This window comes from Sphingobium fontiphilum, from assembly GCF_014196635.1.
Lineage (GTDB): Bacteria > Pseudomonadota > Alphaproteobacteria > Sphingomonadales > Sphingomonadaceae > Sphingobium > Sphingobium fontiphilum.
Window position 1 is genome coordinate 1 of sequence record NZ_JACIEB010000009.1, and the last position, 57,309, is coordinate 57,309.

The following is a 57,309-nucleotide window of genomic DNA, read 5'->3' on the forward strand; positions in this document are numbered from 1 at the left end:
CGGAAATCTCTAGACCCGAGCGGTCCAAGGTTGGGTAGCAGTGCACAAACCGGCGGACTCTCGTTATAACCGCGGGACCAGCGGGGGGCAGGTCAGAGCCTGAACACGCCAGGCGGTTACGAACCGATACTCGACACCGATCCGCGCACGGGTGAAATCCTCTGGGAAATGTGGATCGACGGCTTTGCGGCGGCCATGAAGCTCGCACCGGCTGGCTGGAACCGCATTCGCGCCAGCGATGATGCAGGAGCAAAGGCCGCCCTTGCCGGGATTATCGAACTTGCGGCTGTGTCCGATGGTCCCATTCAGCCCGATGAGGACGAACAGAAGCACTGGGACCAACAGGCAACGGCCTTCATTCCCATTTGGGTGCAGATGCTTCACGAATGGCGGTTGGAGAATGACGCTAACAAGCCTTCCGCCGGTCATGCAAAAGTCGGCAGGAACGATCCCTGCCCTTGCGGATCAGGCAAGAAATACAAGAAGTGCTGCGGCCTGAACTGACCCACGCCCACCCCATTGGGACGCCCCGGTTCCCACACGAAAGCCCCATAAACAAGGCAATCCCCCGACCTCAAGCCGGAAGGCGCTTGTCCTTTGATTTCGGTGGGTTCCCTGCTGAAAGGGGTGGTGCCGCAGAAGGGACTCGAACCCCCGACCCCAACATTACGAAGGCGAGGGAGGGCTTGCCGGAAAGGCGAGCTTTCCTGCCGATTTCGGGGTCAAGACGGAGGGCAATTCCGGCTTTACCCACGCCAGACCCATTCGCGCGGACGGCCCGGTTTGGTCGGCTTCCTTTTTAAGGCACTTTGGTAGGAAGCAAACTGGGAATTTTACCCGCGCTATACCCGGATCGCCAGACAGGCTATAGAGGCTCCAGCCTCTGCGTTAGCGTCTTATACCAAAGGCAGAAACGACAGGCTCCGGCCGCATAGCGCCCAAGGCGCGGGCGGAAGCCAACACCCATTCGTTATCGGTCAAATCGCTTGGCAAAGCCAAGTCCGCGCGGGCATACTGCGCCGAGTGGTGTCGGCCCACATCATTGATCTCCGGTAGTCTTCGCAAAACCACCTGAATCAACGACTTGAGCTAGCGTCAAGCTAACCCACTGATACCACTCGACTTAGTTTCGTATCAAGGACTGATAAATAATCATTAAATAAAATGTCAATCAATACAAATTTTGTATAAAAAGGAATTATAAATTATGAAAATAATAAAAAATAATTCAAATAATAACCTAATGATTATTAAATTATTCTCTATATCATTAATTTCTATTAATTTCTCGTGCAAAGAGAAAATAACTATACATGAAAACAAAATATACTATTTTAACGACAAACAGATCAAAAAAATGATAGTTGGAAATGTTCTAAAAGACGATCAAAATAGCACCTATAATGAAGGAACATCTTTTTACGAAGGTGGCACGGTATACATTTTGAATCATTCGGGGCAAAATGTTTCCAAATATACAATAGACAACGGAAAATTATGCTTCAAAGATTTCGATGAGGTGTGTTCAAAATTTTACATACGTGATGGAAAAATCATCAGAGAGTATGTGGGTCCTAAGCTATTTTATTCTGTTGAAACAAATATCTCACCCATATCTGGAAGGGAACAATAAAGTGTCGATCCAAAGCGTCATAAACTCAATAAAATTTTGGAATGGAGATAATCCGCCATCAGGATGGATTATGAACAATGCAGTCAAAGGAAGCATATATCAATCAAGAGATAATAATTTTGAGCTATTGTTTATAAATTATATAACAAATCTTTACAATAGTTCCCCTACAATGAGGAATATTTTAGATTTAGTTTCAAATAATCCTATATATGTCGCAAAGCATCTCACAATTCCTGGCCAAGTTTGGCCAAGTCAAGTAGTTGATAATGTTGAGTACGCATCTTTTATTTCATTGAATTTTGATGCAATGGAAAATATTGGATGGTTCAATAAAAAGGGAATATGGGTCGAGTCTGAACCTCAACTAGTCATAGCCCATGAATTTTCTCACCGATACTGGCAGGAGTTGCAGTACGATAGTCCCCACGATCCATCGAGTTTAGCAGAAGATCAAAATGATCCAAATTTCGATAATGATGGAGACATGGTTAGATTTCAAAATCTAATTGCCGCTGAAATTGGAATTACAGAAAAAATTAGAGTATCTTATTATTCAGCTGGATTAATTGACAATTTTGATTTAGGTGAAAGTTATACTGACTATAAAGAAATTGATATTGTTAGAATATCTTCACCAGGAATAGCACTAGATACTTCAACAAGATCGGACAACTCCAGAGATCTTCTATTTGGATCTGAGGGGAATGACTCAATTTTAAGCGGAAGTGGCGATGATTTCATATATGCAGACAGTGGAGACGATGTTTTAGACGGCGGGTCTGGTAATGACCGCTTGTTTGGCGATCTTGGTGACGATGTTCTAATTGGCCGGTCTGGAAATGATCAAATGGCAGGTGGGGATGGCGATGATAATTTAGATGCTGGTTCTGGTGATGATTTATTAGTGGGAGGGATTGGTTCTGATTTACTATTTGGTGGGCCAGGTAATGATGAAATTTGGGGCGGGGAATTAGGGGAATATTCTTCATCAGGTTATGATATTGTTAGCTATTTTGACTCGGCGAAGAGAATAAAATTTGAATTTAGTTCTGATGTTAAAAAGGTCCATGATGGCAATGGGGGAATGGATTTATTATATTCGATAAATGAAATTATTGGGACACCATTTAGAGATTATTTTACAATAGTTGGACATATTCCGGAAGATATGGAATTTTTAACCCTAGACGCTAACGGTGGCCAAGGATCCAACCCAAGAGATAGTATAAATATTTTGCAATCTACCTCAGCAATGCATATATTCATAGATGAATATGGAAATGGATCTATACTTGATGCCCAGACATCCGGAGTGATCTTTTTAAAAAATTTTCATACTAGCGTTATCGGATCACAGCAGGCTGATACAATCTCAGATGAAGCTTCCGGTGAAAAGCACATCAGCGGCGGCGGCGGGAATGATATTGTAACCGCGACAGGTGGTGCCGCGTTTGTCGACGGCGGCGATGGCGACGACATGATCACCGGTGGATCGGGTAACGACGTTCTTGTCGGCGGCATGGGCAGCGACATCCTGAACGGCGGCGCAGGATCGGATCACCTCATCGGGTCGCCTAGCGAGAGTTTTTTTTATGATGAACTCAACGGCGGTGATGGGCATGATTATCTAGCGCACGGCCATTTCATGGAAGGCGGGGCGGGCAATGATATCATCGACGCGCGAGGAGTATATCAAGATCCCGCGCACAATTATGGAGCTATGATAAAATTCAGTGCCGGAGACGGTCACGATACCATCATAGATGATGGATCCCAAACCACTCCAGGAACCTACAATGGTGAAATTATTGATCCCGTCGATGGCGTGGGCAAAATTGATTTCGGTTCTCTCCTGACGTCTGATGTCAACTTTATATGGGATGCTAACTTTGTCCTTACTGGAAGCAGCGGTGGAACAAGCTATTACGACGCAGTAGGAAATTTGGCGGTAGTAATCTCCGCCACTGGGGATTCGATACTTTTCCAAAATGTCGCCGGGAACGTCATTTCGTATAATGGCGTGCCGACTTCCGGGCGCATTTTAGCTTTAGGCATCGGTCTTCCCAGCATGCAATTCGCTGACGGTAACCTCCGAAATATTGGCGATGGCATTCTCAATGTTCACCTTTCTTATGGAAGTACTGTAGCATACGAAACCGCTCCGAGTGACTGGATTGGCAGCACTCAATCTGGACCCATAGACGGCACAAGCGGAGATGACGACCTCGTCGGCGGCAACGGGGATGACGCGATTTCTTCAGGAGATGGGGATGATAGCGTAAGCCTCTCCGGCGGCAATGACAGCATTGACGGGGGAGATGGCGACGATACGGTGACGTTCTTCGGTTCTGTTGAGGGCATGGAACTGGCGCAGACGGGGACCGGAATTCGCCTGACTTCGGCGAGCGGCTTGGAAGGGTCGGCGACTGTCTCGAACGTCGAACATTTCTACTCGATCACGGACGACCGGACATGGACGCTTGCCCAATTGCTGGGAAGCATATCCACGACCGGCGACGATGTGATGATCGGCACCGAGGAAGATGACGTACTGAACGCTTTGGCGGGCAATGATTCGATCACGGCCTATGGCGGGAATGATACGTTGGACGGCGGTTCGGGCGTTGACACAATGATCGGTGGTTCTGGTGACGACACCTATTACGTCGACGATGCAGGTGACGTGGTCACCGAAGCAGTTGACGGCGGCACAGATATCGTCTTGACAGAACTAATCTCCTATACATTAGCGGCGAATGTAGAGAGCCTTTTCGGCACCGCCATCGGCTCGCAGACTCTCACCGGAAATAGCTTGAACAACATGCTAAGCGCATCGGGCAGCGCTGCGATGGCGGGCGGTGCCGGTGACGACACCTATTTTGTTGACGGCACCGGCGACACGGTGACGGAGAACAGCAACGAGGGTACCGATCTCGTTATAAGCTCCGTCAGCTTCACGCTGGGTGCGAACGTCGAGAACCTGACGCTTACCGGGACCGCCAACATCAACGGCACTGGCAACACGCTCTCGAATGTGATCACGGGCAACTCCGGGAACAATGTTCTGACCGGCGGTGTCGCAGCGGACACGGTCTATGGCGGCAACGGCAATGACACGTTGAATGGTGGCGCGAATGGCGACCAATTGTACGGCGGTGCCGGAAACGATATTTATTACCTCGATAACACAGCCGACCTTGTGTTTGAGGTGTCTGGAGAGGGCACGTCTGACCAGGTGCGAACGTCGATCAGTTTCGTGCTGGGCAGCACTCATATCGAAAAATTGTTGCTGCTCGGAACGGCGGCTATCAACGGCACCGGCAACTCTCTTTCGAATATTATCGAGGGGAATTCCGGCAATAACGTCATCGACGGCGTGCGAGGGAATGATACGCTCATCGGCAGCGGCGGCGCGGATACGTTCCGGTTTGCGAGCACGTTGGGATCGACCAACGTCGATACCATAACGGACTTCACACTGGGCCAGGATAGCATTCAACTGGATCAAAGCTATTTTACCCAGCTCGCCATCGGCGCTCTGGACGCAAGTGCTTTCCGGTCGAGCGGGATGGTCGATGCGGATGATCGGATCATTTACGACCCGACTTCGGGGGCGATCTATTATGACGCTGATGGATCGGGCGCTACCGCAGCCATCATGTTTGCGACCGTGACGGCCGGGCTGGCGCTGAGCGCGTCGGACTTCACAGTGATAGCGTGAAAAGCGTGGTGCCTAATCAGAACTTAGGTTGAGTTATCTCGGTAGGCTGATAAGCAAAATCCGATCGTAGCGATGTATTCATTCTGGATGGATCGCGAATTGCTTATCAGCCAACAGAAAAAATTAACATAAATCCCCCCCCGCCCACACACCAGCCGCAAAGGCCAGCGCATGGGCGGGGATCAGGTTGTCAGCGGAGGGCCGGGCTGCCCTTCATCTTCTTCGCCCCGGCCTCGACGGCGGCCAGCAGCGTGTCGTTGGCGAGGTGGCTGTAGCGCATCGTGCTCTTGTGGTCGGCGTGTCCCAGCACCTTGCCCACCGCGAACAGGTCGATGCCCGCGTTGATCATAAACGATGCAGCCGAATGGCGAAGATCATGTATCCGCAGATCCGGAAGCGCCGCCTCCTTCTGCGCCGTCTGCCATGCCCGCTTGATCGTCACGAACGGCTGCTTCGTCTCAGGGTTCGGCACCACATAGGGGCAGTCCTTGAACCGGGGCACCGCCTTGAGGATGGCGATGGCCGGTTGCGACAGGGGCACATGCCGGGCTTTCCCGGTCTTCGACGTGGGAATGAGCCAGGACCGCTTGTCCAGGTCGATATGCCGCCATTGCGCATGCAGCAGTTCCGACACCCGCGCCCCGGTGTAGAGCAGCAGCGGCACGATATGCTTCAACTGCGGATTGAGCGAGGCGTCACAGGCCGCGAGCAACCGTTTGGCTTCCGCCGCGCTGACATAGCGGTCGCGGGCGTTGTTGATGGGCTTGCGCGGAATGCCCTTGACCGGGTTGCGGGTTACGCCCGGCAGGTTCCAGCGCAGCGCCAGTTCGAACGACCGGTTGAGGGTGACCCGCACCTTCTCCACCGTCGCCGGGGCCAGCCCCTCCTCCGCCTTTTCCGCCAGCCACCTGGCGATGGCGGGCTGGGTGATCTCGTCCAGCCTCAGCTTGCCCCACCGAGGCTTGAGGTGAAGGCGCATGATCCGTTCCACATTGGCCGACGACCGCTGATAGCTGCGCGCATAGTCCAGATGCTGGTCGGCAAGGTCGGCGTAGCGGATCACCGCGCGCTTCTCCGCCTTCTTCGCGGCAGGGTCGCTCCCCAGCACCGCTTCCGATCGCAGCCGCAGGGCCTTCTTGCGGATCTGGTCGACGGGCGCGTCGCCATAGACCGCCAGCTTCATCTGCCTCTGTTTCCCATAGGCGTTCTGGAAACGCAGGATGAAGCTCTTGGAGCCCGAGGGATAGCATTCGAGCACAAAGCCTTTTATTTCGGTATCATAATAATCGGTGCGCTTCCTGCCCGGCTCGCAATAGGCAAGCTGGCAGAATTGCGCGGTGAGTTTCTCCACTGGCATGGATGCTCCTTTCAAGGGCGTGAGAAGTTGGGGCCGCCTCGCAGCGCGACGGGCCGGGCATGGGTCGGATATCGGAAGGGGCCGCGAGGGGCCGTCTGCGGCCACTGTGGGCAAAGTTTATGGGGTTCGGGGACGGACGCCGGACAGCGCGACCCAGCTTTCCGGGCGTTTCAGTTTTTCGCCGCCCCCCCCTCGCATCTACTGGGCCGGTGAGCGGCGAGAAACTGAGGCCGGGGCGAAAATCTGCCGCAGCCTGAAAAGCTGAGAACTGGATTTCTGCCCCGGCCAGCAGGGTGGTCAGATTGCGGGATCGGTGTTCAGCAACGTGTAGACCATCTTTCCACGATCCCGACGAACGAAGGTCCAGTGATGCTGACCGATGTCATCACCTGTATAGCGTTCGATGATCCGGGTTGCTTCCCGGCGGCTGGCCCCGCTTTGCTCCGCAACGGCGTTACGCAGGGCCATTTTGGTATTGATGCCCTGGGTGATGCAGCGGGTGACGGCGGCGACCAGTTCAGCGTCGGATCGTTTCGCTTCGGCCTGTTTGATACCATGGAGGTCCGCATCCTCTACCAGCCGCACCGACGCCAGCCGCTCGGCATAGGAAATGCGATCTTCCGCCGCATAGGCATAGGCGACCGACTGCACACCGCCGCCCCTGCCCTTCAACCGGGTGAACTCGACCAGCTTCTCGCCCGGATTGGCGGTTATCTGCAACTCGTCGATGATATAGCCCACATCGAAGTCATCGAGGATGTCGGTCGTGCCAGCGTGGACGGCCTTTCCATCATCCCCCTTGCGCTTGTTGGTATGGGCAAGGCCAAGGATCGTGCCTCCGGCTGACACGAACTGGCGACACACATTGGCGAAATCGCTGGAACTGCGTTTACTCATCAAGTCCGTGAATTTCTTCAATGTGTCGATCACGACCAGCGTCCCGCGCGCTGTGTCGTTGCCGACGGCCAGTTTGAGCAGTTCTTCCAGCTTTTCAGCTTTTAGCCCGCCCTGCCCCGGCACCAGCGTGTGAGCGCCCAGTTCGTCCAGCAGCCCGAGCTTGCCAGCGATCCCCGAACTGCTGTCGTCCGCGTTGATGTAATAAATATCGTCGGCAGCGATGCGTCCCAACTCCACCGCTTCCGACACCATGTTAAGGAAGAGCAGGGTCTTGCCGACATTGTGCTTGGCGTACCAGACGGTCGCTTCGCCGCGCTGGCAGACATCGCCCAGAAGCGGGCACGCCGCCTGCGCCAGCGCCTCGAACTTTGCCGCCTGCCCGATCAGGCTGTATTTCCTGAGCGGATTATCTTTGGTCTTTGCTGCCACGACGGGAGCGGCAACCACCGTCGTTTTACAGGGCCGGAAACGCTCGTGCGTCATCGCCTGCACATCCGCCCCGGCATCCCGAGCCATTGCGATCAACGTGGCGATCGTGATCGGCCTCGCGACATTGCCGGAGAAGGAGCGCCACTTGATCTCGATATCGGCGCGACCCTTGTAAGACCGACCCTTGCTGCTCCAGTCGTCGGCGAGGTCCAGTCCCTCAGGGCTTCCCGCCGTCTCGTGATAGATGGCCATCAGCACATTGAGCCAGTCCTGATATCCGCAATCGGGGTCGATGCTGTCGAGCAACGGACGGAGTGCGCCGATGTCCCGATCGCCGGACGGCCGTTCTTCCGGTTCCTCCGCACAGGGACGCGGAACCGGACGACCGTTGTGCAGGAACACCGCATCCACGAAATTCTGATCCACCTGCGCAAGCTGATCCCGGTGCCTGACGCTGAGAAGCTGGATCGACTTGTCCCGGCTGGGCGTCAGGACGACGGAATTGTTGTTGGCGCGAAGGTCGAGCCGGTCGGGGAATTCTGCGGTGTGGTGGGAATCGGCCTTGGCGAACGTGCCTTCGGCGAGCCGGAAATGATGGTGATGCCCTCGCCTTGTCCTGACGATCAGCGCCGGGGCGACACCGAACTTGCGTTCCAGATCCTGCAAGGCTTGATCGGCTTCCACCGTGTCGGCGTCCACGACGAACTGTGTCGCGTCGAGAACCGCACCCACCTCGTGGTCGGGATGCTGCTCCCAGTGCAGACGGATGGCGTCGGCGGAAAGATCATCGAGCCAGGGATGATAAGCCTTCGCCGGTCGCTTCTGACCGGGAACAAGGGGAATGACCCGGTAGCCGAAAGCGAACCACCAGAGCGCGCCTTCGAGGTTGGATTGGAAGAGAGGAAGCGGCGATGCGCCGGAAGCTGCGACGTCGGGCGAGCCCTTCGCTTCTGGGGGAAATATGTCGAGAATCGATATCCTGTTCATTTGGTCCTTTCGTATTGGGGGGGGATTAAGTGCGTCTTTTGCTCACACATGGACGCAGTACGTTCGGCGCAAAGCCTGAACGGCACACGGTTTATTGGTGTATCTGTTCCATTCACATCCGGGACCGCACGCCGGGTTCAAAGAGCGGGCCCCGGCATGGAGGGCGCTGCTCGATCAGAACACGAAATTTGCGGAGAGGAGGATGGTTGCCTCGGACGCAAGTGTGGCGTGTTCTCGTGAACAGCGCCCTCAATGCTCTTGCGGAGGACCATCCGGCTGCGGTCAGCTATAAGCTCTACCGGACGGCCTCCCTTTCGCCTTTTCGCGCCGATTCGTCAAGGCTCGATCGCAAGCAAGGTCGGGTCGATATCCTCGCTGTCCGGCACCAGTAGGATGAAAGCGAAGCCCGCCTTGCCGATGCAGGACAGCCATTCGAACCAGCCGTCATGGCGCGCGGCCCAATCCCAGAGCGGCTGGAAACAGGCATCACCGTAGAGCCAGCCGGACAAAGGAGGGGAGAACGCCGCCGCACGCAGGAAGTCGGCTTCGGTGTCGCCCGGTTCGCAAATGATGATGTGCGTCTGATGTTCGTAGCCGCAAGCGATGGCATCGACAACGCGATCGGACAGGAGTTCGTGCAGGACCGGCTCCATCGGCTGGGCGAGCACGGCCTGCATCGCGTCGAGATTGGGAAGTGAGAGCATGGTGGATTCCTTTCGGGCATAAAAAATGCGCCCTCGCCGGGACGCGTTGGGACTGCTGGGCTTTACTGTTCGAGAGGGCTGGCCATGGACCGGCGTCGGCCGCCCCTTGGAAGTCAGCCTTCGGCAAAGGCGTGGATGATGGCCAGGAGCGCTGGATCGATACCGTCGCGATCGGGCACGAACAATACGGCCCCTGCCCCATCGTCGCCGGTCACGAAGGCGATCTCGTACCAGCCATGGTCGCCGTTGCAGCTTTCCCAGTTGGGCGCGAAGCCGGGATCGGGGAAAGCGAGGCCATCGACAAGGTTGGTGCCGATAACGATGCCCCCCGCCCTTTCGATGGCTGGCAGCATGTCGCCGGGTTCCACGATGATGACCGGCCCCAGTTCGCCGACCGAGCAGCCAGCCTCTTCCAAACGCTCTTCGTAAAGGGCCAGCCGCTTTCGAAGCCAGGGGTTCAGGGTGAAAGCGATGGCGCGGGCCATGGCTTCGGGTGTTTCGATGATGGTCATGGAACGCACTCCAATAAAAAACCCCGGCGGGTGAGGCCGGGGCTGGATGAAAACAGGGCGGGGTTGAACGGTCAGATCGATTGATCGGGATCATTCGACCGACGCTTCTCCTTGCGCTTGAAATACAGGCTGAGGGCGACCAGCGCGGCCACCACGCCACTGGTGATCAGTGGTTGGGCCGCAAACCCTGCAAAGGTTGCGAGAATGGCGATCAGCCCGATCGTCTCCTTGGTCCTGAAGATCAGGCCTGCCACGAACAGCAGGATCAAGGCGAGCTTGAAGGCCATCGTCAGCACAACGACCGCAAGCAGGGCTGCGAAAAACTGCGCCATGGCGGCTATCGTGCTCGGCGGTCAGAACCGAAACGGTTGTCGCCTGACGTCCCTTCCAGCAGCATCATGACGAACACGAGGAAGGGACCGACATAGGGAATGAGATTGAGCGCAGCGAACCATCCCGATCTGTTCTGGTCATGGAACCGGCGCACCTGAACCGCCAGTTGCGGCACCACAAGGCCGACCAACGCCAGCACCAGCAGCGCAAGCATCATCGAGCCAAAGCCGGTGAGATCGACATATTCATCCTCGCCCGCTGCGGCCACGACCACGGCCGAACCGACGATTGCGCCCAGCGGCACGAGTTGAAACATCCAGAACTCTCTCCGGCTGGCCCGCCCCGTAAACTGGGCATAGCGCTTGAGCGGCAGCAGCATCCAGCCGACATGGTCATCGGCCGCAGGGTCGCCTTCCGACGCCTTCGCGGCCGCGCCACCGAACAGCAGGCGTTCCTTCGATCGTTCGAACTCGGCCTCGGAGATGACGCCGTCCTTCATCAACTGATTGAGCTTTTCAAGATTTTGCAGGGCCTCGGTATCGACCATGGGCTTGTCCTTTGTGGATGAGGGGATAAGCCGCGCCCGGACGGGAACGGCTGAACAGGCAGCTATGTCTGTCGATTGTTCACTGCTCGCCCCCTTGCGCCTGGAGAGCGACCTTCAGCTTCATGCCTTGCGTCGCCCTATGTACCTCTCGGAGCGACGGCCGAAGCCGGATGTTAGGAACCTGATCAGAGAGCAGGCGCATGCGCCTTTACCCTCGCGGGCTGGACATGCGCGCATGCCACCCGGCCCCAGAAAATGTGGCGACCGAGTTCTCTGAAAAGGGGTTCCTACGCCCCACCCTTCGGCTTTCACGAAGGGCAAAGCGGTTTTGGCGGGGTTGGAGCAGCTTCGCAATAGGCGTTTGAAGCGCACTGTTCATATAAGATGGCGGAATTTGCGCAGCCTATCGCCTTCCCATGGGACGAAGCCGTCGTTTGCGAACCGGGCCGGGAATGGCGGGTTCCCATCCAACACCCGCCATTCATAGAGTTCCGGCGATCATGGCACCAATGCGCGAGTCTGACCGGAAATCTTCAGGCGCCTACCTTCTGCTGGATGAGACTGCCCGCATTGATCGGTCCATCCAGTATCTCGCTCTTGCCGCCCCGCTCCAGCGACGTCGACAGCAACAGCTTGCACTGGGCACGGCTGGCGCCGAGATACGCCCGATTGACGTACCGCCGGCGCGCGCCCTGGCTCAGCATCTCGTCCCCGAGATCCGACTGATCTACATGCAGGAGATAAACCGTGTCGAACTGCAGACCTGCGACATACTCAGGCATGCTAAAGATGCAGCGGTTTCTCGCGTATTGAACGCCCTTAAGATCCTCACGCGTCGTGAGCGGCGTGTACATTCCATTGATGCGGGACGCCTTGAGATAAACCTCGAAGAGCTGATCGTTCAGGCACAGGACGGCGACGTCCCGACCACCGATACGGCGGGCATCCGCCGCTGCCTCCTTGAAGACAGCGTCTAGGAGTTCCAAGTCACGGTTGTAGACCTTGAGAATGGGGATCGGGCCAGGTGACTGCTGCGAGGATGCTATGTGGGTGTCGTACTCACCTTCGAGATCCATCGCAGGGAACGACGCGTCGAGATCTTGGAGCAGCTTAGTGATCTGCGGCGTGGAACGATAGTTCACGCTCAGGTCGATCTTGGTCGTCACACCCACGCCTGGATTCCGGAACCGCTCGACGCCACCACCGAGAGCGGCGTCGGACGTGCTCTGCTTAAGATCGAAAGCCATTAGAAGCGGCCACCTCCCCGAAGTGCCAGCCCGTGGTCGGAAGATCCCCTGCAGCGTCATCGCCTCGTTCCGACTAAAATAGTGGTATTCGTCGACAAAGATCACATCGAAGCCCAGCTTCTCTTTAAGTTGCTCCCACTCGTAGGTGGTGAGATAGCGCCCGAAATCCGCCGTCATCTGGTCCATACTCAACAGTCGCTCCCGTTTTAGAAGGGCGCGATAGGCATCGTGGACCTCCAATACTGCCTCACGCTGCGCCTTAGATGGCAGCGGCATCTGCCAGGATTCACGCGGACCGCTGAGATATCGATCGGCTTCTGCGGTGCCCTTGCGTATGTTCTCAGCATCAAGGGCGCCGGCAAACTCGTTCATCAGGTCGTCGACCACTGCCGAGCGCCGATCCATGGCAGAGAGCATCTCCAGAAAAGCGCGTTCCTCGCTTAGCACGTCGAGGACAATGCGGGGGTTTTCCAGTACGTGCTTCAGAGCGTCCTCGATCAGGATCTTCTGATATTCCCTGCCCTCCTGACCATCGAGGGAGAGAGGCCGCAAGCCTTTCTGTGCGTAGTTCAGGCGTGTCTCGGCGAGCTCGTAAAGCGTGCCGATCCAGATCTTTGCCTCGCCGTCGATGGTCTTGGACGTGCGCCATTTCTCGGAAGGATCGAGTGCGGAGAACATTCCCCGGATCACATCGTGCGCAAGTGCAGAGCTGTGGGTCAGGAAAGCGAACGTCTTTGTGTTGGATCCGGCGAGATCATCGAGCGCATCCTTGATGCACTTAACCGCCATAGCCTGGGTCTTGCCCGTGCCTGCTGCGCCTCGCAGCCGGACAGGCGCATCGTGAGACTTGTTGACGAACGACAATTGCTGCGGGTTGAGTTTGTGTTCAAGCCACTCCTCCAGCGTCGCCGCGCCCGATATCTGCCGACCAAGCGGCTCGCTAAGCAGTATACCGAAGGAGCCGACGCGAGGCTGCGTTGGCGTCTCGCAAAGAGCAGCAGCCTCGAGATGTCGGATCGCGCGGTCATAGAGCGCCATGTCGGGCGATATCTGTGACAGGTCTTTGGGTCCGTCCGTAACGCGGTACGCGAACACATCGCGCCCGCCGCCGGCGGCCTGCTCGAAGCAGACTCGGACCTTCGACTTCTTGCTGAACGGCTCACCATAAACGGAAAGCCGGGATCCGTCGTGGTACGGCTGCCACTGGACCGGAAGCGCGATGTTCCGGTCGAAATGCCTCAGGGCCACGCGCAGGATCCGCTCGAAACGTGCGTGCGGGAGGGCCGCCCCCTCGAAGATACCGTCGGCGCCGGTGTTGACCACGAGCATGCGATCGCTGACGTCGGCCTTCTCCGAAAGCAGATAGACCATGTTATCCATGACCACTCGGCGAAGGCCGACGGTGTTTTCCGGAAGCTCGAACTCCCCGAACCAGCTCGGCTCGATCATGGCGGTGTCGAGGATGGCAATGGCGCCCTCATCGATAACCAAGGCATCGTACGACATGACTTAGGCTCCAGTAAAAATACTCTCCGCGGCCAGTGCCGCCGCAGACCTACTCGCGTCTTCGAAATGAGTTGGTAAACCTATGCGCGAGAACAAAAACGCCAGCTTCTGTGTGACCGCGAACCGAATTCCGTCATTCAGCCGTCCTACCCGATGCAGCGCGGTGGGCCGGTCGTGGATGCGCGCGTCGACTTCGCTTGAGAATATTTCGTCAGCATCGACTGTCCGGATGAAACGGAGCAGAGCCACGTAGCCAACCCCACTCGCAGCAGGCAGATCCGGCAGTAAGAAGAAGTCGGGGAAGCCTCCGCCCCCGCCCAGCGCGGTGGCGATGTCCGACTGCTGTCGCTCCGGGTCATCGCCCAGAATTCCGCGAAGCGCCCTCCACTGCGACAGTTGATCGTCGTGAACATCGGCACCGATGGCGCATCGCAACGCGTTAAGGTTCTTGATCAGCTTGGCGTCGAGCGGCTTCCCGGTTCGGTTGACTGCTTTGGCGATAGCGTCGACTTGTCGTGTCGCAAGCCAGCTGAGCAGCTGCTCTTCCGTCAATGTAAAATCCAGGTCGGACCGTCGCATGACCGCACCCAACCCTTCGGCGGCGACCCTCACCTGCTTCTTCACATACCTCTGCAGCTGATCCGGAATCCATAATCGTTCGAGGTAGGCGCGGGATGTCACGACCTCGACATAGGTCAGCCGGTCCGAAGCCTTCCCTTGGACGATGTCGCAATCGGCAGTGATGATCAGCCCAAATGAGGGCTCGCCTCCCGCATCTGCCGGAAGACCGCGAAGAATGTCGCCCTGCGCATACGGCTTGGACTCGTCGACCGTCGACCAATAGTCGTTACCATCGGAACTCTCTGTCGAACCATCTACCATTTGCTAGCGGCCCCCATCTTCTCGCCAGTCATCGGTCTTTCACGGAACTACCCGCGTAATCACATTGTATTGATGTCGGGCCTGTTGCCAGCTATTTCTAGGATCGTCGATAAGATTTACGTGCCCCGGTTGGGAGCGCGCCCAGCCAATCAGGATCAGGCTTTGATGCCACCGTCGACTGTCAGGCCTTTGCCCGAGATCTGCCGGGCCGCCGGACTAGAGAGCAACGCACGGCGCGCGCAGCCATACCAGACGACCGCTTTCAGGATCTATTAGCTTTTGTCTGAACGGCTGAGTTTGGGGCACACTGCTGCCTGACCTACTCGCAGTAGTTGGACGGCAGGTCGTGGAGCAGGCGGACGTTCAAGCCATCGCTCCCAAATGGTGATATCTGGTCGGAACCAGACCAGCTTTTACGCCGATCACTTGCGGTGCAAAGAAGTTTGTCGCCCCACGCCCACCCCACAGGGCCGCGCGAGTTCCCACGCCAAAGCCCCATAAACAAGGCAATCTCCCGGCCATCAGCCGGAAGGCGCTTTCCCTTTGATTTCGGTGGGTTCCCTGCTGAAAGGGGTGGTGCCGCAGAAGGGACTCGAACCCCCGACCCCAACATTACGAATGTCGTGCTCTACCATCTGAGCTACTGCGGCAGCGGGCGGGCTGATAACAGCGGTTGCGGGGAAGAACAAGCGCGCATTGCGATGGCAGGCCCGATTCTGCTTGGGCGTCCCTGTCCAGGGCGTTTAGGAGATGTTTACCATCCCCATGCGAATGTTCGGCTGAATTATTGTCTTATGATCAGGGAATGGGCCGGATGGACACGTTGCGGGGGCATGATGTCGCCAACGACCAGGACGATTTCGATTATGCCGCCGATGCGGGCATAGAAACGCCCCTGGCGGTCGCGTCCGACGAACGTCGATTGCATGTGCGCGCCTATAATTACTGGGCGTCCCTGCTGGGCGAACGGTCGCTGCCTTCCATCGAGGATCTGAACCCCGACGAGCTGGAAGAGTTCGGCCCGCGCAGCGTTCTTCTCGACTTCAGCAGCGGCATCGACAATCCCGCCATTGTCTATCTGGGCACGGCGCTGCGCGAAGAGTGCGAGATCGACAGCAGCATCAGCCATATCAACGATGTACCCGCCCGTTCGCTGTTGTCGCGGCTGACCGACCATTATCTGCAGATCATCGCCAATGCCGCACCCGTGGGCTTCGAGGCGGAGTTCATCAACCAGCGCAACGCGGACATTCTCTATCGCGGCATATTGATGCCATTCTCTTCCGACGACGACACCATCGATTTCATCTATGGGGTCATCAACTGGAAGGAAGCGGTGACCGGCGATGCCGCCGACAATCTGGAACGCGAAGTGCAAGAGGCGTTGCGCACCGCGCCGCCGCGCCCGGTCAGCGCGCCGTTATGGGCCGATGGCCCCGCCGCTGATGCGGCGATGGGCCTGCCCCTGGAAGACGAAACGCTGGACCTGGCCGGCATGGAAGCGCCGGCCGAGGACGCCTCGCTGGCCGACTGGCTGGCCTTCGCCCGCGACAGCGCAGAAGAGGCGAGCCAGTCCGAATCGCGCAGCCATGGCGCGCTCTATCGCGCCATCGGCCTGGCCTATGACTTCGCGCTCGCCGCACAGGACGCGGCCGAAGATTATGCCGAAATGCTGAGCGACGCGGGGATAAAGGCGCAGGCGCGCAGCCCGATGACGGCCGTCATCAAGCTGGTGTTCGGCGCGACATATGACAAGACCCGGATCGCCGAATATGCAACGGTGCTCGACCATGGCTGGGCGGCGGGCATGGACCGCGGCGCCATGGCCGGCTATCTGGAAAATTACGCTGGCGGCATCAAGGCGCTGGTCCGCGACGAACGCGCCCTGCGCCGGGCCGAACGCCCGGTGAAGACAGACCGGCAGGACAAGGCCCGCGCCGCCCTCAAAACCGCGACAGCAATGGCGCCTGAGACGGTGACGACCGATGCGGACGGCCTGGCCGTGGTCATCGCCCGCCGCGAAGGGGACGGCACATTGTCGATCGTCGCCGCCCTGCCCGAAGGATCGGACCTCTGCCGCCGGGTGGTGCTCGCGACGCAAGGCTGACGATCGCAACACCCGCAGCATCCGCGCCCACAGCAGCGCCCGATGGCGGATTGGACCCCGCCCGTCGTTCTTCGGGACAGGGCCGCCGCCATGTTGCACCGCGTCATTTTATTTCATTAAAACGAAACTTTCTTACAGATAAATGGTTGAGCCCCGTCGCCGCCTGTCGCATAAAGGCGGCATTGCGCGGAGAATGAATTCGGGCGCGCCCTGCCCCTCCCACCACCATCGGGCTGCGCGGATCGATTGAGGAAGAGGTGACCGAATGACGACGCTCGCGGACGGCAGCCAGTCCAATGCGACGGATTCCATCAGGACGGCGCTGGCCGATGCGCTGGCGCGCGGCGCGCTGCCGGGCGAAAGCGAGGGCTTTGACGAAGCGGCCAGGGCGGCAGCGGCAGATTTTCTGGCCAACGCCGCAGCGACGCGCCAGCCCGGCCTGCCCGCCATAGCCATCGAAACTCTTGGCGAAGGCGCTGGCGGCCGCTTCATGCGCGTGGCGCTGATCAACGAAGACATGCCCTTTCTGGTCGATTCCATCGGCAATCTGCTCGCCGCGCAGGACATCGCCATCCACCGCCTGCTGCACCCCGTGCTGTCCGTGCAGCGGAGCGCGAACGGCGCGCTGACTGCAATTCTGGACGACGAAGCGCCCGGAGCCCGGCGGGAATCAATGATCTACATTGAAACCGAGCGCGTCGACGCCAAGGCCCGCCGCGCCCTGCACGCCGCGCTGGAACAGACGCTGGCCGATGTGCGCGTAGCAGTCTCGGACTGGGCGCGGATGCGCGACGCCATGAACGCAGACGCTGACGCCGTGCCCGATGAGGAAGGCGCGGCCCTGCTGCGCTGGCTGCTGGCCCGCAATTTCACCCAGATCGGTTATCAGCGTTGCGACCGCGACGGCAAGGCCAGCCACACGCTGGGCATCTGTTCGCTCGGCGACGCCCTGTTGCTGGCGCCAACCTCCATCGAGGCCGCCTTTACCTGGTTCGAGGAAGGCAAGCGCACCCCGCTCATCATCAAATCCAATCAGATGTCGCGCGTCCATCGCCGGGTGCTGATCGACCTCATCATCATTCCCGTTCGCGCGGGGCGCGATGTCGTCGCCCTGTCGATCCACGCGGGCATGTGGGCCAGTTCCGGCCTGTCCGCGCCGCCGGACAAGGTGCCGGTGCTGCGGTCCGTCCTTTCGACGCTGATGGACAAGTTCGGCTTTGACCCGGCCGGCCATGCGGGCAAGGCGCTCGCTCATGCGCTGACCGCCCTGCCCCATGACATCTTGATCGGCTTCGAACGGGATACGCTGGAACGGCTGGCGCTGACCTTCATGTCGCTGTCGGATCGCCCCCGGCCCAAGCTGGCGCTGGCGACCAGCGCGCTGACCCGCCACCTCTACGCCTTTGTCTGGTTGCCGCGCGACGAGGTTTCCACCGCCCGGCGCGTCGCCATTCAGGATATGCTGTCGCAGGCGGCGCAGGCGCCTTTGCTTAGCTGGTCGATCATGCTGGAGGAAGGCGGCCTCGCCCTGCTGCGCATCACGCTCGACCTGCGCGACAAGGGCGTGGTGCCCGACGACGCAGCGCTCGACGACCGTTTGAAACAGATGGTCCGCGGCTGGCTGCCGTCGGTCGAGGAAGCCCTGACCGAGGCGGAGGAGCCCGGCCGCGCCGCCGCCCTCGCCCAACGCTATGCCAATGGCTTCCCCATGGGTTATCGCAATGGCGCGGGGCCGCAGGAAGCGGCGATCGACATTCGCCTGCTCCACGGCCTGTCGGGCGATGGCGACAAGTCGATCCGCATCTATCGCAATGACGAGGATGAAACCGAAAGGCTGCGGCTGAAGGTTTACAGCCGTGAATTCGTGGCCCTGTCCGAAGTCGTGCCGACCTTCGAAAATTTCGGCCTGCGCGTGATCGACGAAATGACGACCCCGGTCGATGGCGGCAATCAGGGCTATGTCCAGCGGTTCATTCTGGAATTGCCGCCGGGCAACGACGCGGAACAGGTGATCGCCCGCGCCGACATCGTCACCGAAGCCATCGCGCAGGTGATTGAGGGCGTGGCGGAAAATGACCGGCTGAACGAACTGATCGTCACCGCCGGGCTCAATCCGCGCGACGTCGTCCTGTTCCGCGCGCTGTTCCGCTATCTGCGCCAGACGGGCATGACCTATGGCATCGGCACGGTCGCCGATACGCTGCGGCGCGAACTGGCCGTCACGCGCAGTCTGGTGGAATTGTTCCATGCGCTCCACAATCCCAAGGGGAAGGATGATGCGCGCGTCACCGCCGCGACCATCGCCATTGACGAGGGGCTGGAGAAAGTCAGCGCGATTGACGAGGATCGCATATTGCGCCTGCTGCGCGCGGTCGTCACCGCCACATTGCGGACCAATTTCTTCGCCGAAGCCGCCAAAGAGGCGCTGGCGTTCAAGATCGACAGCGCATTGGTGCCCGGCCTGCCCGCCCCCCTGCCCTGGCGCGAAATATGGGTCTATTCCCCCCGCGTCGAGGGCATCCACCTGCGGGCCGGGCCGGTGGCGCGCGGCGGGTTGCGCTGGTCGGACCGGCGCGATGATTTCCGCACGGAGATACTGGGCCTGATGAAGGCGCAGCGCGTCAAGAACGCCGTTATCGTGCCGACCGGCGCCAAGGGCGGCTTCTATCCCAAGCAACTGCCCAATCCGCAGGTCAATCGCGACGCCTGGCTGGCGGAGGGCACGGAGAGCTATCGCATCTTCATCCGCGCCCTGCTGTCGGTCACCGACAATCTGGTGCAGGGCAAGGTGGTCCACCCCAAGGGCGTTGTGATCCGCGACGGCGACGACCCCTATTTCGTGGTCGCCGCCGACAAGGGCACGGCGACGTTCAGCGATGTCGCCAACGCCATCGCGCTGGAGCGCGGCTTCTGGCTGGGCGACGCCTTCGCCAGCGGCGGCTCCAACGGCTATGATCACAAGGCGATGGGCATCACCGCGCGCGGCGCGTGGATTTCGGTGCAGCGCCACTTTGCCGAAATGGGCGTTGATGTGCAGAGCGAACCGATCTCGGTGGTCGGCTGCGGCGACATGTCGGGCGACGTGTTTGGCAACGGCATGTTGCTCAGCAAGGCGATCCGGCTGGTCGCCGCCTTCGACCATCGCCACATCTTCTTCGACCCCTCGCCCGATCCGGCGAAGAGCTGGGCGGAACGCCAGCGCCTGTTCCAATTGCCCCGTTCGTCGTGGGACGATTATGACAAGTCGTTGATCTCAGCGGGCGGCGGCGTCTTTCCGCGCAGCATGAAGAGCATCCCGCTGACCCCGGAAATCCGCGCCCTTCTGGACGTGGAGGATGAGGAAATGGAGCCTGCGGCCCTGATCTCCGCCATCCTCAAAAGCCCGGCTGACCTGCTGTGGTTCGGCGGCATCGGCACCTATGTGAAGGCGGCGGCGCAGGGCCATGGCGATGTCGGCGATCCGGCCAACGACCGACTGCGCGTCAATGCGGAACAGTTGCGGGTCAAGGTCGTGGGCGAAGGCGCCAATCTGGGCGTGACGCAGGCGGCGCGCATCGCCTTTGCCCTGAACGGCGGGCGCATCAACACCGACTTCATCGACAATTCGGCCGGCGTCGACTGTTCGGATAATGAGGTCAACATCAAGATCGCGCTGAACAAGGAAATGACCGAGGGCCGCCTTGCGCTTGATGATCGCAACGCCCTGCTGGTCAGCATGACAGACGCGGTGGGCGCCATCGTGCTGGAGGACAACCGGCTGCAGGCGCTGGGCCTGTCCATCGCGGAAAGCGGCGGCGCCGCCGATCTCGCCAGCTATGTGCGGCTGATCGAGACGTTCGAGGAAAGCGGGCGACTGGACCGCGCGGTCGAGGGGCTGGCGGCGAATGACCAGTTGATGCGCCGCGCGCAGGATGGCCAGGGCCTGTCGCGCCCCGAACTGGCGGTGCTGCTGTCGACGGCAAAGCTCGCCTTGCAGGACGCCATCGAACATGGCGATCTCGCCACCGACCCGATGATGGGCGCGGAACTGGCCGCCGCCTTCCCCCCCGCCATGCAGGAACGGGAGGCCGCCGCCATCGCCGCGCATCAGTTGCGCGGTGAAATCATCGCCACCAAGGTCGCCAACCGCATCGTCAACCGGCTGGGCATCATCCACCCCTTTGAACTGGCGGAGGAAGAGGGTTGCTCACTCGCCGATCTGGCCAACGCCTTCCTGATCGCCGAGCGGCTCTATGACGTCCGCCGCTTGTGGGCCGATATCGACGCGGCCGATATGGCGGAAGGCGCGCGTCTTGCCCTCTTTAGCGATGTCGCCAGCGGCATGCGGGCGCAGATCGCCGACATTCTGCGCAGCCTGCCTTCGGGCATATTGCCGGGCGAAGGTCAGGCCTATCTGGCGGCTGGCATCGCCAAACTGGCCGACCGGGTCGATGGCCTGTTGACCAACGAGGCGACGCGCCGTTCCGTCGCCGCAGTCGACCGGCTGTTGGCGCTGGGGGCGCCGGAGGATCTGGCGCGGCGCGCGGCGGGCCTGTTCAAGCTGGACGGCGCCGTCGGCATAACCGCGCTCGCCAGCCGCCTTGACCTGGACGAGCTGGAACTGACCCGCGCCTTCACGCGGCTGGGCGAAATGGTGGGCATCGACTGGGTGCAGTCGACCGCCGCCCGCATGGAGCCGACCGATCCTTGGGAACGCCTACTGATCTCGGGCGTCGCCCGCGACATGCAGCAGGTGCGGCTGGATTTCCTGGCCCATGCCAAGGGCAAGGACGTCGCCGCCCATGTCGACCAGTGGCTGGAAAAGCGCGCGCCGCGCATCGGCCAGTTCCGGCGGCTGGTGCAGAGGGCCAAGGCAGCGCCGGTGCCCAATGCCGCCATGCTGGCGGAAATCGCGGGGCAGGCGCGCGGCCTGCTGGGGCGTTAAGCCGCAAAAGGCGACCAGCAAAAAAAAATGCGAGGGGCCGACATCTGTGTCAGCCCCTCCCTTTTTTTTCACCTGATCAGATAGCGGTTGCGGTCCGCGCCGCCGGCTTCCGCCCGCCGCGCCAATTGCGGCTGCGCCACCACATGGTGAGGCCGGTCACGGTCAGGATCGCGGGCAAAATGCCGCCCAGGAAGATGACCACCTGCCAGACGATGCCCATATTGGTGCCGTCGTGGATGCGCCGCATCAGCCGCGCGGTCGTTTCGGGCGGGGGCCGCCGCGCCTTCCCGCCATCGGCCTTGGCGACGCCCGTCTGCTCGTCGACCTTCACTGTCTCACCGGCGAAGGAAAAGGACCAGCGCCCTTCCAGATCGGTGGGCCATTCGACCGATGTCAGCGGCTTTTTCGCCAGCGGCCGCGCCACGGCCAGCGCGTCGTTCAGGCTGGTGCGGGGATTGTCGATCGGCATGGCGCGCATCCGGGCCATGCGGTCGGGCTGGCCGGGGCGCTGCTGCGGCGCGTCGCCGCTGAGCGCGCCGAAGAAGGCCGGGAAGCTGATCCACGCGCCGGTCAGCGACAGCACGAACAGCGGCAAGGCGATCCAGAAGCCCGTTTGATGGTGCAAATTGGTGTCGAGCTTGCGGTCGCCCCGCTTCCAGCGAAAACCGCGCGTCACGCTGCCAGAAACGGGCCACCACAGCCACAGGCCGGAAAGGGAAGAAATCAGCATGGCGACGCCAACCCAGCCGACGATCTGGCGCCCAACGCCGGGGATCATCAGGCTGCCGTGCAACTGGTGCATGACCCGCATGAAACCGGCATTGCCGTCGGCCTTGTTCAGCACCTTCGCCGTTGCCGGGTCCATGTAGACGACCGTGCGGCCGGGGCGGCCGCCGCCCGGCTTGCGCGGCTGCGCGGCCGCGATAGTGACCGCCTCGCCCCTGGCAAAGCGCAGCGCCAATATCTTCTCGCCCGGCGCCAGCACCGCCTTCGCCGCATCGACATAGGCGGCGGGCGGCAGGGCTGCCTTCGCCCCTTCCGCGACATGGCGTTGCGGGTTCAGCATCGCGTCCAGCGGCTCATGCCACACCAAAACCGCGCCGGTGACCGAAATGGGCAGGATCAGGATCGCCAGCAAAAGCCCGATCCATTTGTGGAACTGAAACCAGAATTTACGCAGGGCCAGCTTGTTCATGCCGATATTATCCTAACTGTCCGCCCAACGGCGCAGGAGGTTGTGATAAACGCCTGTCAGGCGGATGACTTCCGCATCGTCGTGGCCGATGCGTCCGCCCAGTTGCTGGACGCTGCTGTCGAGGTCGAACAACAACTGGCGCGCGTTGTCGTCGCGCACCATCGATTGCATCCAGAAGAAGCTGGCGATCCGATGACCGCGCGTCACCGGCTCGACCCGATGCAGCGACGACGAAGGGTAAAGCACCGCATGACCGGCGGGCAGTTTCACCTGCTGCACGCCGAACAGCGTCTCGACCGTCAGCTCGCCGCCGTCATAGGCTTCGGGCGCTTCCAGAAACACCGTCATCGACAGGTCGGACCGCACCCGAAAGCCCGTGCCCGCCTGAATGCGGACGGCATTGTCGACATGCGTGCCAAAAGCCTGCCCGCCGCCATAACGGTTGAAAAGCGGCGGAAAAATCTTCAGCGGCAAGGCTGCGGCGATGAACAGCGGATTGCGGCCCAGCGCCTCCAGGATGACGCGCCCCGCCTCCTTCGCTTCACGCGATTCCTCAGGCAATTGCATGTTGTTCTTGGCCAGCGCAGACTGGTGCCCGGACGTGGCGTTGCCATCGGCCCATGACGCGCCGTCGATCAACGCGCGAACCGACGCCAGCGCAGCGGCGTCCAGAAGGTCGGGAATGGCGATCAGCATCGGCGCAACCTCGGTAAAATGGGCGTCTTCCTATCGGGCCAAAAGGCGGGCAACGGAAGCGAGGATCTTCCGTTGCCCGCCCATTTCCTCCCCAGGGACAAGGGGGAGGAGGAGGAGGCCCGAATCAGAAGCTGTAGAAGAGACTGAACCGCGCGGCCCGCGCCTCGCCCGGCGTCGCCCAGCCGCCCGAGACGATGCCCGTGGTGCTGCTGATATTGTTGCGGATGCCGGTATAATATTTCTTGTCAAACAGGTTCTGGACGTTGACCTGCGCCGTCAGCCCGTTGTTGAAATTCCAAGACAGGAAGGCGCGGTGGACCCAATAGTCGTCCGAGCGATATTGGGTCCGATTAAACAGGTTGCTCTGGTTGAGCGCAAAACTGCCCTGATAGGTCACGCCATAGCCGACCTCCAGCCCGAAAGGCAGGCGATAGCTGGTGTAGAGGCTGCCCGAATGCTTTGGCGTCTGGATCAGTTCGTCGCCCTTCGACGGATCGGGCAGCGCCGCGCTGTTGGCGCAGGCGGCCGAGGGCGCTGCGATGCATTCGTCGGACGTGCCCTGAATGATCTTGCTGTCGAGATAGGTGTAGTTGGCGAAGATCGTCCATTCCGGCGTGATAGTGCCGGTCAGGCCCAGCGCAATCCCATCAACGCGCGAATGGCCGTCCAGCACCTGGATCGTCGTGCTGGTCGCAGGATCGTTGCTCGACACGCGGTAATTGCCGCGCTCGTTGCGGAACAGGGCGACCGTGGCCAGCAGCTTGCCGCCCGCCAGTTCGGCCTTCGCCCCTATTTCATAGCTGGTCGCGCTTTCCGGCGCGACATCGCAGAAATTGACGAAGGTCGCGCCCGACCCGCTGGTGCAGCCCAGCCGGACCGTCGCCGATGACGGCGTCTTGCTGTTGGCATAGGCGACGTAAAGGCTGACCGCTTCGACTGGCTTGTAAACCGCGCCAATGCGGTAGGAGAACAGATTGTCCTCGGTGCGCTGGCGAATGCCCGCTGTCGTTGCGCCACCGGCGGACGGCGCGGCGACCGTGTCGGCGCGGAAAATGTTACGGACATTTTCAAAACGCAGGCCGCCATTCAGTTCGAACCGGCCCAGTTCCAGCGTATCAAAGGCGTAGACGGCCAGGTTGCGACTGTCGCCAAAGGAGCGACCCGTCACAATCTTGTTGGTTTCACCGGTCCAGGTCGTCACCGGATTGGATAGGCTGATGTCCGATTGCGGCAGGGTATCGCCGCCCGCCGTCCGCAGCAATTGCGCGGTGGTCAGGCGGTAATCCTCCTGCGTCGCGGAAAAGCCGATGACCAGCGTATTGCGGACGCCGCCCGGCTCGCCGCTGACGATGCGCAGGTCGGTCTGGCTGTAGAACAGGTTGTTGAGCTGATCGCGGATCAGGCCGCGCGGGCCGGAGGGACGATAGCTGCCCGCCGCCATATCAGCCGGGCAGGCCGCCGCCGCGGTCAGGCTTGCGTCAGTGACCGGCTGGACGCCGGTGGACAGGCAATATGTGCCCTGCGGCGCGCTCGTCACGCTATATTGGCGCACGCGCTGCCAGCGGCCGAGCGAGCGGACCGACACGCCATCGCTGAATTCATGCCCGAAGATCGCCGTAAAGCGGTCGATGTCGGCATTCTGGCGGTCGAGATTTTCGATACCGAAATAGTCGCTGCTGTCGACTTCGGCCAACGGACCATTGTTGATAGCGTTCTTGAAATAGGGAACGCCATAGATGGGCGAATTGCGGTCGCGCTGATGCACATAGGCCAGAGTGAGACTGGTCGGACCGTCGACCCCGATCTTTACCGAAGGCGCAAAGCCCCAGCGTTCATAGCTTTCAACATCACGCCCCGGCACATCGTTGCTGTGATAGACGCCGTTCAGCCGGACGGCGATCAGGTCCGACACGCGATAATTGGTGTCGATGGTCGCGCGATAATAATCGTCGGTGCCGATGCCCGCTTCGGCCACGGTCAGATTGTCAGCCTGGGGCGCCTTGCTGACCAGATTGATCGTGCCGCCCACCGAACCGGAACCGTTATAAACCGAATTGGCGCCGTTATAGACTTCGATCTGCTGGGTGTTGAACGGGTCGGTGCGGCTATATTGGGCACTGTCGCGCACGCCATCCTGCGTGATGTCGTTATTGGCGGAATAGCCGCGCAGGTTGATGCTGTCGCCATAGCCGCCGCCGCCTTCACCCGCGCCAAAGGTGATGCCGGGCACAGTCGAGAGCACATCGCGCAGGGTGAGCAGATTCTGCTTCTTCACCACCTGGTCGGAAATGATGGTGACGGTCTGGGGCGTGTCGACCAACGGCGCGGTATTCTTCGGATTGACGGCCTCGTCAGCATAAGCGTGACCGGTCACCAATATGTCCCCGGACTGAAGATCGGCCGGAGCCGCCGCTTCCGCAGCCAGCGCGGGCGAGGCGAATGCGCCCACGCAGCCCAGCGCCAGATAGGACATAGACTTGATCGAAGAAGACATGAACAAACCCCCAAAGGACATCGTGGGAGCCTGTTATTGCGAGTCAGTCGCATCGTCAAGACTATTGCGAATGATTCTGACTAGCCGCTTCAAGAGATAGCGCCAGCAACCAGCAGCGAATGGCGCTGGTCAGATTAGGAGGATCGGAAACCGCCATGCGATCGACGTCTATGCGCGCGATCAACGCATTGACGGGCAAGGCGCGCGCATCGGCGGCGGCGCGCAGCGCATCCCAGAAAATCGGCTCAAGGCTGATCGCGGTCGCATGACCGGCAATTGTCACGCTCCGCTTCACCGGCGGCGCGTAGGGCGCGGGGGCGCCGAAATTATCGACGCCCCCCACCATATCAATACATATGCTGACCGCCGTTGACCGACAAGGTGCTGCCGGTCATGAAGGACGCGTTCTCGCTGCACAGGAACGCGACGGCCCGCGCAATCTCATAGGCATGGCCCAGCCGCCCGACCGGAATCTTGGCGACGATCTTTTCCAGAACCGGAGCCGGGACAGCGGCAACCATGTCAGTGTCGACATAGCCCGGCGCGATGGCGTTCACGGTCACGCCAAATTTTGCGCCTTCCTGCGCCAACGCCTTTGTGAAGCCGTGGATGCCCGATTTGGCGGCGGCATAGTTGACCTGGCCATATTGGCCCGCCTGGCCGTTGACTGAACCGATATTGACGATACGCCCCCAACCCCGATTGCGCATCCCGCCAAAGGTCGCCTTGGCCATGTTGAAACAACCGCCCAGATTGATCCGCATAACCTCGTTCCAGTCGTCGAAGCTCATCTTCGCCAGCACGCCGTCACGGGTGATGCCGGCATTGTTGATGACGATGTCGACGGGGCCGAACTGGTCGGCGACGGCGGCGCACCCATCAAGGCACGCCTGATGATCGCCCACATCCCATTTTATCGCGGCGATGCCGGTCGCTTCGGTAAATATGCGCGCCTTTTCGTCATTGCCGCCATAGTTGGCCACAACGGTACAACCGCGATCCCTGAGCGCGAGGCTGATGGCTTCACCAATGCCGCGTGTTCCGCCCGTGACGATCGCAACTCTGCCCATCATAGCTCTCCCAGACTATGGCCACGCCCTGTTTCAGCGCCAGCCGGATAACTCGCGACGCACCAGCGTCGCATAGAGAGTCATAGCCTCTTCCGACGCGTTCAAACAATCGAAATGCCTGAATTTTTGCCCTCCGGCGGCAAGAAAATCCTCCTTCCCGCGCATGGCGATTTCCTCCAGCGTCTCGAGGCAATCGGCGGAGAAGCCGGGGGTCAGAATCACGACATTTCGGGCCCCCTCTCCGGGCAATGCGCGCAGCACCGAGTCGGTCGCCGGCTCCAGCCATTTGGCCGGCCCGAATCGCGACTGGAACGTCACCCGCACCTCTCGGCCCAGCGCATCCGACAGCAACCGCGCCGTCTCCAGACATTGGCTGTAATAAGGATCGCCCAGTTCGCGGGTACGCACCGGCATCCCGTGGAAGCTGGCGATCAGCAGGTCGGGCGCAAAATCCAGCGCATCCAGTTGCCGCTGCGTCGACGCCCGCAACGCCTCGATATAGGCGGGGTCATCATAATAGGCGGGCAGCAGCCGGATAGCGGGCTGCGCGCGCATGGCGGCGATGGCGGCGAACACGGCGTCATGCGCGCTGGCGTTGGTCGCGGCGCTATATTGCGGATAGAGCGGCGCGATCAGGATGCGGTCGCACCCGGCCGCGACCATGGCGTTTATGCGCGATGCAATCGATGGATTGCCATAGCGCATCGCCCAGTCGACATGGATGTCAGTATCCAGCATGGCGCGCAGCCCATCGGCGGTCTGCTTAGTGATCACCGCCAGCGGCGATCCGGCATCCTTCCAAACTTCCCGGTAAGCGGCGGCGGACTTGCGCGGCCGGGTGTTGAGGATGATGCCGCGCAAGATCGGCTGCCACAACAGCGGCGGAATTTCCACCACCCGCCGGTCCGACAGAAATTCCTTGAGGTAGCGCCTGACCGCACCGGTTTCCGGCGCATCGGGCGTTCCCAGATTGACGATCAAAACCCCGATCTTGCCCATGTCATCCTCAATCGCGCGCCAACAGCGGCAGGTTGCGAAACCGCTGGCCGGTAACGGTGAACAGGGCATTGGCGATGGCGGGCGCAACCGCCGCCACGGCAATGCCCCCCGTCCCCCCGGCGGGCACGGCGCTGGCCAGCAGCTCGACCGTCACTTCGCCAATGTCGGCCAATCGGGGCAGCCCCATGCGCCCCAATATCGCGCGCGTCGGCAGGCCCTTGGCATAGGGCGCAGTCGCGCCCATGGCGATGGCCAGCCCCTGGATCAGCCCGCCTTCAATCTGTTGCCGGGCAATGTCGGGATTGACCTGATCGCCGCAATCGACAGCCGCCACAATACGGCTGACGGCCAGGCGATTGCCCTCGATCCCGGCCTCCACCAGCACGGCCGCGTGCGACCCGTCCATGCTGTGCGCCGCCAGCCCCTGTCCGCTGCCCGATATGCCGCCCTGCCACCCGCCCAGCGCGGCGGCCGTGGTCAGGCAATGGGCAAGGCGCGGACGCCCGCCCAGCATCTGGATACGAAAGGACATCGGCTCCATCCCCGCCAGATGGGCGAGTTCGTCCATGAAGCATTCGGTGAAGAAAGCGCCGTAAATGTCCGCATTGCCGCGCGACAGGCCAATGGGCAAGCCAACATCGACAGGATAATGGTCCACGGCGAAATTGGGAATGGCGTAGGGCGGGACCATGCCCGACAGGGCAAGGCGGCTGGCTTTGTCCGCCGTGTCGGCGGCGGCTTCATGTGGCAAAGCGCCATCGGCCATGCGCGCCCAGCTTTGCGTCACCGCACAGGGCGCTGACACCTTCGCCAGCCAGCCTTCGATCATGCCGCCACGGCCAAGTTTCGCGGCCATGCGCGCATGAGCGGGCGCCGCGGGGCGATCCTGGATCACGTCTTCCAGCCGCGACCATGTCAGTTGCACGGGGCGGCCCATCTCCTGCGCCAGAATTGCGGCCTGCACCGCCACTTCATGGTCGAACCGCCGACCGTCCCCACCGCCGCCATGCAGCGGATAGAGGGTGACGGCCGCGTCCGACAGGCCCAGCGCGTCGGCCACCGCCGACCGGCACAGGCCCGGCGCCTGGGTTGCGGTCCATATCTCCGCCTTGTCATCTGTGACGCGCGCGGTCGCGCTCATCGGTTCCATCGGCAGATGGAGCGCCGCCTCCACCCCATATTCGCTGGCAAGGATCGTTGCCCCTTCGAACACCGGCAGCAAATCCCCCTGCCGGAACAGCCTGCGCCCCGCGTCGCTGGCGAAACCGGCCTCCAGCGCCTCTTCAATCCCGCCGCTGTCGACCGGGCGGCCGCGCAGGGTGAAGACCGGATCGCACAGGTCCAGCGCCTTGTTGGCCGCCCACCAGTTGGTCGCCACCGCCGCGATCCAGCGTTCGCGGCGCAAGAACCGCAACAGGCCGGTCACGCCCTTGGCCGCGCTTTCATTGGCGCTGGCCAATATGGCGTCGCCAATCGGCCCCTGGCGGATGGAGGCATAGACCATGTCAGGCAGGCGGATGTCGGCGGCAAAATTATGGCTGCCGTCGATTTTGGACGGCGTGTCGAGGCGGGGAAGATCCTGCCCGGCGAGGCGCCCGTCGTTGCCCTGCCGCAACGGCAATATCGGAGGCAGGTCGAACCGCACAGCTTCCGCGACGACCTCCCCGATCCGCAGCCGCCGCTGCGCGCCATCGGTGACGACCCCATCAACGACGTCGCAGCTTTCCCAGGGCACATTCCAGCGCGCCGCCGCCGCCTGGCATAACAGCACGCGCGCGGCCGCGCCGGCATCGCGATAACTGTCATGGAACATCGGCACCGAACTGTCGACATCGGTCAGCATCAATGCGTTGCGAATGGCATATTGGTCGATCGCCCATTCGCCCGCGCCGCCCGCCAGCATCGAGAGATCATTGGACAACCATTGGCGCGCCAGCAGGCTGTTGGCGTAGAGCGGGCTGACCGGGGCGGACTGAACAGCGACGGTTCGCCAGTCCGCGCCCAGTTCATCCGCCAAAATCTGCGGCAATTGCGTCGTCACCCCCTGCCCCAATTCTGCCTGGGGCACAATGACGATAATCTGGCCCGAACGGTCTATCTTGAGGAAGGCGTTGATGACCTCTTCGCCCGGCCCGGCATTGAGCGTTGGGGCATAGTCGCGCGGCCACACGCCCCATGCGATCAGCAGCCCGGCGGCCGCGCCTCCGCCGACCAGCAATGCGCGGCGGTTCAGTCCATGTTCGCCCTGTCGCCGATTCCGCTTCGCCATGGCCTTCGCAGTAAAGCGGCTTGCCCGGGCTGGAAAGCCCGGACAAAGGGTCATATGCGATTAATGCTTGGCCACTGGCTTTAGTCCCAGCCGCCTGATCTCGATCATCGGGCACCGGTCCATCACCACCTTCAGACCGGCGTCCTCGGCGCGGGCGGCGGCTTCGGGATTGACCACGGCGAGTTGCATCCACACCGAATGCGCGCCAAGCGCGATCGCCTCGTCAACGACGCTGCCGGCCGCCTCGCTGTTGCGGAAAATATCGACCATGTCGATCGGCTGGTCGATATCGGCCAGACTGGCCCAGACATATTCGCCATGCACTTCCTGCCCCGACAATTGGGGATTGACCGGGAATACGCGATAGCCGTGGCGCTGCAGATCGCGCATGACCGAATAGCTGGGACGTTCCGGCTTGTCGGAAATGCCGACCAGCGCGATGCTGCGCGTTTCGTTCAAAAGCGCGGCTATATCGTCCGCCTGCGTCAAAGACATGACATCCACTCCATTTTTTCTGTCCGTCAGACATGACGATCTTTGTTGGGATTGCAAGTGGACTTCCGTCGAGAATCTCTTTTTTGCTAAAGGGTTGACCCGGGAGGACAGGCCTCCTCCCCGCCAATTTCACCAGCTATAGGCTTTCGGCAAGCCCCCTTCGGCGGGGGTCGCATAACGATCGCGAAGTTTGGTCTGGCGATTGTCGATGGGCTGTTCGACCCCGTCGATCCACACCGAAACGGGCGCCGATTCCATTTCCAGCGGGTCGCCATCCCACAGCACCACATCGGCGGCGCGGCCGGGCCGAAGCGATCCGATGCGATCGCCAAGCCCCATCGCTTCGGCCGGGGCGGAGGTGATGGTACGCAGCGCCTGCCCCCAACTGAGCCCCGCCGCGCCGGGAATTTTATTGAGCGCCACCATATTGCCGGCCTGCTGCGTCGCGAGGCGCAATTGCAGCCCTTCATCCCGTTCCATAAGGCCCATGGAGACGGACACGCCAGCCTTCACCATGCGCCCGACATTGCTTTGCGTCGCCGCAAGCTTTTCAAAGGCGGACGGCAGGTCGTCGAGGCCACCGGCAATGACCGGCACTTTCGCCGCCGCGATCTGGCTCGCGACCATCCATCCTTCGGCGGCTCCCGCCAAAATCAGGCGCAGCGCAGGAAACTCCTGCCTGAGCGCCAGCACCGCCAATATGTCCCGCGCGCTTTCAACGTGCACCAGCAGCGGCATCGCGCCGTTCACCACCGGAGCCAGCGCCTCGGCATCGACACGGGTCAGCAAGGCATCGGTCGACCGTCCGTCATAGCTGGCGGGCACTTTGGCATAGGCCTGCGCCTCGCGGAGCATCGTGCGGAACCGGAGGTAGAGGGCGGGGCGGCTGCCGCCCGCCTGCTTCGCGCCTTCCTCGCCCATTTCGACATATTGGAAGGCGCGCGCTTTGGTGATCGGGCTCATGTCCGCGCCCAGATCGATGACCGCGCCTTGACCGGCGAAAATGCCGCCCGACGCCTGCGGCACGACGACGGCGCGGGTGACGCCGGCCGTGCGGCTGATGGCGACGGGATTGGCGAGCGGGTTGATCGCCGGGGCGACATCGATGGCGGCGGAAAAGGGCAGCCCCTGCGCACCGCTGTCGTTCGTCTCCGAAACGCCCGGCACTTCCACCAGGCCGACGCGCGAATAGCCTGACACGAGGCCCGGGGTTACCCATTTGCCGCGGGCGTCGATCATCTTCGCGCCAGCGGGCACGGCGACATTGGGGCCGGCCGCCACCACCTTGCCATTGGCGATGACGACGGTGCCGTTGGGCACCAACTCCGACCCGTCGCCGATGGCGAGCGTGCCGCCGGTAATGGCGATGGTCTGGGCCAGTGCCGGAGCGGCGAAGGCGAACGTCGCGGCGGCCATCAGAAGAAGACCCTTGTTCATTTCACGTCTCCCGCGCCGATCTGCCCCAGTTCGAAATCGCTGACCGACCGCCGTTTCGGGTCCATCGCGTCGTAGAGCAGCGCGCCGTCCACCCACACTTTTTCAGGCCGCGTATAGGTGCTGAACGGGTCACCGTTCCACAACACCACATCGCCCATCTTGCCCGGCTTCAGGCTGCCGGTCTTGTCGGCGATGCCCATGGCCTTTGCCGGATTGATGGCGAGCCAGGTCCAGGCGATTTCGTCGGGCACGTCGATGCCCATGCGACGTCCGGCGCCCAGCGCCTTGGCCGCTTCCTGATTGAGGCGCTGGATGCCGTTCTCGTCATCGCTGTGGACGATGGCGCAGGCGCCGGCATTGTGGACCAGCGGGATATTCTCCTTGATCCCGTCATAGGCTTCCATTTTGAAGCCATACCAGTCGCCCCACATGGCCGAACAAATGCCATTGTCGCGCAGCAGGTCGGCGATCTTGTAGCTTTCGACAGCGTGGTGGAAAGCGGTCACCTTGTAGCCGAACTCCTTGGCCATATCGATGACATTGGCCATTTCGTCGGCGCGATAGCAATGGTTCTGGACCAGGATCTTGCCCTCCAGCACATCGGCCAGCGTTTCCATGCCCAGGTCGCGGGTCTGGTCCTTTCCGGCCGCGCGTTTCTTCTGATATTCGCGCGCCTTGATCCAGGTCTGGCGGTCGACGGCCATATTGCCCATGCGGGTGCTCGGCTCGCGCCCCTTGGAGCCATAGACGCGCTTGGGGTTCTCGCCGCAGGCCATTTTCAGGCTGTAGGGCGCACCGCGGAATTTCATGCCCTGCATGGTGCGGGCGGGCACATTCTTCAGCGTCACGCCGCGCCCGCCGAACAGATTGGCGGAACCGGGCAGGATTTGCAGCGTCGTCACCCCGCCATTGGCCATGGCGCGGCCAAAGCCGGGGTCTTGCGGCCAGACGCTATGTTCGGCCCACACATGGGCCGTGACCGGCGACGTCGCCTCGTTCCCGTCGGAAAGCGCGGCGACCGAAGGCGAGGGATAATCGCCCAGATGGCTGTGAATGTCGATCACGCCGGGCGTCACCCATTTGCCCTTGGCGTCGATCACCGCGACATCGGCGGGAATGGGCGTGTCCGGCCCGCCGATCGCCGTCACCTTGCCCCCCGACAGGAACACCACGCCATTGTCGATCCGCCCGCCTTCGCCGTCATAGATGGTCGCGCCGCGAATCACGGTCGGCACCCCCGGATAGGGTTTGTAGGTCGAGGGGAAGGGATTTTCCGGCTCGGCCGATGATCCGGCGCCGGGCGCGGGTGCTTCCTGCCTGTCCTTTTTGGCGGCGATGGCCGTGCCGGCACAGGCCAGCGACGCCAGCGCCATGGCTATCGAAGCGATCCTCATTTTTGGCCCTCTCCATCATTCGGGCGCGCAATCGCCGCGCCCAGCGTATCGAGATGCATCAGTTTCGTGATCCAGGGCGCGACCAGCAGCACCGCGCCGCCCACCACCATCGCAAACCAGCCGATGCGGCTGTAAATATCCAGCACCTGCGCCACCCCGGCCCCTTCGCCGCCGCCGGTCGCGCGAGCGATCAGCCCTGCAATGAAATTGCCCGCCGCCATGGCCAGGAACCATGTGCCCATCAACAGCCCGACCATGGATGGAACCGACAGCCGCGTCATCGCCGACAGGCCGACCGGCGAAAAGCACAGCTCCGCCATGGTGTGGAACAGATAGATGAGGAACACGAAGATCACCGGCGTCAGGTTTTCGCCCGCCGCCGCCGCGCCCGCCACCAGCACCAGGAAACCGGCGCCGCACAGGATGAGGCCGAAGCCGAACTTGGCGGGCGAGGAAGGCTCCAGCCGCCTTTTGTCGAGCCATGTCCACAATATGGCGAACAGCGGCGCCAGCAGGATGATGAACACCGAATTGACCGACTGGAACACCGACGCGGGAATGGTCAGCCCCAGGACCGAACGGTCGACATTGCGGTCGGTGAAGACGTTCAGCGATGATCCGGCCTGTTCGAACAGGCCCCAGAACAGCGGGTTGAGCGCGATCAGGAACAGGGCCGCCATGATGCGGTCGCGGTCCACCGGCGGCAGGATGAATACCGCCCGCCATAGAATATAGGCGACGGTCAGCACGCCGAAGATGAGCAGCGCATAGCCAAGCGCCTCGGCATGGGCGATCATCATCCACACCGCCGCCACGCCAAGGATACCGCCCAGATAGATCATCCATTCCCGGCTAATCCCGGCGACGACCGGCTGACGCAATTGCTGCGGCCGGGGCGGTTCGCCCTTGCCCATCAACCAGGGTTTCAGCCAAACGAAGACGACAAGGCCCAGCAACATGCCGACGCCCGCCGCGCCAAAGCCCCAGGACCAGCCCACCGTTTCGCCCAGCACGCCGCAGACGACCGGCCCGATCGCCCCGCCCGCGTTTATGCCCATGTAGAAGATGGAAAAGGCCGGATCGCGACGCGCGTCGTCACGCGGATAAAGCTCGCCCACCAGCACCGAGATATTGGCCTTGAGGAACCCGGTGCCGACGATGATGCTGGCCAGCGCGATATAGAAGCCGTTGAGGAAGAGGGGATCGGCGCCCCCCGGTCCTTCGGTCAGCGCGATCAGGAAATGGCCGGAGGCGATGAACACGCCACCCGCCAGCACCGCCTTGCGCGGCCCCAGGAAACGGTCGGCCAGATAGCCGCCGATCACCGGCGTGATATAGACCAGCGACGTGTAAGCGCCGTAGAGGAGATAGGCGCGATCCTCGACCAGCAGGAAATGCTTGGTCAGGTAGAAAATCAGGATGGCGCGCATCCCGTAATAGGAAAAACGCTCCCACATTTCCGCGAAGAACAGCAGAAACAAACCCCTTGGATGGCCGAGCCAAGTCTGTTCCCGCATCGCCGCCGCTTGCCCGGATGTCGCCATCTTGCCCCTGTGATGCCTCTGGTGCGCGCCAGCCGGGATCGGCGGCGGCAGACGGGTGAGACTAATAATATTTCACGCCCTGTCAAAAAGCGTGGATGCCCTTGCGTCGCCGCGGCGGTGGCGACATGGAGGACGCCATGTTCAACGACACATCCTCGCCGCTGGCGCTCCTCCGATCGCGCCGTTCGGGCAAGCCCCGCGACCTCGCCGCCCCCGGCCCCGACGATGCGCAGTTGCGCGCCATGCTGGAAATCGCCACGCGCACGCCCGACCATGGCAAGCTCGCCCCCTGGCGCTTCGTGATTGTCGGCGCCGACCAGCGCGACGCGCTGGCCGAACTGCTGGAGCGCGCCTATCGCGCGGAAAAGCCGGATGCCGGGCGGCTGGAAATAGAGGCTATGCACCAGTTCGCGCATCAGGCCCCATCGCTGGTGGTCGCCCTGTCAGCGCCGGTGGAACCCAGCAAGATACCGTTGTGGGAGCAGCAATTGTCGGCGGGCGCGGCGGTCATGAACCTGCTTCATGCCGCCCACGCCATGGGCTTTGCCGGGGGCTGGCTGACCGGCTGGCCCAGCTTTTCGGATATGGTTCGCGACGCCTTTGGCAAGCCTTCGGAACGCATTGCGGGCTTTGTCTTCATCGGCACGCCGTCGCGCCCGCTGGAGGAACGGCCACGACCCGAATATGACGATGTCGTCAGCAACTGGGTAATTTAATAACCAGTTGATCGCCCTTCTCGACAGTAAAAATCTTGACCTGCCCCGCTGTATTATGGCAGCATATCAGCATGGCCGAAGATTCGAAACCCGTCTACCTGCGCCTGCGCGAGATCATTGCCGCATCCATATTGGATGGCGAATATCGCGACGGCGCCCTGCTGCCCTCCGTTCGCGCCTTTGCGGCGCAACAGGGCGCCAATCCGCTGACGGTGGCGAAGGCCTATCAGAATTTTCAGGACGACGGGCTTGTCGTCGTGAAGCGCGGCGTCGGCATGTTCGTCGCCGATGGCGCGACCCGCCGCCTGCGCGCGATGGAACGCGAACGCTTCTTGGACAGCGTTTGGCCCCCCGTCGCGGCGCAGATGCGGCGGCTGGGCATTGACCTTGATGAACTGGCGGGCCGCGAGGACGCATGAAAGTTCCGCTTCAGGACTGGGTCGTCCACCCGAAATTATAGCGCGGCGCTGGCGTCCAGCGCCTGTTGCCGCCCCGCAAAACCCGGAACGGCCGCCGCATTGGCGAAGGCCGCCTTCGCCTCGCCGCGCCGCCCCATGGCGGCATAGGCCTGACCCAGATGCATTTGTATGGCGGGATGGCCAGGCGCCATCGCTTGCGCCTGTTCCAGCACATCCACCGCGCGCTGCCCACCCTTGCCCGCCTGCACCAGCGCCCAGCCATAAATATCCGCCGTCATCGGATTGCCGGGCATCAGCCGCCAGGCGTGACGCGCATAGGCGAGGCCCCGGCCCTTGTCCCCGCTTTCCACCGTCGCACGCGCGAGGTCGGCCATCAGCATCGCATCGTTATCGCCCAGTTTCGCGCGCACGACCTCCAGCGTCCGCCGGGCAGCGCGCCAGTCGCCCGCATCCATGAACAAGGATGCCGCCAGCCGCCGGGCGGGCAGGTTGGCCGGGTTCTGCGCCAGGAAGAGACCCAACGCCCGTGAAGCCCGACCATTGTCGCCCGCAATCCGCCATGCCGACGCCAGCCGCAGCGCCACTTCCTCCGAAAAACGGATATTGGCGGCCGCCTCATAACGACGCGCGGCGTCAGCCGCTTTGCCCGCCATCATCAGCGCATCGCCCAATATGATCTGGGCGGCGGGCGCGCCCGCATTGGCCCGGGCCAGCGCTCGGGCGCGATCCAGCGCCTCCGCTCCGCGCCCGCCATTCATCAGCGCGCGGATATAGGGAATATTGTCGGCCGCCGTTCCGGCCTGCGCCGGCGGTCCGTTCGCCAACAGGCGCGCATCCTCATCATGCGCGAAGGGCGCGGCGGACGGGCGGACGGGCCATGCCGCGCGCGCCAGCATGTCGCGCGCCATGTCGCCATGGCCCAGCGCCTCCTGCGCGCGCGCCGCCAGCGTCAGCACATAGGGATCGGCGTCGGCGCGCACCACCAGCGGCCGCAGGGTCGCGCTCGCCGCATCCATGTCGCCCGCAGCATATTGCGCCCGCCCCAGCAATGTCCGCGCCCGATCATTATCCGGTTGCCGCGCGACCAGCGCGGACAGGCTGTCCGCCGCCAGCACCGCATTGCCCGACTGGAGGTGCAGCACGCCGCGCAGCAACAGCGTCGCGGGTTCACCGTCCAGCCGGCCATCGGTCCTTGCGAGCAGTGCGCGGGCCAGATCATCCTGCCCCGCGCGGGCCGCCATCACCGCCTGCATGAACAGGGCGCGCGGATGCCCCGGTTGCAAGCCCAATATGCGGCGCGTGACGCTCAGCATCGCCTGCGCCCGGCCCATGTCGGCCAGCGTCGCGGCATATTCGACCAGCGTCGGCACGGCGTCGGGATCAATCGCCAGCGCCCGTTCGAACCAGGGCAGCGAGGCCGCGAGCCCATATTGCTCCCGCGTCCGTTCCGCCCGCAGGGTGAGCGCAGGGACATTGCCCGGAGCAGCCGCCACCGCCCGGTCAGCAGCGACCAGCGCGCCCGCCTGATCGCCAAAGAAGAGTTGATAACGCGCCGTTTCGATCCAGGTCTCGGGATCGCCCGGCGCCATCGCCTGCACCTTTTCCAGCGCGGCCCGCGCGGTGGCCAGATCGCCCAGCATGATGGCGGCGCGGGCGACCATGCGTTGCGCGTGCGCCGCCTCTTCAGGGTCGACATCAGCGGATCTCGCCTGCTTCAGCGCACCTTCGGCGTCGCCCTCAAGGATCAGCGCCTCGGCCATGGCGGCGCGGGTGCGCCCAAGCGGCGCGCCCAGTTTCAGCGCCCGCTCCAGCTCCGCCTGCGCGCCCGCGCCATCCTCCAGCGCCAGCAGCGCGCGGGCCTGCAACAGGCGCAAGGTGGGCGATCGCGGATCGGCGCGAATGGCGTTCAGCAATTCGACCCGCGCCGTGCGGGCGTCGCCCTTGTCCAGCGCCGCCACCGCCCGGTCATGCGCGGCGCGACCATCGCCTTCGCGCAGAACAAGCTGCCACAGCGCGACACCCGCCAACAGCGACAAGATCAGGCCCCCGATCGCGAATATCCGCCGCCTGCTCATCCCGCCTGCAACTCATATTGGCGCAAAAGGTCGTAAAGCGTCGGCCGGCTGATCCCCAGCATCTTTGCCGCGTTGGATATATTGCCCTGCGTCCGGGCGATGGCGCGGCGGATGGCGCGGCGGTCGGCCATTTCCCGCGCGGCCTTCAGGTTGATCACTTCGCCCTCTTCCCCCGCCCCGTCCAGGTCGAGGTCGGCGGCGCCCACCCATTTGCCATCGGCCATGATGACGGCGCGCTTCACCCGGTTTTCCAGTTCGCGAACATTGCCCGGCCAGCCCCAGGCGTCGAGCGCGGCCAGCGCATCGGGGGCCAGCCCCTTGACCGCCGGGTTCATCTCCCGCGCGAAACGCATCAGGAAATGGCGCGCAAGCAAGGCGGGATCGCCGGGCCGGTCCTTGAGCGCAGGGATACGCACCACGATTTCCGCCAGCCGATAATAAAGATCCTCGCGGAACGCGCCCGCCGCGATCATTCCGGGCAGGTCGCGATGGGTGGCGCACACGATGCGCGTGTCGATGGCGATGCTTTCGCGGCCGCCGATCCGCTCGATCGCATGATCCTGCAAGAATCGCAGCAACTTGACCTGCACGGCCAGCGGAATGTCCCCCACTTCGTCCAGGAACAATGTGCCGCCCTGCGCCTGTTCGATCTTGCCGGGCGTCGTCCTGACCGCGCCGGTAAAAGCGCCCTTTTCATGCCCGAACAACTCTGATTCCAGCAGCGTTTCGGGGATCGCCGCGCAATGGATGGCCACAAAGGCGCCGTTGCGGCGCGGGCTGGCGTCATGCAATCCCTGCGCCAGCAATTCCTTGCCGGTGCCGCTCGCGCCCAGCAGCATCACCGAAACCTGCGCATTGGCCACCCGCTCGATGGTGCGCGTGACCTTCAGCATCTCGGGCGCTGCGGTCAATATCCGGCCCAGCACCGGCGCATCATCCTGCGCGGTTTCGGCAAGGCGCGCATTTTCCTTCTCCAGCCGGTGGACATGGAAAGCCCGGCGCACGATCAGCCCCAGTTCGTCAATGTCGACCGGCTTCTGGTAGAAGTCGTAAGCCCCGCCGGAGATCGCGCCCAGCGCGCTTTCCCGCGCGCCATGGCCGGACGCGACGATCACCTTCGTATCGGGCTTGATCCGCAGCATTTCGGCCAGCGTCGCAAAGCCCTCGCTGACGCCATCCGGGTCGGGCGGCAGGCCAAGGTCCAACGTCACCACGTCAGGCGCCTCCGCCCGCAGCAATTCAATGGCTTCCTCGCGGTCGCCGGCGATGAATAGCCGATATTCGTCATAGGCCCAGCGGAGCTGGCGTTGCAGGCCCGGATCATCCTCGACGATCAGCAATTTGGGGCGGCTATCGGTCATGTCAGGCGGCCTCTGCGGCGGATGGGGCTGGCGGCGCGGGCGCGGCGCTGGCCGGGGCGGCGGGCAGGCGCAGCGTGAATCGGCTGCCCGCGCCCGGGCTGCTCTCCACATCGACGCGGCCGCCCATGGCCTGCGCCAATGCCCGCGCTTCGAATGCGCCGATGCCGAAACCGCCCGCCTTGCTGGAGGAGAAGGGCTTGAACAATTCGCGGCGGATGAACTCCGCGCTCATGCCGCATCCCCGGTCGATCACCTCGACCCAGACGCTCGTCGCATCGCCGCCCAGCCGCATTTCGACGGGCAGATCGGCGGGGCTGGCGTCGATCGCATTCTGCACCAGATGGGTCAATATCTGTTCCAGTCGCACCGGATCGGCCAGCGCCATGGGCGACGATCCACTCACCAGCACCGGATGCTGGCGCACGCGGGCCGCGACATTCTCGATCGCCGCCCGCAACGCCATGACGCGCGGCGGCGAAGGCTGGGCCTTGTTATGCTGCGACAGGCGGGCGAGCAGCGCATTCATCCGGCCAACCGACTCCTTGAGCGTCAGGATCATGTCCGCGCGAAATTCGGGATTGTCGGCATGGCGCTCGGCATTGCGGGCGACGAGCGACAATTGGCTCACCAGATTTTTGACGTCGTGCATGATGAAGGCGAAACGCCGGTTGAACTCGTCGAAACGCTGCGCATCGTCCAGCGCCTGCTGGCCCTGCGCCTCGCTGATATAGCTGGCGGCCTGCCGCCCGGCGACGCGCAGCATGTCGAAATCCTCCCAGTCGAGCCGCCGGTCGACCGGCGGTCGCGCGAGCAGGATCGCGCCGGTCAGGCGGTCGAAATGGATCAGCGGCACCAGCGCCCATATCCGCGCATCCTCGATCAGCGCGGGGGGCAGGTCGACCGGCGCACCGGCGGACAGTGCGCCGTTGAGGTCGGCGATCCAGCCGCTGCGCTCCAACTGGGCGGCGACGGCGGCGGCGATGGTCAGTTGCGGCGGGCAGGCCCAGTTCCAATGGGTCTCGAACCGCAATGCGCCTGAATCGTCCCGCAATAGCAACAGCCCGGCGGGCGATTCGGTGATGTCGGCGACCGCCTTGACCACGCGCACCGCCAGCGGCGCGGCATCCTTCCCGGGGCGGCCGATGGTGGCGCCAAAGCGCATCCATTCGGCGCGATAGTCGTAGCGGTGCTGGAAGAAGTGTTTCGCAATCTGCACCCGCAATATCGCCCTCAGCCGGCGCGAGGGCACCAGCACCATGGCCGCGACACCCATGAAGAATAGCAGCCCGGTTTCCACCCAGCGCGCATAGTCGCCCGCGACCCATTCGATGATCGCCGCCGCCGCCGCCAGCACCACGACATACAGCCCCACCGCGACCACCGACAGCGAACGAAATGTCACCGTGCGCGACAGGCGCAGGCGCGCGGCCATATTGCGGTTCAGCCCGACCGCGATCACCGGGGCCAGCAGGGCCATCACCGGCCCGCGCAAGGCATAAAGCTCCCCCACCCGATCCATGGCGAAATAGCCAATGCCATAGAGGTTGAGGTCATAGGTCCACATCGCCGCGAGCGCCCCCATCAGCAGGGCGATGCGCGTGCGCCCCTCCGGCGCGGAGACGCTGTAGAGATTGTGGACCAGCACCAGCGCGCCGACCGCGCTCATCATGCGCAGCACCAACGACAGGGTGACGAATATCTTGTGGCTGTCGGCGTCGAGCTGACGCCAGATGAGGTCGGTGAACATCTGCGCCGCCAGCAGCCCCGCCATCACCGCATAGACAGCCGTGATCGCCCACAGCGCGCCCGACTGCCGCCCTTCACCCCGCCGCAGCATGACAAACATCAGCAGCAGCCATGCCCCGTTGCGAATGGTTTCGATGATGCCCGACAGCGGTTTGTCGACCCCGCCAAAGCCGATATACAGCGCCCAGCAGGACGTCAGCAGCAACGCCAGCGACAGCAGCACCGGTTCAGGCGCGCCATCGCGCCGACGCAGCGTCCATATGCCCAGCGCCGCGAACAGGGCGGCGGCCAGCGCGTGGCCGCTATTACCGAAAAATTGGAGCCAGACGCCCATCGTTCCTGCGCCTCAGCGCGCGCCGTCGGGCCACAACACCACGCGCACGGTCTGGATCAGGATCAGAAGGTCCAGAAAGGGCGTATAGTTCTTGGCATAATAGAGGTCATATTCCAGTTTGTTGCGCGAATCCTCGATCGACGCGCCATAGGGATAGTTGATCTGCGCCCAGCCGGTGATGCCCGGCTTCACCATATGGCGTTCGGCATAATAGCGCAGATGCTGTTCGAGATCCTCGACGAACTGGCGGCGTTCGGGGCGCGGGCCGACGAAGCTCATCTCGCCCTTCAGCACGGTCCAGGTCTGCGGCAATTCGTCGATCCGCAGCTTGCGCAGCCAGTAGCCAAGGCGGGTGATGCGCGGATCGTCCTTTTCCGCCCAGACGGCCTTGCCAGCCACCTCGGCGTCCTGCCGCATGGTGCGCAGCTTCACGATCCAGAATTCCTGGCCGTAAAGGCCGACGCGCTGCTGGCGGTAAAATGCCGGCCCCTTGCTGTCGAGCTTCACCAATATGGCCGCCAGAACGATGATCGGCCCGGTCAGCGCCAGCAGGATGGAACTGGCGACGATGTCGAACAGGCGCTTGGCGATGGAAGACAGGCGTCGGCCCGCCGAAAAGCCGTCGGAAAAGATCAGCCAACTGGGGTTGACGCTGTCGAGGTCGACGCGCCCCGTCTCCCGCTCCAGGAAAGTCGATATTTCGTTGACGTGGACGCCTGTCGTCTTGATGCGCAACAGGTCGGCGAGCGGCAGCGCATTGCGCCGCTCCTCCAGCGCCAGCACGACCTCGCTCGCCGCCATGCGGACGACGAAATCAGCCAGGTTGAAAATGGCGTTGCGGTTGATCGCTTCGGGGATCACCTGCGGCCCGTCGTTCATCGCGATATAGCCAACGACGAGGAAGCCCGATCCCTTGCGCTCTTCAATCTGGCGAATGCGGTCGGCGCGCGGACCGGCGCCGAGCACGACCAGCCGCCGCTTGAACGCCTCGCCCCCCAGCATCGACCCCAGCAGCATCCGCACCGTCAGCAACAGCGCAACGGCAAGGATCATCGCATAGAGCGAATTGGACCGCCAAAGCGTCATTTCCGGCAACAGGAAATGCATGACCGACAGGAAAATGACGCCCAGCGAAATCGCCACCATCAGCCTGGCAAGCGCATAGCGCAGCGACTGGAGCGATTCAGTGCCATAAACGCCGACCGCGATCATCCCGGTCTGGATCGCCACGGCAAAGCTGACCAGCGGCCAGGCGCGGGTCAGGATATGGTCGACGGACATGCCGATTTCGCGCGCCCGCAGCAGCCATCCACCTTCCGCCGCGCACAGCAACAGCACGAAATCGAGCAGACCGAGCAGCAGCACCGCGTGCGGCACATAATGTTTGAACAGCCTGATCATCATTCCATGCCCATTGCGTCGACAGTGCGCCGACGTGCCCCATGCGATCCGTCATTTTCACTTACAATGAAATGTAAGCTATTCCGACAGTGCGGGCATGATCGCTGAAATTGGCAAATATTTTCTGAAGATCGCCGCGGTTAACGAATGCCGGGGGGCAATCGGCGGGCGCTGGCGCGGTGATGGGCGTGGGTGATGGCGACGGCCAGCGCGTCGGCGGCGTCCGGCCCGCTGATGACGATGCCGGGCAATAGCCGCGACACCATGGCGTGGACCTGTTCCTTGGAAGCGTTGCCGACACCCACGACCGCCTTCTTGACATGGCGGGCGCCATATTCGCCCACCTCCATGCCCGAACGCGACGCGCCCAGCAGCACGACGCCGCGCGCCTGCCCCAGTTTCAGCGTCGATTGCGGGTTGACGTTGACGAACACCTCCTCCACCGCAGCGGCATCGGGACGATGTTCCAGGATCAGATCCTGCAACGCCAGATCAAGCGCCAGCAAGCGGCTGGCCAGCGGCATGGCGGCGTCGGTGCGGATGCGCCCGTTGGCGATGTGGCTCAGCCGGTTGCCGTCGGCAGCAATCACCCCCCAGCCCGTCGTGCCAAGGCCGGGGTCCAGCCCCAATATGATCGTCACCCCCCGACCTCCCTTGCGGCCAAAGGGGCGGCCATCATCAACCCAGCTTTTCCAGCACCGCTTCGGGCACTTCATAATTGCCCCAGACGGTCTGGACGTCGTCGTCATCCTCCAGCGCGTCGACCAGCTTCAGCAGCGTGGCGGCATTGGATTCATCGACCTCAACCGTGGTCTGCGGACGCCAGGCGAGCTTGGCGCTGTCGGCCGCGCCCAGCTTGGCTTCCAGCGCCTTGGCGACTTCGTGCAGCGCGTCCATCGCCGTCCAGATTTCGTGTTCGTCCTCGTTCGAGGCCACATCCTCGGCGCCGGCCTCCAGCGCGGCTTCGAACATCGCGTCGGCATCGCCGGCGGACGCGGGATAGGTGATGAGGCCCATGCGGTCGAACCCGTGGCTCACCGCGCCCGACGCGCCCAGATTGCCCCCATTTTTGGAAAAGGCGGTGCGGACATTGGTGGCGGTGCGGTTGCGATTGTCGGTCAGCGCCTCGACAATGATGGCGACGCCGCCGGGGCCATAGCCCTCATAGCGGATTTCCTCGTAATTTTCCTGGTCGCCGCCCGACGCCTTGTCGATGGCGCGCTGGATATTGTCCTTGGGCATGGACTGGGCCTTGGCGGCGTTGACCGCCAGGCGCAGGCGCGGGTTCATATCCGGGTCGGGCATGCCCATTTTCGCGGCGACGGTGATTTCGCGGCTGAGCTTGGAAAACATCGAGGAACGCTTCTTGTCCTGCGCGCCCTTACGATGCATGATGTTCTTGAATTTGGAATGGCCGGCCACGGCCTGTCTCCTGATGTTATTCTATGATCCGAAGCGCGGTCTCTAGCGGGCGGCAGGAAGCGACGCAAGGCGAACGGAGGGGATTGGTTTTGACCGTACAAAGCCTGGACCATGTGAATATCCGCGTGCCCGATCCGGCCGCCACCAAGACGTTCCTGATCGACGTGCTGGAGATGTCAGTTTCATCGCAGCGGGAAAGCTGGATCAGCGATGCCGACGGCCGGCCGATCATCCATCTGGGCAGCATCGAGAAACCTTATCCGACCGACGACTGGCATCCGCCGAGCGCGGGCGGGGACAGCGGCCCGGTGCACCATGTCGCGCTCAATTGCGCCGATTATGGCAAGGTGGCGGCCCGTCTGGAGGCGCGGAAGGTCGATCATTTCACGAGCGCCCAGCCCGGCATCGCCCTGCGCCAGATCTTCGTGCGGATACCGGGCGGGGTGATGCTGGAGCTCAATTTCTGGAACTGACGGATCAAACCAGGATCGCGGTGCCCGAAGCCGACACCATCAGCATCGACCCGCTGCCGCCAATCACTTCATAGTCGAGGTCGACGCCCACCACGGCGTTGGCGCCCAGCGTCGCCGCGCGCATCCGCATTTCGCCGATCGCCTGCTCGCGGGCGCGTTGCAGCACTTCCTCATAAGCGCCCGAACGCCCGCCGACGATGTCGCGCACGCTGGCGAACAGGTCGCGGAACAGGTTGGCGCCCACGATCACCTCGCCGGTGACGATGCCCAGATATTCCCTGGCCGGGCGGCCTTCCAGCGTTGGCGTGGTGCTGACGATGATTTCCGACATGGGCGCTCTCCTTGAGTGTCACGCTGTTCCCCGGCGCAGGCCGGGGTCCAGTTCGGACCGTGGGACTGGGCCCTTGATGGGAGGCACGTGACTCCCATCAACTGCGCCGGGGAACAGGTCACCCTTATTCCATGCCCAGTGCGGACAGATAGGTCTGGAGGATCGCTTCCATTTCCTGCCGGTCATGGGGCTGCATCTTCCGCAGGCGGATGATCTGGCGCATGATCTTGGGGTCGTAGCCGGTGGCCTTGGCTTCCAGATAGACGTCCTTGATGTCGTCGCCGATGCCCTTCTTTTCTTCTTCCAGGCGTTCGATACGTTCGATCAGAAGGCGCAGTTGATCGGCTGCGACGTTGCCCTCGCTCATGGGGTTCTCCGTTGGTGAGTGTGAATCGGTTGGAGCGCGTCCTAGTGGTTGTCGGCGTTCTTCGCCACACTCTCTTTCATCCGTTCCATCTGTTCCGGGGTGGCTTGGCTCTGATAGCGGGCCTTCCACTCGGTAAAGGGCATGCCGTGGATGATGGCGCGGGCCTCGTCCCTGGTCAGCGCGCCATCGGCCTCGGCGATCCAGTCAGCGAGGCAGTTGCGGCAGAAACCGGCCGTTCCCATCAGGTCGATATTCTGCACATCGGTGCGATGCTGCAAATGCGCGACCAATCGGCGGAAGGCGGTTGCGGCTACTGCGTCATTGATTATGCTGCCGGCCATCGGCGATCCCCTTCGCTGTCCATCATCATCCTGTCGCGCAGCACGGATAACGGAAAACAGCCCGCAGGCAAGACCGGCGGCGCCAAGACGATCTGGAGTGCCTGATGACCCGAATTCCGCCCCGCACCCGCAATGTCCGCATTCTGGCGACCCTTGGCCCCGCCAGCGACAGCCCGGAAATGATCCGCCGCCTTTATCTCGCGGGTGCCGACGCCTTTCGGATCAATCTGTCGCACGGCGCGCATGAAGATCATGCGGCACGGATCGCCGCCATCCGCGCGCTGGAAAGGGAATTCGGGCGGCCCAGCACCATATTGGGCGATCTTCAGGGCCCCAAACTGCGGGTCGGCGCGTTCGCGGATGGGCTGGCCATGCTGGAAACCGGCAACGCCTTCGTGTTGGACCGCGACGACGCGCCGGGCGACTCCCGCCGGGTCAACCTGCCCCACCCGGAAATCTATGAGGCGCTGGTGCCCGACGCCCGGCTGTTGCTGGACGACGGCAAGATGGTGCTGCGGGTCAAGTCCGTGACCGAAGACCGGATCGAGACGATTGTCGAGGTCGGTGGCGCGCTGTCCAACCGCAAGGGCGTCAACGTGCCCGATGTCGTGGTGCCCGTGCCCGCGCTGACCGACAAGGATCGCCGCGACCTCAGCTTCGCGATGCAGCAGGGCATGGACTGGATTGCGCTGAGCTTTGTGCAGCGGCCCGAGGATCTGGCCGAAGCGCGCAAGCTGATGGGCGGTTATGGCGCGCTGATGGCCAAGATCGAGAAGCCGTCGGCCGTGCAGCGACTGGCCGAAATCATCGAAATGGCCGATGGCGTGATGGTGGCGCGCGGCGACCTGGGCGTCGAACTGCCCCCGCAAAGCGTGCCGCCGCTGCAGAAGCAGATTGTCGAAACCGCCCGCCGCCTGGGTCGGCCCGTGGTGGTGGCGACACAGATGCTGGAATCGATGATCAAGGCCCCCACCCCCACCCGCGCCGAAGTGTCGGATGTGGCGACGGCGGTCTATGACGGGGCCGACGCCATCATGTTGTCGGCCGAGACGGCGGCGGGCGACTGGCCCGAAGAAGCCGTCGCGATGATGGACAGCATCGCCCACAGTGTCGAGCGCGATCCGGGCTATCTGGCCCGTCTCCATTTCACCCAGACCGCGCCCGATCCGACCACCGCCGACGCGCTGGCCGAGGCGGCGGCGGGCATCGTTCCGGTGGTCGACGCCACCGTCATCACCTGCTTCACATCGTCGGGCAGCACCGTGCGGCGCGTCGCGCGCGAACGCCCCGGTGCGCCGATCCTGGCGCTGACCCCGCGACAGGACACCGCCCGGCGCATGGGCCTGCTGTGGGGCGTCCACGCCGTCCGCACCAAGGATATCGGCCATTTCGAGGAAATGGTGGGCAAGGCGCGGCGGATGGCGCTGCGCCATCATCTGACGACCAAGGGACGCAAGATCGTGGTGCTTGCGGGGGTTCCCTTCGGCACGCCGGGATCGACCAATGTGCTGCATGTCGCCACTGTGCGCGGCGACGAGCTTAAAGGGCGGGAATAGCCGGCAGCAGGCCGTGCGTCGCCAGTTCCGCGCGCAATGTCGGCGCGTCGCTGAACAGGTGGCCATGCATTCCCACCTGCCGGGCGCCCGCAATATTGTCTTCCCGGTCGTCGATGAAGATCGCCTGCTCCGCCCGCAGACCAAAGCGCGCCAGCGCCAGAGCGTAAATGGCGGGATCGGGCTTCACCAGCCGTTCCTCGCCGGACACCACGATGTCGCGAAAGGGCGCGAACATCGCGGCTTCCCGCGCACGAAAGGCAGGCCAGAATTCGGCGCTGTAGTTGGTGAGGGCGTATAGCGGCACGTCGCGCGCAGCAAGGTCCGCGACAATCTGCGCCATGCCGTCCACCACCGGCCCGACGCTGTCGTTGAAGCGTTCCCCCCAGATCGGGATATGCGCGGCATGTTCAGGGAACAGGGCGATGCGTTCGGCGCTGGTTTGCGCAAAAGGCCGCCCGGCATCATGCTGAAAATGCCAGTGCGCGGGCACGACATCGCGCAGAAACGCATCGAGCGCCTGATCGTCAGGGATCAGGCGCTCAAAAAGAACCCTGGGGTTCCAGTGATAAAGGACCTGGCCGACGTCGAATATGACGGCGGCAATGTCCGCCATGGATCAGCCCTGGCGGGCCTTGAACCGGCGGTTGGTCTTGTTGATCACATAGGTGCGGCCGCGACGGCGAATCACGCGGTTATCCCGGTGACGGTCCTTGAGCGACTTGAGCGAGTTGCGGATCTTCATGGCGTTGGCCCTTGGTGAATCGTCAATCTGACTGGAAAATCGAAGCGCTGCCCCTATGTGTGGCGGGCGTGAAAGTCAAGCGCGACGGGTGGCGGAAACGGGAATGGAAACAGCGAATGTCCGGCCCGTTCATCCTGCGTGCAGCCTGTTCATGGTCCACCCGCGCGGGGATGCGCGCCGCAACGGCGCGGGTGGGTCGATTCGGAGTGCAAGCCATGGTCAAGCCAATCCCCCATTTCCGCCCCTCCCTGGCGCTGTGCGCGGCACTGGCCCTTGCGGGCTGCGCGACGGCCATCGCGCCGATAGAGGTCACCCGTTTCCACATCGGCAACCCGGCGACGACCGGCGCCGTCGCCGTCCGCGAAATGGCCAATAATCCCGACGTTGGCCTGGAATTTCGCACCTATGCCAGCGCGGTCGGGCGCGAATTGCAGCGGGTTGGCTTCACCCAATCGAGTGACGATGGCGCGGAATATGTCGCCTATGTCTCCTTCCGCCGCGCCTTCCGTTCCCCGATTGACGAGGGCAAGCGCAAGCCCGTCAGCGTCGGCGTCGGCGGTGCGGTGGGCAGCGGCGGTTATTCCGGGCTGGGCGTGGGCATCGGCATCGACCTGTCCGGCCCGCCCAAAGGCATGGTGACCACGGAACTGGCCGTGCAAATGCGCCGCCGCGCCGATGGCGTCGCGATCTGGGAAGGCCGAGCGACGACGTCCGCACGCGAAGGGTCGCCCGCCGCACAGCCGGGGCTGGCCGCCGCTAAACTCGCATCCGCATTGCTGGGGGGCTATCCCGGAGAGTCCGGCCGCACTATAACAGTCAAATGACCGTTTCGATCACCAGCGCCTTTGACGGCGGCAATATTCGCGTCCTTTCCATCTCTGAATCCGAATCCGGCGCCCGGGCCGAGTTGGAAATTGTCAAGGATATACACAGCGAATTCTATCAGTGGTTCTATTTTCGCGTAAGCGGGGCGGCGGGCGCGCCGCTGGAACTGGTGATCGTCAACAGCGCCGGCGCCGCTTATCCTTATGGCTGGCCCGGATATAGCGCGCGGGTCAGCGAGGATCGCGAAAACTGGCTGCTGGCCGAAACCGATTATAATGACGGGCGGCTGACCATCCGCGTCGAGCCCGACAGCAACAGCCTGTGGGTCGCCTATTTCGCGCCCTATTCGATGGAGCGTCACCACGACCTGATCGCCTGGGCCGCGAGCCAGCCGGGCGTTGAAAGCCGCGAACTGGGGCTGACGCTGGACGGCCAGCCGATCGACATGCTCACCCTGGGCGATGGCCCCAAACATGTCTGGCTTTACGCCCGCCAGCATCCGGGCGAAACCATGGCGCAGTGGTGGGCGGAAGGCGCTCTGGAGCGACTGACCGACGAACAGGATGCGGTCGCCCGCCAGTTGCGGAACAAGGCGACTTTTCATATCATTCCCAACATGAACCCCGATGGCAGTCGCCGGGGCCATTTGCGCACCAATGCGGCGGGCGTGAACCTGAACCGCGAATGGCACGAACCGACGCTGGAACGCAGCCCGGAAGTGTTCCATGTGCTGGCGGCGATGGATGACATCGGCGTCGATTTCGCGATGGACGTCCACGGTGACGAGGCCATTCCCGCGGTATTCATCGCCGGGTTCGAGGGGATACCCTCCCTCACCGAGCGCCAGTTGGAATTGTTCACCCGTTATCGCGACACGCTGGCGCTGCGCACGCCCGATTTCCAGACGAAGCTCGGCTATGCCGTGGCGCAGCCCGGCCAAGCCAATCTGTCGATGTCGACGGCGCAACTGGCCGAACGCTTCGGCGCCGTGTCGATGACGCTGGAAATGCCGTTCAAGGACAATATTGATCTGCCCGACCCGGATTTCGGCTGGTCGCCCGCCCGTTCGATGCAGCTTGCCAAGGATTGCCTGGCGGTGCTGGCGGAGATCATCGACGATCTTTGATGGCGGGGGCGCTTCTTCGCGCCGGCGCGCCGGTTATTGCGGCTTGCGCCATTCTTCAGCCCTGTTGCGCGCAGCGTCGCCCACCGCCTGCGCGCCATTGCCGACCGCGATCGCCGCGTCGACAGCCGTTTCGGACACATGGTCGGCGCGACGCCTGTCGGTCAGGAACAGAAAGGCGATGGCCAGCAGCAGCGCAATGGCCAGAAGGGCGAAAATGATGCCGCCCTCGCTGGCGCCCTGCTCGGTCTCGCCACGATGATCCTCCTGCATGGCATGACCTCCTGTCGCCGTCCGAAACGCGGACGCGCGGCGCACGGATGCGCGAATTCAGCGCCCCCGGCTCAACCGGTCGACATCGTCCATGATCTCGTTCAGCGCGCCTTCGCCCGAAACGTCATGCTCCGCGCGCGCGGGAAGGTCGCCACCCTCCAATATCTGTTCCAGGGCGGTGCGGCCGCGCGCCACCCGGCTCTTGATCGTTCCGACCGCCACACCGCAGATTTCGGCCGCCTCTTCATAGGCGAAACCGCCTGCGCCGACCAGAATCAGAGCCTCGCGCTGAGGCTGCGGCAATTGCAGCAGGGCGCGCTGCATGTCGCTGAGTTCGACATGCTTGTCCTGCCCGGCGGGCGCCGCCAGCAGGCGGTCGGCGGTCAGTTCGTCCCATTCGCCGCGAAAGCGCGACCGGCGCATTTGCGAAAGATAATGGTTTCGCAGGATGATGAATGTCCAGGCGCGCATGTTGGTGCCGGCCTGGAACCGCTCGCGCGCCGCCCATGCCTTGAGCAGGGTTTCCTGCACCAGGTCGTCGGCGACATCCCGGTTGCCGGACAGCGAACGGCCAAAGGCGCGCAGATGCGGGATCACCGCCGCCAGCTCACGCTTGAAATCATTATCGGACAGACTGGTCCGATCGCTATCCTGCAAATTTTCGCCCTCCAGATGGCTGTTTCCGGATTGGGCAACGATCGCCGCCGTTGCATCCATTTGAGGCGCAGTCGTCGCCCCCATTCCCGACATAGCGGTCACGCACCCATTCTCCCGAACATTGCCGCCAAGGAAGTCAACGCCAAAGCACCAGAGCCAGCATTACAATGACCAGAACAAGCGAAATGGCGAGAACATATCGAACCACATGCTCGGTCGATCCTGCCCTTGCGCTGTCAGTGGCGATATGCCGTTCTTCGTCGGCCATGGCGGCCTCCCTTGATCGTTACGCGACATTAACGCGCCCGATCAAAGGCGGTTCCATAGCCTATCCATCGGGCCGCCCGCCCGCGATCAGGCCAGCGCCGTCGCCTCGTCGAAGAACAAGGCCTGGGCGATCGCCGCCTTCACTGTCGCCCGCTGGAAAGGCTTGGTGATGAGGAATGTCGGCTCCGGCCGCTCGCCCGTCAGCAGGCGTTCGGGGAAGGCAGTGATAAAGATCACGGGCACGGCAAATTCCGTCAGAATGTCCTTCACCGCATCTATGCCGCTGGAATCGTCGGCGAGCTGGATGTCCGCCAGCACCAGCCCCGGCCGTTCCGCCATGGCTTCGCGCACCGCGTCCTCGCGCGTCACCGCAATGGCCGTCACTTCATGGCCCAGGTCGCGGACGATGGTTTCGATGTCCATCGCGATGATCGGCTCATCCTCGATAATCAGCACCTTGGCGCGGGTCTGCGCCTCGATTTCGGCAAGCGCCTCATTCACCAGAGCCTCGACATCTTCGGCCGGCAGGCCGATCAGATAGCCCGCATCCTCCGGCGTGAAACCTTCCAGCGCGGTCAACAGCAAAGCCTGACGCGGCAACGGCGTCAACCGGGACAGCCGCGCCTGCGCGATCGCCTCGCGCGGCGCGTCGCCCCCAAAGCCGGGCTCATCCTCCACATGCGATGACGACCAGATGGCTTGAAAGATCCGATACAGGCCCAGCCGCGCATCAACGTCGGCGGGAAATTCCTCGGGTGCGGCGACAATCGCTTCCAGCGTCGCGCGCACATAGGCGTCGCCATGGGCCTGGCTGCCGGTCAGCGCACGGGCATAGCGGCGAAGGAAGGGAAGATGGGGATGCAACTTTTGTCCGAGCGACATGTTTTTCGATACTCCCTGCCCCAAAAGGCGATGTTGCAATGTCAACGAACCGGCGAAACAGAACAAGCCATGGCGATGCCCCAACCCGCCGATTTTCTGTCGATAGGCCTATCGGCAGAAAAATCGTTCGAAGTCATGGAACAATCCAGCACGCAAATTGTTTCACAGTCGAACATTTTTTTGGACAAGCGCCCTCCGGACCGGCTGGAGGGCGTAGAGCCGAATTGACGTCAGGGCGCAAAACAGTAATGGATGGGCGGCTTTCAGGCGATGATCATGTGTCAAAGGGGTTGGGCTTGGTTGCTTCGGGACTGCGACCGGACATGACGGACCGGGACAATGGCGATAATAGCGCTATCAAGGGCAAGACCGCATCGAACGCTGCCGGTGACGACAATATGGTCACTCAGGTCCTGCGCAATGTTTATCAGACAACGGTCAACGAAGACATCCCCGCTGAAATGCTGGACCTTCTCAGCAAGCTGGATTGATCCTTTCATGCCCAACCTGCCGTGACGCACACCGACGCTTCGGCCGGTGACGTATGGATCAGGCTTGTCCGTTCGACAGGCCTGAAAATGTTCATCATCCTGACCCTGGCCCTGTTGCCGCTGGGCGTCGTCGCGCTGTTCGCTTCGCTCCAGTCCATCCACACAGCCGATGTCGAACGCGACGGATTGCTGCGTCTGACGGCGGTGCAGAGCGCCCGCAAGCTCTCGGCCGAGTTCACGGCCGACCGCGCCGCTTTGCGCATCGTGGTGGCAGCATTCGCCAACGGCACCGCCGATCCCAACCAATGCTGGCGAACCACCACCTTTCTGGGCTCGCGGGCCGATGGCCTGTCCGATTTCGCCATTCATGCCCGCGACGGCCGCCTGCTGTGCGGCCATGCCCTGCCCGCATCCGATGCGGTGGCGGCGAACGCGCGCTTCTCGGGGCCTGAAGCGCAATTGCTGCCACAGGCGAAATTGCTGGCCTTGCGCGTCATCAGCCCTGATCGCAACGTCGTCGCCATCCGCTATTATGGTCGGGCGCATATGGAGGATGTCGCCGATCCGGCAACCGCGTTGCAGAACCGCCGGTTGACGCTTGTGCAGGGCGACCAGCGACTGACGATCAGCAATGCGGCCCTCGCCGGCCCGGGACGCCTGCGTGAAGTCGAAGCCCCTGTCGGCCTGGGCGGTATCGCCCTCATCATGGCGGTGCGGGAGCCCCCGGCGACGATATTCCGGTCGCTTTCCCTGTTGCTGCCGCTGCTGATGTGGTTCGCCGCGGCGGCGGTCGGCTGGTATGTGGTCAATCGCCTGCTGATCCGCCCGCTCGTCGACCTCCGCCGCGCGGTGGCCGATTATCAGCCCGGCCAGGTGCTGCGGCCGTTGGCCAGGACACGCACGCCAGCGGCGGAGATCGCGGCTTTGGGCGACACGTTTCGCGAGATCAGCGAGGATGTCGCCAGCCATGAGGCGGAAATGGCCGAAAGCCTGGACCAGCAGAAGCGGCTGACCCGCGAGGTGCATCATCGGGTCAAGAACAATCTTCAGATCATCGCCAGCCTCATCAACCTGCACGCCCGCGCCGCGACCGAGCCCGAAGCGATCGACGCCTATGCCAGCATCCAGCGGCGCGTCGACGCCCTGTCGGTCGTCCACCGCAATCATTTCGCCGATTCAGAGCAGCATCGCGGCATCAACATCCGCTCGCTGATCAGCGAACTGGCGGCCAGCCTGCGCGGCACCGCGCCCGCGCAGGCGCGCCATTTCGCCATCCAGATCGACTGCGTTGAGCTTCAGATCAGCCAGGATGTGGCGGTGCCTGTCGCGTTCCTGCTGACCGAATTGTTCGAACTGGCCATGCTGGCCGATCCGGCGGCCGGGATGCACATATCCGTGCGACCGGATGAGGACGGGTCGCGCGCGATGCTGACCGTCCTGTCGCCAGCCCTGCGCGCGGACCTCGTCTCGCCCCATCTGCACGACCGGTTCGACCGGGTGCTGCTGGGCCTGTCGCGCCAGTTGCGCGCGCCCCTCGACCGCGACGAGGAGGCGGGCGGCTTTGCCATCGCCATCCCCATCATCGCCCAGCCGACCGATCAGGCCCGCTTGTAATCCCTGCGAAAATCCTCAGCGAAAGCGGCGAAGCGCCCCTGTGCGATGCTGTCGCGAATGGCCTGCATCAGCGATTGGTAGAAATGGATGTTATGCTGCGTCATCAGCATGGCGCCCAGCATCTCGCCCGCCTTCACCAGATGGTGGAGATAGGCGCGGCTCCAGCCTGAACAGACCGGGCAATCGCAACGCGGATCGAGCGGCCCCTGATCCTCGGCGAAACGGGCGTTGCGGATGTTGAGCGGTCCCGCCCAGGTGAAAGCCTGGCCATTGCGGCCAGAGCGGGTGGGCAGCACGCAATCGAACATGTCGATGCCGCGCTCCACCGCGCCGACGATGTCGTCGGGCTTGCCCACGCCCATCAGGTAGCGGGGCTTTTCGGCGGGCAACATGCCGGGCGCGAAATCCAGCGTGGCGAACATCGCCTCCTGCCCCTCGCCCACGGCAAGGCCGCCCACGGCATAGCCGTCGAAACCGATCTCGATCAGCTTCTCGGCCGAAATGCGCCGCAGCCCCTCGTCGAGCGCCCCCTGCTGGATGCCGAACAGCGCGGCACGTTCGCCATGGTCGCCGCCCATGTCGAACCCGTCGCGCGACCGCCTGGCCCAGCGCATCGACCGTTCCATCGACCGGGCCGCCTCGTCGTGCGAGCAGCCATTTTTGGTGCATTCGTCGAACGCCATGACGATGTCGCTGTCCAGCAACCGCTGGATCTCCATGGAGCGTTCGGGCGTCAGCATATGTTTCGACCCGTCGATATGGCTGGAAAAGGCGACGCCCTCCTCGCTCATCTTGGTCAGCGCCGAGAGGCTCATCACCTGATAGCCGCCGCTGTCGGTCAGGATCGGCCGGTCCCAGCCCATGAAACCATGCAGCCCGCCCAGCCGCGCGACGCGCTCCGCGCCGGGGCGCAGCATCAGGTGATAGGTGTTGCCCAGGATGATGTCGGCGCCGGCGGCGCGCACTTCGGCAGGGCGCATCGCCTTTACCGTGGCGGCGGTGCCGACCGGCATGAAAGCGGGGGTGCGAATGTCGCCGCGACGCATGGCGATGACGCCGGTGCGCGCCTTGCCATCGGTGGCGTGGACGGAGAAGGAAAAGCGGGGCCTGGTCATGGCCAGCGTCCTAGTGCGGATTGAACGAGCGGGAAACCGCTCTTTTCGACCCAAAGGCCCGCTTGGCGCGGTTCAGGCGGCCCGGCGCACCGCGTCGAACAGCAAAATGGCGTCGATGTCGAAATCGTCGAGCCGCCGATAGGGCCCGATGAAGCGCAGGCAGTCGCGCGAGAGCGTCAAAGGCCATGGACGACCATCCGGGTCGTGCAGCATCAGCGTTGCGGTCATCGGCTGGGTGCGATCGCTTTCCATGGACGCCATGGTTAGGCTAAGGTCGTTAACAAGCCCTTTGCGCCGCCCGCGCGTTAACCTTTTTGCGCCGACGCGGGTTGTTGCCTATATACAATGCGGTCTGAAAATGCGCCTTTTCACTGCGCCAAAGGAGCAACAGGTCAGTCAAAAAGTGGTTAACGCCCGCTATTGTGAACAACCCCCATTGCAACCGCGATGCGACACTGGTTTCCTCGATTCAATCAAAAAAAGGGGGCGCATATGATTGAATCCGGGCGGTTTAATCAGGATGATATTGCGATGGGCAACGACATGTCGGACCGGAATTCTTCAGTGGCGGAACCTGCCGCGAGCACCGCTACGGAAAGCCCGGGCGCGGCCATCGGCGCACGTTCGGCTTTGTTCGATCTTGGCCAGATCGATGTCGAATGGGATCCGGCGATGGCGACGCTGTGGGCCCATATGGCGCCGACCACCCGGCCAAATTACAATCTCCAGATGTTGCGCGACATCCGCATGTGGCAGACGGAGGCCAAGCGGCTGTTCGACGAAGGGGCGTTGCCGCTGCAATATATGGTCCTGGGCTCGCGCTTCCCCGGCGTGTTCAATCTGGGCGGCGATTTGGAACTGTTTGCCGCGGCGATCGAACGGCGCGACCTGCCCTCGCTGGTCGACTACGGCCATGCCTGCATCGACGTGGTTCACCGCGCCTGGCGCAACGCCGACATCCCGGTCATTTCCATCGCTCTGGCGCAGGGCGATGCGTTGGGCGGGGGGTTCGAGGCGCTGCTGTGCTTCGACGTGATCGTCGCTGAACGACGCGCGCGTTTTGGCCTGCCCGAAATGCTGTTCGGCCTGTTCCCCGGCATGGGCGCCTATTCGATTCTGGCCCGCAAACTGGGTCGCCGGATGGCGGAAAAGATGATCCTGTCGGGCAAGGTCTACAGCGCGGAGGAAATGTATGACATGGGCATCGTCACCATCCTGGCCGACGATGGCGAAGGTGAAGCGGCCGTGCGCGACTATATCGCGGGCAACCGGCCCCATCATGCCGGCCATGTCGGCGTGTTTGCGGCAGGGCGCCGGGTCGATCCGCTCGAATATGGCGAGTTGAAGGATATTGTCGAGAACTGGGCCGAAACCGCGCTGAAGCTGGACCCCAAGG

At 62.7% G+C, this 57,309-nt stretch carries 50 protein-coding genes, 1 tRNA gene and 1 pseudogene (1 of these 52 only partly in view); 14 read left to right on the forward strand and 38 right to left on the reverse strand.

What is annotated here, in order from left to right; translation table 11 throughout:
* Positions 1-126: 126 nt before the first annotated feature.
* A complete protein-coding gene (locus GGR44_RS15415) occupies positions 127-504 on the forward strand; it encodes an SEC-C metal-binding domain-containing protein (protein ID WP_343052367.1) in 378 nt (125 codons plus the stop codon).
* A 453-nt stretch (positions 505-957) separates the two neighbouring features.
* On the opposite strand, the pseudogene GGR44_RS15420 reads toward GGR44_RS15415, so the two are convergent.
* Positions 958-1,040 (reverse strand): annotated as a pseudogene (locus GGR44_RS15420) (IS5/IS1182 family transposase); the annotation flags it as partial.
* Between the two features lie 504 nt (positions 1,041-1,544).
* On the opposite strand from GGR44_RS15420, the gene GGR44_RS15425 reads away from it, so the two are divergent.
* Positions 1,545-5,357, forward strand: a complete 3,813-nt coding sequence (locus tag GGR44_RS15425; RefSeq protein ID WP_183956381.1) for a calcium-binding protein — start codon at positions 1,545-1,547, stop codon at positions 5,355-5,357.
* A 190-nt stretch (positions 5,358-5,547) separates the two neighbouring features.
* Here GGR44_RS15425 and GGR44_RS15430 read toward each other — a convergent pair whose 3' ends face one another.
* From GGR44_RS15430 to GGR44_RS15470, 9 genes are all read right to left on the reverse strand, one after another.
* The gene (locus tag GGR44_RS15430) at positions 5,548-6,714 is read right to left on the reverse strand and encodes a site-specific integrase (protein WP_183956382.1); all 1,167 of its coding nucleotides are present in this window, start codon (positions 6,712-6,714) and stop codon (positions 5,548-5,550) included.
* A gap of 297 nt (positions 6,715-7,011) precedes the next feature.
* On the reverse strand, positions 7,012-9,027 hold the full coding sequence (locus GGR44_RS15435; RefSeq protein WP_183956383.1) for a PriCT-2 domain-containing protein: 2,016 nt from the start codon (positions 9,025-9,027) through the stop codon (positions 7,012-7,014).
* A 335-nt stretch (positions 9,028-9,362) separates the two neighbouring features.
* The gene (locus GGR44_RS15440) at positions 9,363-9,704 is read right to left on the reverse strand and encodes a hypothetical protein (protein ID WP_183956384.1); all 342 of its coding nucleotides are present in this window, start codon (positions 9,702-9,704) and stop codon (positions 9,363-9,365) included.
* A 140-nt stretch (positions 9,705-9,844) separates the two neighbouring features.
* Positions 9,845-10,243 (reverse strand): hypothetical protein, encoded by a 399-nt coding sequence (locus GGR44_RS15445; protein ID WP_183956385.1) that lies wholly within the window; start codon positions 10,241-10,243, stop codon positions 9,845-9,847.
* A gap of 71 nt (positions 10,244-10,314) precedes the next feature.
* Positions 10,315-10,575, reverse strand: a complete 261-nt coding sequence (locus tag GGR44_RS15450) for a hypothetical protein (RefSeq protein WP_183956386.1) — start codon at positions 10,573-10,575, stop codon at positions 10,315-10,317.
* Between the two features lie 5 nt (positions 10,576-10,580).
* Positions 10,581-11,123 (reverse strand): DUF805 domain-containing protein, encoded by a 543-nt coding sequence (locus tag GGR44_RS15455; protein ID WP_183956387.1) that lies wholly within the window; start codon positions 11,121-11,123, stop codon positions 10,581-10,583.
* 533 nt (positions 11,124-11,656) lie between these two features.
* Positions 11,657-13,876, reverse strand: a complete 2,220-nt coding sequence (locus GGR44_RS15460; protein WP_183956388.1) for a UvrD-helicase domain-containing protein — start codon at positions 13,874-13,876, stop codon at positions 11,657-11,659.
* A gap of 3 nt (positions 13,877-13,879) precedes the next feature.
* The gene (locus GGR44_RS15465; RefSeq protein WP_183956389.1) at positions 13,880-14,758 is read right to left on the reverse strand and encodes a hypothetical protein; all 879 of its coding nucleotides are present in this window, start codon (positions 14,756-14,758) and stop codon (positions 13,880-13,882) included.
* A gap of 574 nt (positions 14,759-15,332) precedes the next feature.
* Positions 15,333-15,408, reverse strand: a tRNA-Thr gene (locus tag GGR44_RS15470).
* Between the two features lie 164 nt (positions 15,409-15,572).
* Here GGR44_RS15470 and GGR44_RS15475 point away from each other — a divergent pair.
* Together GGR44_RS15475 and GGR44_RS15480 are read left to right on the forward strand one after the other, a co-directional pair.
* On the forward strand, positions 15,573-16,865 hold the full coding sequence (locus GGR44_RS15475; protein ID WP_183956390.1) for a PAS domain-containing protein: 1,293 nt from the start codon (positions 15,573-15,575) through the stop codon (positions 16,863-16,865).
* Between the two features lie 265 nt (positions 16,866-17,130).
* Positions 17,131-21,789: an NAD-glutamate dehydrogenase gene (locus GGR44_RS15480; protein ID WP_183956391.1), complete on the forward strand. Its 4,659-nt coding sequence runs from the start codon at positions 17,131-17,133 to the stop codon at positions 21,787-21,789.
* A 76-nt stretch (positions 21,790-21,865) separates the two neighbouring features.
* Here the strand turns inward: GGR44_RS15480 and GGR44_RS15485 are convergent, their stop codons facing one another.
* The 11 genes from GGR44_RS15485 to GGR44_RS15535 form a co-directional block, all read right to left on the reverse strand.
* On the reverse strand, positions 21,866-22,984 hold the full coding sequence (locus tag GGR44_RS15485) for a PepSY-associated TM helix domain-containing protein (protein WP_183956392.1): 1,119 nt from the start codon (positions 22,982-22,984) through the stop codon (positions 21,866-21,868).
* A gap of 12 nt (positions 22,985-22,996) precedes the next feature.
* Positions 22,997-23,680 carry a Fe2+-dependent dioxygenase gene (locus GGR44_RS15490; RefSeq protein WP_183956393.1) on the reverse strand — a complete coding sequence of 228 codons (684 nt, stop codon included), beginning with the start codon at positions 23,678-23,680 and terminating at the stop codon, positions 22,997-22,999.
* Positions 23,681-23,804: 124 nt separating this feature from the next.
* The gene (locus tag GGR44_RS15495) at positions 23,805-26,174 is read right to left on the reverse strand and encodes a TonB-dependent receptor (RefSeq protein ID WP_183956394.1); all 2,370 of its coding nucleotides are present in this window, start codon (positions 26,172-26,174) and stop codon (positions 23,805-23,807) included.
* A 61-nt stretch (positions 26,175-26,235) separates the two neighbouring features.
* Complete coding sequence (locus tag GGR44_RS15500) at positions 26,236-26,520, reverse strand: ribbon-helix-helix domain-containing protein (protein WP_183956395.1); 285 nt, start codon at positions 26,518-26,520, stop codon at positions 26,236-26,238.
* Position 26,521: 1 nt separating this feature from the next.
* Entirely contained in the window at positions 26,522-27,244 is a 723-nt protein-coding gene (phbB, locus tag GGR44_RS15505; protein WP_183956507.1) for an acetoacetyl-CoA reductase, read from the reverse strand.
* Positions 27,245-27,277: 33 nt separating this feature from the next.
* Entirely contained in the window at positions 27,278-28,243 is a 966-nt protein-coding gene (gene hemH, locus GGR44_RS15510; protein WP_183956396.1) for a ferrochelatase, read from the reverse strand.
* 7 nt (positions 28,244-28,250) lie between these two features.
* On the reverse strand, positions 28,251-30,512 hold the full coding sequence (locus GGR44_RS15515) for a molybdopterin cofactor-binding domain-containing protein (RefSeq protein ID WP_183956397.1): 2,262 nt from the start codon (positions 30,510-30,512) through the stop codon (positions 28,251-28,253).
* Between the two features lie 60 nt (positions 30,513-30,572).
* The gene (locus tag GGR44_RS15520; RefSeq protein ID WP_183956398.1) at positions 30,573-31,007 is read right to left on the reverse strand and encodes a CoA-binding protein; all 435 of its coding nucleotides are present in this window, start codon (positions 31,005-31,007) and stop codon (positions 30,573-30,575) included.
* 129 nt (positions 31,008-31,136) lie between these two features.
* The gene (locus GGR44_RS15525; protein WP_183956399.1) at positions 31,137-32,444 is read right to left on the reverse strand and encodes an amidohydrolase family protein; all 1,308 of its coding nucleotides are present in this window, start codon (positions 32,442-32,444) and stop codon (positions 31,137-31,139) included.
* Positions 32,441-33,817, reverse strand: a complete 1,377-nt coding sequence (locus GGR44_RS15530; protein ID WP_425511330.1) for an amidohydrolase — start codon at positions 33,815-33,817, stop codon at positions 32,441-32,443. Before GGR44_RS15530 ends, GGR44_RS15525 begins: the two co-directional genes overlap by 4 nt.
* A gap of 17 nt (positions 33,818-33,834) precedes the next feature.
* Positions 33,835-35,382, reverse strand: coding sequence for a peptide MFS transporter (locus tag GGR44_RS15535; protein ID WP_183956401.1), 1,548 nt, complete (start codon positions 35,380-35,382; stop codon positions 33,835-33,837).
* 137 nt (positions 35,383-35,519) lie between these two features.
* On the opposite strand from GGR44_RS15535, the gene GGR44_RS15540 reads away from it, so the two are divergent.
* Both GGR44_RS15540 and GGR44_RS15545 read left to right on the forward strand, forming a co-directional pair.
* On the forward strand, positions 35,520-36,098 hold the full coding sequence (locus GGR44_RS15540) for a nitroreductase family protein (RefSeq protein WP_183956508.1): 579 nt from the start codon (positions 35,520-35,522) through the stop codon (positions 36,096-36,098).
* A gap of 71 nt (positions 36,099-36,169) precedes the next feature.
* Positions 36,170-36,517: a GntR family transcriptional regulator gene (locus tag GGR44_RS15545; RefSeq protein ID WP_183956402.1), complete on the forward strand. Its 348-nt coding sequence runs from the start codon at positions 36,170-36,172 to the stop codon at positions 36,515-36,517.
* 35 nt (positions 36,518-36,552) lie between these two features.
* Here GGR44_RS15545 and GGR44_RS15550 read toward each other — a convergent pair whose 3' ends face one another.
* From GGR44_RS15550 to GGR44_RS15575, 6 genes are all read right to left on the reverse strand, one after another.
* Positions 36,553-38,592 (reverse strand): tetratricopeptide repeat protein, encoded by a 2,040-nt coding sequence (locus tag GGR44_RS15550; protein WP_183956403.1) that lies wholly within the window; start codon positions 38,590-38,592, stop codon positions 36,553-36,555.
* A complete protein-coding gene (gene prsR, locus GGR44_RS15555; protein WP_183956404.1) occupies positions 38,589-39,953 on the reverse strand; it encodes a PEP-CTERM-box response regulator transcription factor in 1,365 nt (454 codons plus the stop codon). Before prsR ends, GGR44_RS15550 begins: the two co-directional genes overlap by 4 nt.
* 1 nt (position 39,954) lies before the next feature.
* A complete protein-coding gene (prsK, locus tag GGR44_RS15560; protein WP_183956405.1) occupies positions 39,955-42,033 on the reverse strand; it encodes an XrtA/PEP-CTERM system histidine kinase PrsK in 2,079 nt (692 codons plus the stop codon).
* A gap of 12 nt (positions 42,034-42,045) precedes the next feature.
* Complete coding sequence (locus tag GGR44_RS15565) at positions 42,046-43,434, reverse strand: TIGR03013 family XrtA/PEP-CTERM system glycosyltransferase (protein ID WP_183956509.1); 1,389 nt, start codon at positions 43,432-43,434, stop codon at positions 42,046-42,048.
* A gap of 140 nt (positions 43,435-43,574) precedes the next feature.
* Complete coding sequence (ruvC, locus tag GGR44_RS15570; RefSeq protein WP_343052363.1) at positions 43,575-44,075, reverse strand: crossover junction endodeoxyribonuclease RuvC; 501 nt, start codon at positions 44,073-44,075, stop codon at positions 43,575-43,577.
* Positions 44,076-44,112: 37 nt separating this feature from the next.
* Positions 44,113-44,856, reverse strand: coding sequence for a YebC/PmpR family DNA-binding transcriptional regulator (locus GGR44_RS15575; RefSeq protein ID WP_183956407.1), 744 nt, complete (start codon positions 44,854-44,856; stop codon positions 44,113-44,115).
* An 89-nt stretch (positions 44,857-44,945) separates the two neighbouring features.
* On the opposite strand from GGR44_RS15575, the gene GGR44_RS15580 reads away from it, so the two are divergent.
* Positions 44,946-45,329 carry a VOC family protein gene (locus GGR44_RS15580; protein WP_183956408.1) on the forward strand — a complete coding sequence of 128 codons (384 nt, stop codon included), beginning with the start codon at positions 44,946-44,948 and terminating at the stop codon, positions 45,327-45,329.
* Between the two features lie 4 nt (positions 45,330-45,333).
* On the opposite strand, the gene GGR44_RS15585 is transcribed toward GGR44_RS15580, so the two are convergent.
* The 3 genes from GGR44_RS15585 to GGR44_RS15595 all read right to left on the reverse strand — a co-directional run bounded on the left by GGR44_RS15585 (position 45,334) and on the right by GGR44_RS15595 (position 46,368).
* Positions 45,334-45,660, reverse strand: a complete 327-nt coding sequence (locus GGR44_RS15585; RefSeq protein WP_183956409.1) for a heavy metal-binding domain-containing protein — start codon at positions 45,658-45,660, stop codon at positions 45,334-45,336.
* Positions 45,661-45,784: 124 nt separating this feature from the next.
* Positions 45,785-46,027 carry a DUF2312 domain-containing protein gene (locus tag GGR44_RS15590; RefSeq protein ID WP_183956410.1) on the reverse strand — a complete coding sequence of 81 codons (243 nt, stop codon included), beginning with the start codon at positions 46,025-46,027 and terminating at the stop codon, positions 45,785-45,787.
* 41 nt (positions 46,028-46,068) lie between these two features.
* A complete protein-coding gene (locus GGR44_RS15595; protein WP_183956411.1) occupies positions 46,069-46,368 on the reverse strand; it encodes a DUF1244 domain-containing protein in 300 nt (99 codons plus the stop codon).
* A gap of 104 nt (positions 46,369-46,472) precedes the next feature.
* Here GGR44_RS15595 and pyk point away from each other — a divergent pair, with 104 nt between their 5' ends.
* Positions 46,473-47,924, forward strand: coding sequence for a pyruvate kinase (gene pyk, locus GGR44_RS15600; RefSeq protein WP_183956412.1), 1,452 nt, complete (start codon positions 46,473-46,475; stop codon positions 47,922-47,924).
* Here pyk and GGR44_RS15605 read toward each other — a convergent pair.
* Both GGR44_RS15605 and ykgO read right to left on the reverse strand, forming a co-directional pair.
* Complete coding sequence (locus GGR44_RS15605) at positions 47,908-48,537, reverse strand: HAD family hydrolase (RefSeq protein ID WP_183956413.1); 630 nt, start codon at positions 48,535-48,537, stop codon at positions 47,908-47,910. The two genes, pyk and GGR44_RS15605, sit on opposite strands and share 17 nt — an antisense overlap.
* Before the next feature lie 3 nt (positions 48,538-48,540).
* A complete protein-coding gene (ykgO, locus tag GGR44_RS15610; RefSeq protein ID WP_003046794.1) occupies positions 48,541-48,666 on the reverse strand; it encodes a type B 50S ribosomal protein L36 in 126 nt (41 codons plus the stop codon).
* Between the two features lie 215 nt (positions 48,667-48,881).
* Between ykgO and GGR44_RS15615 the strand changes: the two genes are divergently transcribed.
* Entirely contained in the window at positions 48,882-49,490 is a 609-nt protein-coding gene (locus tag GGR44_RS15615; protein ID WP_183956414.1) for a hypothetical protein, read from the forward strand.
* Positions 49,487-50,617 (forward strand): M14 family metallopeptidase, encoded by a 1,131-nt coding sequence (locus GGR44_RS15620; RefSeq protein WP_183956416.1) that lies wholly within the window; start codon positions 49,487-49,489, stop codon positions 50,615-50,617. Before GGR44_RS15615 ends, GGR44_RS15620 begins: the two co-directional genes overlap by 4 nt.
* Before the next feature lie 33 nt (positions 50,618-50,650).
* On the opposite strand, the gene GGR44_RS15625 is transcribed toward GGR44_RS15620, so the two are convergent.
* The 4 genes from GGR44_RS15625 to GGR44_RS15635 all read right to left on the reverse strand — a co-directional run bounded on the left by GGR44_RS15625 (position 50,651) and on the right by GGR44_RS15635 (position 52,693).
* Positions 50,651-50,887 (reverse strand): hypothetical protein, encoded by a 237-nt coding sequence (locus tag GGR44_RS15625; protein ID WP_183956417.1) that lies wholly within the window; start codon positions 50,885-50,887, stop codon positions 50,651-50,653.
* Between the two features lie 57 nt (positions 50,888-50,944).
* Positions 50,945-51,544, reverse strand: a complete 600-nt coding sequence (locus GGR44_RS15630) for a sigma-70 family RNA polymerase sigma factor (protein WP_425511329.1) — start codon at positions 51,542-51,544, stop codon at positions 50,945-50,947.
* 136 nt (positions 51,545-51,680) lie between these two features.
* Positions 51,681-51,812, reverse strand: coding sequence for a hypothetical protein (locus tag GGR44_RS17125; RefSeq protein ID WP_281374309.1), 132 nt, complete (start codon positions 51,810-51,812; stop codon positions 51,681-51,683).
* Positions 51,813-51,898: 86 nt separating this feature from the next.
* Positions 51,899-52,693, reverse strand: a complete 795-nt coding sequence (locus tag GGR44_RS15635) for a response regulator (RefSeq protein WP_183956419.1) — start codon at positions 52,691-52,693, stop codon at positions 51,899-51,901.
* Here GGR44_RS15635 and GGR44_RS15640 point away from each other — a divergent pair.
* The 3 genes from GGR44_RS15640 to GGR44_RS15650 all read left to right on the forward strand — a co-directional run bounded on the left by GGR44_RS15640 (position 52,664) and on the right by GGR44_RS15650 (position 54,798).
* On the forward strand, positions 52,664-52,921 hold the full coding sequence (locus GGR44_RS15640) for a hypothetical protein (RefSeq protein ID WP_183956524.1): 258 nt from the start codon (positions 52,664-52,666) through the stop codon (positions 52,919-52,921). The genes GGR44_RS15635 and GGR44_RS15640 overlap by 30 nt on opposite strands.
* A gap of 20 nt (positions 52,922-52,941) precedes the next feature.
* A complete protein-coding gene (locus GGR44_RS15645; protein ID WP_246344714.1) occupies positions 52,942-53,184 on the forward strand; it encodes a NepR family anti-sigma factor in 243 nt (80 codons plus the stop codon).
* Between the two features lie 87 nt (positions 53,185-53,271).
* Positions 53,272-54,798 carry a sensor histidine kinase gene (locus GGR44_RS15650; protein ID WP_183956512.1) on the forward strand — a complete coding sequence of 509 codons (1,527 nt, stop codon included), beginning with the start codon at positions 53,272-53,274 and terminating at the stop codon, positions 54,796-54,798.
* Here the strand turns inward: GGR44_RS15650 and tgt are convergent.
* Complete coding sequence (gene tgt, locus GGR44_RS15655) at positions 54,783-55,913, reverse strand: tRNA guanosine(34) transglycosylase Tgt (RefSeq protein ID WP_183956421.1); 1,131 nt, start codon at positions 55,911-55,913, stop codon at positions 54,783-54,785. The two genes, GGR44_RS15650 and tgt, sit on opposite strands and share 16 nt — an antisense overlap.
* A gap of 72 nt (positions 55,914-55,985) precedes the next feature.
* Positions 55,986-56,165, reverse strand: a complete 180-nt coding sequence (locus GGR44_RS15660; RefSeq protein WP_183956423.1) for a hypothetical protein — start codon at positions 56,163-56,165, stop codon at positions 55,986-55,988.
* Between the two features lie 240 nt (positions 56,166-56,405).
* Here GGR44_RS15660 and GGR44_RS15665 point away from each other — a divergent pair, with 240 nt between their 5' ends.
* A protein-coding gene (locus GGR44_RS15665) for a crotonase/enoyl-CoA hydratase family protein (protein WP_183956424.1) crosses the window boundary here: on the forward strand, positions 56,406-57,309 show its 5' portion. Its footprint extends 53 nt past the window's final position; 904 of the gene's 957 nt are visible here — the first part of the coding sequence; its start codon is at positions 56,406-56,408; its stop codon lies beyond the right edge, outside the window.

Coding starts and splice junctions, on each gene's coding strand:
- GGR44_RS15635 (WP_183956419.1), bottom strand. CDS start 52,693: ATGTCGCTCGGACAAAAGTTGCATCCCCATCTTCCCTTCCTTCGCCGC.
- GGR44_RS15565 (WP_183956509.1), bottom strand. CDS start 43,434: ATGATCAGGCTGTTCAAACATTATGTGCCGCACGCGGTGCTGCTGCTC.
- GGR44_RS15460 (WP_183956388.1), bottom strand. CDS start 13,876: ATGTCGTACGATGCCTTGGTTATCGATGAGGGCGCCATTGCCATCCTC.
- phbB (WP_183956507.1), bottom strand. CDS start 27,244: ATGGGCAGAGTTGCGATCGTCACGGGCGGAACACGCGGCATTGGTGAA.
- GGR44_RS15535 (WP_183956401.1), bottom strand. CDS start 35,382: ATGGCGACATCCGGGCAAGCGGCGGCGATGCGGGAACAGACTTGGCTC.
- GGR44_RS15495 (WP_183956394.1), bottom strand. CDS start 26,174: ATGTCTTCTTCGATCAAGTCTATGTCCTATCTGGCGCTGGGCTGCGTG.
- ykgO (WP_003046794.1), bottom strand. CDS start 48,666: ATGAAGATCCGCAACTCGCTCAAGTCGCTCAAGGACCGTCACCGGGAT.
- GGR44_RS15485 (WP_183956392.1), bottom strand. CDS start 22,984: ATGAACAAGCTGGCCCTGCGTAAATTCTGGTTTCAGTTCCACAAATGG.
- prsK (WP_183956405.1), bottom strand. CDS start 42,033: ATGGGCGTCTGGCTCCAATTTTTCGGTAATAGCGGCCACGCGCTGGCC.
- GGR44_RS15540 (WP_183956508.1), top strand. CDS start 35,520: ATGTTCAACGACACATCCTCGCCGCTGGCGCTCCTCCGATCGCGCCGT.
- GGR44_RS15530 (WP_425511330.1), bottom strand. CDS start 33,817: ATGGCGCTGGCGTCGCTGGCCTGTGCCGGCACGGCCATCGCCGCCAAA.
- GGR44_RS15435 (WP_183956383.1), bottom strand. CDS start 9,027: ATGAACAGGATATCGATTCTCGACATATTTCCCCCAGAAGCGAAGGGC.
- GGR44_RS15625 (WP_183956417.1), bottom strand. CDS start 50,887: ATGCAGGAGGATCATCGTGGCGAGACCGAGCAGGGCGCCAGCGAGGGC.
- GGR44_RS15440 (WP_183956384.1), bottom strand. CDS start 9,704: ATGCAGGCCGTGCTCGCCCAGCCGATGGAGCCGGTCCTGCACGAACTC.
- tgt (WP_183956421.1), bottom strand. CDS start 55,913: ATGACCAGGCCCCGCTTTTCCTTCTCCGTCCACGCCACCGATGGCAAG.
- GGR44_RS15465 (WP_183956389.1), bottom strand. CDS start 14,758: ATGGTAGATGGTTCGACAGAGAGTTCCGATGGTAACGACTATTGGTCG.
- GGR44_RS15640 (WP_183956524.1), top strand. CDS start 52,664: ATGGGGATGCAACTTTTGTCCGAGCGACATGTTTTTCGATACTCCCTG.
- GGR44_RS15450 (WP_183956386.1), bottom strand. CDS start 10,575: ATGGCGCAGTTTTTCGCAGCCCTGCTTGCGGTCGTTGTGCTGACGATG.
- GGR44_RS15515 (WP_183956397.1), bottom strand. CDS start 30,512: ATGGCGAAGCGGAATCGGCGACAGGGCGAACATGGACTGAACCGCCGC.
- hemH (WP_183956396.1), bottom strand. CDS start 28,243: ATGGGCAAGATCGGGGTTTTGATCGTCAATCTGGGAACGCCCGATGCG.
- prsR (WP_183956404.1), bottom strand. CDS start 39,953: ATGACCGATAGCCGCCCCAAATTGCTGATCGTCGAGGATGATCCGGGC.
- GGR44_RS15615 (WP_183956414.1), top strand. CDS start 48,882: ATGGTCAAGCCAATCCCCCATTTCCGCCCCTCCCTGGCGCTGTGCGCG.
- GGR44_RS15480 (WP_183956391.1), top strand. CDS start 17,131: ATGACGACGCTCGCGGACGGCAGCCAGTCCAATGCGACGGATTCCATC.
- GGR44_RS15545 (WP_183956402.1), top strand. CDS start 36,170: ATGGCCGAAGATTCGAAACCCGTCTACCTGCGCCTGCGCGAGATCATT.
- GGR44_RS15620 (WP_183956416.1), top strand. CDS start 49,487: ATGACCGTTTCGATCACCAGCGCCTTTGACGGCGGCAATATTCGCGTC.
- GGR44_RS15645 (WP_246344714.1), top strand. CDS start 52,942: ATGGATGGGCGGCTTTCAGGCGATGATCATGTGTCAAAGGGGTTGGGC.
- GGR44_RS15425 (WP_183956381.1), top strand. CDS start 1,545: ATGGAAAAATCATCAGAGAGTATGTGGGTCCTAAGCTATTTTATTCTG.
- GGR44_RS15650 (WP_183956512.1), top strand. CDS start 53,272: ATGTTCATCATCCTGACCCTGGCCCTGTTGCCGCTGGGCGTCGTCGCG.
- GGR44_RS15595 (WP_183956411.1), bottom strand. CDS start 46,368: ATGGCCGGCAGCATAATCAATGACGCAGTAGCCGCAACCGCCTTCCGC.
- GGR44_RS15525 (WP_183956399.1), bottom strand. CDS start 32,444: ATGAACAAGGGTCTTCTTCTGATGGCCGCCGCGACGTTCGCCTTCGCC.
- GGR44_RS15520 (WP_183956398.1), bottom strand. CDS start 31,007: ATGTCTTTGACGCAGGCGGACGATATAGCCGCGCTTTTGAACGAAACG.
- GGR44_RS15605 (WP_183956413.1), bottom strand. CDS start 48,537: ATGGCGGACATTGCCGCCGTCATATTCGACGTCGGCCAGGTCCTTTAT.
- GGR44_RS15590 (WP_183956410.1), bottom strand. CDS start 46,027: ATGAGCGAGGGCAACGTCGCAGCCGATCAACTGCGCCTTCTGATCGAA.
- GGR44_RS17125 (WP_281374309.1), bottom strand. CDS start 51,812: ATGGCCGACGAAGAACGGCATATCGCCACTGACAGCGCAAGGGCAGGA.
- GGR44_RS15445 (WP_183956385.1), bottom strand. CDS start 10,243: ATGACCATCATCGAAACACCCGAAGCCATGGCCCGCGCCATCGCTTTC.
- GGR44_RS15455 (WP_183956387.1), bottom strand. CDS start 11,123: ATGGTCGATACCGAGGCCCTGCAAAATCTTGAAAAGCTCAATCAGTTG.
- GGR44_RS15550 (WP_183956403.1), bottom strand. CDS start 38,592: ATGAGCAGGCGGCGGATATTCGCGATCGGGGGCCTGATCTTGTCGCTG.
- GGR44_RS15490 (WP_183956393.1), bottom strand. CDS start 23,680: ATGCTGATCGCCATTCCCGACCTTCTGGACGCCGCTGCGCTGGCGTCG.
- GGR44_RS15430 (WP_183956382.1), bottom strand. CDS start 6,714: ATGCCAGTGGAGAAACTCACCGCGCAATTCTGCCAGCTTGCCTATTGC.
- GGR44_RS15475 (WP_183956390.1), top strand. CDS start 15,573: ATGGACACGTTGCGGGGGCATGATGTCGCCAACGACCAGGACGATTTC.
- GGR44_RS15660 (WP_183956423.1), bottom strand. CDS start 56,165: ATGGAAAGCGATCGCACCCAGCCGATGACCGCAACGCTGATGCTGCAC.
- pyk (WP_183956412.1), top strand. CDS start 46,473: ATGACCCGAATTCCGCCCCGCACCCGCAATGTCCGCATTCTGGCGACC.
- GGR44_RS15500 (WP_183956395.1), bottom strand. CDS start 26,520: ATGGTGGGGGGCGTCGATAATTTCGGCGCCCCCGCGCCCTACGCGCCG.
- GGR44_RS15585 (WP_183956409.1), bottom strand. CDS start 45,660: ATGTCGGAAATCATCGTCAGCACCACGCCAACGCTGGAAGGCCGCCCG.